We start from the raw sequence: 57019 nt of genomic DNA on the forward strand, positions 1-57019 counted from the left end.
GCAAGCCCAGCCTCCCGGTGCAGGCCGTGGCCGTCACGGATTCCACACGGCTGCTGCGTTTTTCCGACGCCGTCGGCGCACGACACGCGCTCGAGCGGCTCTCGGAGCCGACCGCCACCCGAACCGTCGTATCCGCGCCCGACGGCGTTCCGGAAGCCGTCTGCCTGCGTGCTGCCGGCGCCGCGCCGCACAACGAATACACCTGCCTGGTACTGGACGGCCGCTATCTGGCCTCGGTGTCCGGGCCCACCGAACCGGCCGTCCACCGGATGGCCGCGGCCCAATACGCCGTCCTCGTCAGCACCCGCTGACCACGCCCGGCGCGCCGCCGAAACCCTTGCGGGCGCGCCCCGACCGGCTCCACCGCCCGAAGCCGTGTAGGTTCGGCGCGGCGTCGCAATCTGTGCGGCAACCGGACTGGACGGACAGGAGCGGGAATGCGCTTGGTGGGCAAGGTCGGTGTGATCGGTGCGGTCGCGGCCGCCACGATGCTGGCGGCCGGTTGCGGCGGCAGCAGCGACAACAAGGCGTCGTCGACCACGACGACGACCGCCGCCGCCACGACCAGCGCGGCGGCCACCACGGCCGCGAGCAAGGGCCGCGAGTGCACCGCCGAGGACATCAAGGTGGACGGCGGCTTCGGAACCGCGCCGACAATCACGCTGCCCGCCGACTGCGATCCGCCCAAGGAGCTCATCACCAAGGACCTGGTCGTGGGCAGTGGCCCCGAGGCCAAGGCCGGGGACAAGCTGAGCACCAACTACACGCTGATCACCTGGTCCAACCAGAAGAAGCTGGACAGCTCCTTCGACCGCGGCAAGCCGCTGCCCCTCACGCTGGGCGCGGGCCAGGTCATCAAGGGCTGGGACCAGGGCCTGGTCGGCATCCAGGAGGGCAGCCGCCGCCTGCTCATCATCCCGCCCGCCCTCGGCTACGGCGACCGCCCGCCGAGCGGCATGAAGCCGGGCGAGACGCTGGTCTTCGTGACCGACGCCGTCAAGGTCGGTAGCTGAGATAAACCGCCAGTACCAGGGCGACCGGTCCACCGACCGGCCGCCCCGGTGCCCTGTGCGGCATTCGGGCGCCCCCTGCGCGACGACCGGTTACACGGCCCCCCGGGCCGTCAACTAACCTGGTCGGGATGCGTTCGGGGGGAACCTAGACGTCAACCATGAACAACGAACAAGGAGCATGTCCGTGAAGAGCACCGTCGAGCAGCTGAGCCCGACTCGGGTCCGCATCAATGTCGAGGTGCCCTTCGAGGAGCTCAAGCCGGACTTCGACCGCGCCTACAAGGCTCTCGCGCAGCAGATCCGTATCCCGGGCTTCCGTCCGGGCAAGGCGCCGGCCAAGCTTCTCGAGGCCCGCGTCGGCCGTGGCGCCGTGCTGGAGCAGGTCGTCAACGACGTGCTGCCCAAGCGCTACAGCGAAGCCGTGATCGAGACCGAGGTGAAGGTCATCGGTCAGCCGGAGATCGAGATCACCAAGATCGAGGACGGCCAGGAACTGGCCTTCACCGCCGAGGTCGACATCCGCCCGGAGATCTCCCTGCCGGACTTCTCGAACATCAAGGTCGAGGTCGACCCGATCGAGATCACCGACGCCGACATCGACGAGCAGCTGCAGTCGCTGCGTCAGCGCTTCGGCACCCTGACCGCGGTCGAGCGGGCCATCGAGAACGGCGACTTCGTCTCCATCGACCTGTCCGCCACCGTCGACGGCGAGGCCGTCGAGGAGGCCTCCACCACCGGCCTGTCCCACGAGGTCGGCTCCGGCCAGCTCATCGAGGGCCTCGACGAGACCCTGATCGGCCTCAAGGAGGGCGAGTCCAAGGAGTTCACCTCCAAGCTGGTCGCCGGTGAGCACGCGGGCAAGGAAGCCGTCATCACCGTGACCGTGCAGTCGGTCAAGGAGCGCGAGCTGCCCGAGGCCGACGACGAGTTCGCCCAGCTGGCCAGCGAGTTCGACACCATCGACGAGCTGAAGGAAGACCTCAAGACCCGCGTCGAGCGCGTCAAGAAGGTCACCCAGGCCGGCGAGATCCGCGACAAGGTGCTCGAGCAGCTGCTCGAGACCGTCGAGATCCCGCTGCCCGAGGGCGTCGTCAAGGCCGAGATCGACGCCGTCGAGCACGACGCCGTCCACGGCTTCGACCACGACGAGGCCAAGCTCGCCGAGGCGCTCGAGGCGCAGGGCTCCTCGCTCGAGGAGTTCAAGGCCGACACCAAGCAGGCCGCCGAGAAGTCGGTCAAGACCCAGCTGCTGCTGGACGCCGTCGCCGAGGCCGAGAACACCCAGGTCGGCCAGGACGAGCTGTACGAGCGGATCATCTTCCAGGCGCAGCGCTACGGCATGAGCCCGGACCAGTTCATCCAGCAGATCCAGCAGGCCGGTCAGCTGGGCGCTGTCTTCGCCGACGTGCGTCGCGGCAAGGCCCTCGCCGGTGTCGTGGTCCAGGCGGCCGTCACCGACACCGCCGGCAACACCGTGGACACCGCCGAGATGTTCGGCAACCCGGCCGAAGAGGCCGAGGAGGTCTCCGCCGAGGAGCTGGCGACCGTCGCCGACGCCACCGAAGCCGCCGAGGCCGAGGCCGAGGCCAAGTAAGAATTTCATCTCACCCCTGTGTGCGGGGGTTCTCGGGTGACACCCCCGAGAACCCCCGTACACCGGAACGCGAAGCGTTGACGTAAGTTTGCGCTGTGAGCGAAGCAGGGCGGTACCGGGAGTTCGGTGCCGCCCTGCTTCGTTAGGGTTTGTGTCAGCGAATCAGTAGGGGCTTGTTAACCGAGCCGTTGAGAGAGGGCAGGTATCCGTGACAATTCATCAGGCAGGGGTGCGCATGACATCCGCGACTGCTGGTCTGAACCTCAGTGATTCGGTGTACGAGCGCCTGCTGCGCGAGCGCATCATCTTCCTGGGCACTCAGGTCGACGACGACATCGCCAACAAGCTGTGCGCGCAGATCCTGCTGCTGACGGCCGAGGACCCGACCAAGGACATCTCGCTCTACATCAACTCCCCGGGTGGTTCGGTGACCGCCGGCATGGCCATCTACGACACCATGCAGTTCGCCGAATGCGACATCCGCACCGTCGGCATGGGCCTGGCCGCCTCCATGGGTCAGTTCCTGCTCGCCGCGGGCACCAAGGGCAAGCGCTACGCGCTGCCGCACGCGCGGATCATGATGCACCAGCCGTCGGCCGGTCTCGGTGGTTCGGCCGCCGACATCGCCATCCAGGCCGAGCAGTTCGCCTACACCAAGCGTGAGCTGAACGAGCTGCAGTCCCAGCACACCGGCAAGTCCATCGAGCAGGTCACCGCCGATGCCGACCGCGACCGCTGGTTCACCGCCGCCGAGGCGCTCGACTACGGCTTCATCGACCATGTGGTCACCCACGCCAGCCAGGCGAACGGCAGCAGCAGCAAGTAGTTCCGCAGCCCACCACACAGACTTTGGAGAGACGTTTATGTCCAACATGATCGATCCGCGGGCCGCGGGCATCACCTTCGCCGCCGCCGGTAACCTGCCGCAGTCGCGCTACATCCTGCCGCAGTTCACCGAGCAGACCAGCTTCGGCGTCAAGACCTCCGACCCGTACAACAAGCTGTTCGAGGAGCGAATCATCTTCCTGGGCAACCAGGTCGACGATGTCTCCGCCAACGACATCATGGCGCAGCTGCTGGTGCTCGAGTCCCAGGACCCGGACCGCGACATCACCATGTACATCAACTCGCCCGGCGGCTCGTTCACCGCGCTGATGGCCATCTACGACACCATGCAGTACGTGCGCGCCGACGTCGCCACCGTCTGCCTGGGCCAGGCCGCCTCGGCCGCCGCGGTCATCCTCGCGGCCGGCGCTCCCGGCAAGCGCGCCGCGCTGCCGAACGCCCGCATCCTGATCCACCAGCCGTCCACGTCGGGTGGTATTCAGGGCCAGGTCTCCGACCTCGAGATCCAGGCCGCCGAGATCGAGCGCATGCGTCGCCTCATGGAGACGACGCTGGCTCGCCACACCGGCAAGGACGCGGACGTGATCCGCAAGGACACCGACCGCGACAAGATCCTCACCGCCGAAGAGGCGAAGGGCTACGGGATCGTGGACACGGTGTTCGAGTACCGCAAGCTCAGCGCCCAGAAGTGAACTGGGTGGGTGGCGGGGTAGCGGCGTGCCGCGAACGTCCCCGCCACCCGGGCAGAGGTGAGTCCACGCACATGTCCGGCGAGAAACGTGCCCAAGTTGTCGACCTCGGTCACGCGAAACGGGTACGGTCACTCTAGGGACCTTTGCTCGTGGTTGTCGGCTCTGCTCTTCGTTCGAAATCAGGTTTGGATAGACAGCCGAATCGCCGGATCCGCAAAATCAGGGGTCGCGGCATACGCTCGAAGAAGGCAGCTCGCCGGCAACCGGGGACAGACGGTTGCACGCGGACAAGGAAGTAGGGACCCAGGAGATGGCGCGCATCGGTGATGGCGGCGATCTGTTGAAGTGCTCGTTCTGCGGAAAGAGCCAGAAGCAGGTCAAGAAGCTCATTGCGGGACCGGGGGTGTACATCTGCGACGAGTGCATCGACCTGTGCAACGAGATCATCGAGGAAGAGCTCGCCGAATCCAGCGAGGTCAAGCTCGACGAACTCCCCAAGCCCGCGGAAATCCGGGACTTCCTGGAGCAGTACGTGATCGGGCAGGATTCCGCGAAGCGGACGCTCGCGGTGGCGGTCTACAACCACTACAAGCGCATTCAGGCGGGCGACAAGGGCCGCGACTCCCGGGGCGAACCGGTCGAGTTGGCCAAGTCCAACATCCTGATGCTCGGCCCCACCGGCTGTGGCAAGACCTACCTGGCGCAGACGCTGGCGAAGATGCTGAACGTGCCGTTCGCCATCGCCGACGCCACCGCGCTGACCGAGGCCGGTTACGTCGGTGAGGATGTCGAGAACATCCTGCTCAAGCTGATCCAGGCCGCCGACTACGACGTCAAGCGCGCCGAGACGGGCATCATCTACATCGACGAGGTCGACAAGATCGCCCGCAAGTCGGAGAACCCGTCCATCACCCGTGACGTCTCCGGTGAGGGCGTGCAGCAGGCGCTGCTGAAGATCCTGGAAGGCACCCAGGCCTCGGTGCCGCCGCAGGGCGGCCGCAAGCACCCGCACCAGGAATTCATCCAGATCGACACCACGAACGTGCTGTTCATCGTGGCGGGCGCGTTCGCCGGCCTGGAGCGCATCGTGCAGGACCGGGTCGGCAAGCGCGGCATCGGTTTCGGCGCGGAGGTCCGGTCCAAGGCCGAGATCGACACCGCCGACCACTTCGCCGAGGTCATGCCCGAGGACCTGATCAAGTTCGGTCTGATCCCCGAGTTCATCGGCCGTCTGCCCGTCGTCGCCTCGGTCACCAACCTGGACAAGGAATCCCTGGTCCGGATTCTGGCCGAGCCGAAGAACGCGCTCGTGAAGCAGTACGTGCGCCTGTTCGAGATGGACGGTGTGGATCTGGAGTTCACCCAGGACGCCCTGGAAGCCGTTGCGGATCAGGCGATCCTGCGCGGCACCGGCGCCCGCGGTCTGCGCGCCATCATGGAGGAAGTGCTCCTCCCGGTCATGTACGACATCCCCAGCCGGGATGACGTGGCCAAGGTGGTCGTCAACGCCGACACGGTGAACGACAATGTGCTGCCGACCATCGTGCCGCGCAAGCGCTCCGCCCCGGAGCGCCGCGAGAAGTCCGCCTAGCAGGGCGTAGCGAACAGAGAAAGCCGGCTCCGCGAGAATCCTTCTCGCGGAGCCGGTTTCGTATTGTCCGGGCCTGTCCGCACCGGTGCATGTAGAAATTGCATGCATGGTTGCCTTGCAGATCCGTGATGTGCCCGAGGAGCTACGGGACCGGCTGGTCGTGCTCGCGAAGCAGCGCGGTCAGTCGCTGCAGGCATACCTGTTCGATCTGATCAGCGATGAAGCGCGCCGGAAGGACAACCTCGTTGTGTTGAAGCGTTTCGGCCCGACCGGATCAAGGGTGGTGTTGTCGGCCGATGACGTGTCCGCCGCACTCGACGCCGAGCGCGCTGAGCGGGAGACGGCATTCGATGATCCGGCGGTGTCCGGGTGATCGTTGTCGATGCATCTGTTTTCGCCCATGCGTTGCTGAACGAAGGAGGACTTGGCGATCGGTGTCGTGCCATCCTCGACGACGACGATCGTTGGATCGCGCCTCAGCATTGGACTGCCGAGGTGATGTCGGTGATTCGGCGGCTGCTCGCGGCGGGCAAGATCACTCGCGAGCGTGCAGGCCGGGCGGTCGAAGCGCTGGAGCGTCTCGACCCCGAAGTCCCGCTGACCAGAGTTCTCGTATCGCGCATGTGGGAACTTCGCGACAATCTCACCGCCTACGACGCGGCCCATGTCGCCGCCGTGGAAGCCTACGATTGTGTCCTTGTCACCGCGGATGCCCGCCTGGCGAATGCCCCGGGAATTCGCGGTCAGATCCAGGTCGTCGATTCGGTGTAGTTGTCCACGCGCGCCCTCCCTTGCGCCGATGGAGTCGGTGACGGTCGGGGTGAGCCGACTGCGCCCGTTGCGAGAATCGCCGTTGATCCTCCGTGGTTCGCCGTTGAACCTTTACTCCGCTACTCCGAAAATCGGTGCGTTCGGGTCACCTGTTACGACGGCGCGACCACGGAGAATTCATCGCTGGGGCGGGTTGCCGCGGCGGGGGAATTTGAAGGTGAACGGGGCCGGTTCCGGGACCGGGAAACGTTCGCGCGGGGCGACCAGCAGGACGGCCAGGCCGAGCGCCGGGAGCAGCAGGGCCGCGAAGAGCGACAGGCCGTAGCTGAGGCCGCTGAGCGCGTCCGGCCGGTGGAAGGCGTGGTACAGGAAATGCGGGAGGCCGAAGACCAGCCAGCCCAGTCCCGAAACCCGGGCGATGACGCTGTCGCGGTAGTAGAGCGCGGCCGCGGAGATGGCGCCCAGCGCCAGGAAGAAGGCCCCCACGTCGGCGGCCAGGTGATGGTTGTAGGGCCCGTCGGCGCGCACCCAGCGCAAGCCGAATCCGGGATAGCTGTCGTAGAACGATTCCGGGGCGATCACCGCCCACAGTCCGGTGACCAGGCCGGTCGCGGTGAGCGCCCCCAGCATGATGAGCAGTGCGATCCAGCGCCGCCGGTTGATCTCCAGCCGCATGCTGATCCGCACCCCGTCACCGGTGCCACGCAACGAGATCCGCACAGGCCCTCCCACCCTCGCCGAATCACTGTGCTGTCACCGTAATTCGGGCGAGGGTGGGGGGCAAGCCTGTGACTAGATCTGCTCCATCGCGAGGTCGTCCTGACCCCAGTAGGCGCGCATCTTGATGATCTTGCCTTCGTCGTTCAGCTCCATCACGTCGATGGGCGCGAGGGTCATGCGGTGCCCGTTGGACACGGTGACCAGGGTGAAGTGGGCCGCGACGTGGTTGCCGGCCACCTTGACGGTGTGCAGCTCGGTCTCGCGCTCGAGGTTCTCCAGCGCCTTGTACAGCTCGCCGATGGCCTCGTGGCCACGACGCTCGGGGCTGCCGATCGGGTCCTCGATCACCGCGTCCTCGGCGTACAGGTCGAGGATGGCCGAGGTCGGGCCGGTCGCGACCAGCTTCACGTACTGCTCCACGACATCCCGGGGCTGCGCTGCCATAGGGGTTCTCCCATCAGAATTGAAACGTGTTCTATTGCGGAGACTAGCAGCCGGAGCGGCGGAAAGGACCCCGCTGCCTCACCCTGTGGAACACCGCGGGCATCACAGTGCGATGCGGTCCTCGCCGGTGTAGACGTTCATCGTTTCACCGCGTAGGAAACCGACCAGGGTCACACCGGAATCGGCGGCCAGATCCACCGCCAGCGAGCTGGGGGCCGACACCGCGCCCAGCACCGGAATGCCCGCCATGACGGCCTTCTGGACCAGCTCGAAGGAGGCGCGGCCGCTCACCATGAGGATGAGATCGTTTGCGGGGAGCCGATTCTCGCGCAAGGCCCAACCGACCAGCTTGTCCACGGCATTGTGCCGGCCGATGTCCTCGCGCACCGCCACGGCCTCGCCGTCCGCGGTGAACAGACCCGCGCCGTGCAGGCCGCCGGTGGCGTCGAAGACCTGCTGACGGGAACGGAGTTCGGCCGGGAGCTTGGCGAGGGTGTGCACATCGATGCGGGGCGTGCCCGCCGGAATCTCGTGGCGGATGCGGGTCCGGACCTCGTCCAGCGCCGTCTTCCCGCACAGGCCGCACGAGCTGTTGGTCAGGAACGGCCTGGGCTGGATCGGAACCGGATTCCGCAACTGGATGTCGAGGACGTTGTAGGTGTTGTGCCCGTTCTCGTCGGTGCCCGCGCAGTAGCGGGCGCTGACGATGTCCTCGGCCGTGTCGATGACGCCCTCGGCGTAGAGGAAGCCGTGCACCAGATCGATGTCCGCGCCCGGGGTCCGCATGGTGACCGTCAGTGACTGCCCGCCGGTGCGGATCTCCAGGGGCTCCTCGACGGCCAGGGTGTCCGGCCGAGTGATGGTCCCGTTCGGGGAGATACGCAGCGTGCGGCGGCGTGCGGTGACTCGGCTCATGCGGGGCCCCGGTTCATGCGGTGATGTGGGTGTGCGGTTCGAAACGGATGGTGACCGCCTTGGAGACGGGCGTGTTGGAGCGTTTCGCGACGTGGTCCAGGGGGATCAGGGGGTTGGTCTCCGGATAGTAGGCGGCGGCATTGCCGCGCGGGGTCGGGTAGCCGACCAGGCGGAACCCGGCGACGCTGCGCTCGGTGCCGTCCTCGAACTCGGAGACGACGTCCACCAGGTCGCCCTCGGTGAATCCGAGCGCGGTGATGTCGGCCGGGTTGACCAGCACCACCCGGCGGCCGTTGTGGATGCCGCGGTAGCGGTCGTCGAGGCCGTAGATGGTGGTGTTGTACTGGTCATGGCTGCGCAGGGTCTGCAGGATGAGGCGGTCCGCGGGGACGGGCAGCCAGTGCAGATCGTTGACCGCGAAATTGGCCTTGCCGGTGGCGGTGCGGAACTCGCGGGCGTCGCGCGGCGGGTGCGGGAGCTGGAATCCGTTGCGGCCGCGCACTTTCGCGTTGTAGTCGGCGCAGCCGGGCACGACCTGCGCGATGGCGTCGCGGATCCGGTCGTAGTCGCGGCGGAACACGCCCCACGGGACCTCGTGCTCGGGTCCGAACAACTCCTGGGCGAGCTCGCACACGATGGCGACCTCACTGCGCAGCTGATCGCTGACCGGGGTCAGGCGGCCGGTCGACAGGTGCACCATGGACATCGAGTCCTCGACCGAAACCTGTTGGCGCACACCGTCCTGGACGTCTTCGTCGGTGCGGCCCAGTGTCGGCAGGATCAGCGCGGTGCGGCCGTGCACGACGTGGCTGCGGTTGAGCTTCGTCGAAACCTGCACGGTGAGAGCGCACGTGCGCAGCGCGGCCTCGGTGACCTCGGTGTCGGGGGTGGCCGACACGAAATTGCCGCCCATGCCGAAGAACACCTTGCCGCGGCCGTCGCGCATGGCGCGGATGGCGTTCACGGTGTCGTAGCCGTGGGTGCGGGGGCTGGTGATGCCGAATTCGCGGTCCAGGGCGGCCAGGAACGGTTCGGGCATCTTCTCCCAGATGCCCATGGTGCGGTCGCCCTGCACATTGGAGTGGCCGCGCACCGGGCACACGCCCGCGCCGGGCTTGCCGATCATGCCGCGCAGCAGCAGGAGATTGGTGGCCTCCTCGATGGTGGCGACGCCGTGCACCTGCTGGGTCAGGCCCATGGCCCAGCAGATGATGGTCGACTTCGACTCGGCCAGCAGCGTCGCGGTGCGGTCGAGGTCTTGGCGCGACAGCCCGGTGGCTTCGATGACCGTGTGGAGATCGACGGCGCGCATGTGCTTCTCGTAGTCGGCGAAGCCCGCGGTGTGCGCGTCCACGAAGGCGCGGTCCACCACGGTGCCGGGCGCGCGGTCCTCGGCGTCGAACAGCAGCTTGGCCAGGCCCTGGAACAGGGCCATATCGCCGCCCAGGCGGATCTGCAGGAAGTCGTCGGCGATGCTGATGCCGCCGGTGAAGCCCTTGACGGTCTGCGGGTCCTTGAAGCCGATGAGTCCGGTCTCGGGTAGCGGGTTGACCGCGATCACCTTCGCGCCGTGCGCCTTCGCCTCACCCAGCGCCGACAGCATGCGGGGGTGGTTGGTGCCCGGGTTCTGCCCGGCCACGATGATCAGGTCGGCCTTGGTGAAGTCGTCGATGGTGACCGAGCCCTTGCCGATGCCGATCGAGCTGACCAGGGCGGTGCCCGAGGACTCGTGGCACATGTTCGAGCAGTCGGGCAGATTGTTGGTGCCGTAGGCGCGGACCAGCAGCTGGTAGAGGAAGGCGGTCTCGTTGGCGGTGCGGCCGGAGGTGTAGAAGACGGCTTCGTCGGGGGAGTCCAGGCCGCGCAGGGCGTCGGCGATCAGGCGGTAGGCGTCGTCCCAGTCGATGGGGGAGTAGTGGGTGTCGCCCTCGCGCAGCACCATCGGATGGGTGAGCCGGCCCTGTTGCCCGAGCCAGTAGCCGGACTTGGCGGCCAGGTCGTCGAGGGAGTGGGCGGCGAAGAACTCGGGGGTGACCGTGCGCAGGGTCGCCTCCTCGGCGACGGCCTTCGCGCCGTTCTCACAGAACTCGGCGGGGCGACGCCGACCGGTCGGTTCCGGCCAGGCGCATCCCGGACAGTCGAAGCCGTGGCGCTGATTCACCCGGGCCAGCGTGCGCGCCGTGCGCACCACGCCCATCTCCTCGACCGCGCGCTCCAGGGCGACGGTGACCGCCCTGACCCCCGCGGCCTCGGTCTTCGGAGCCGTGACCTGGAGCGCGGACTCGTCGATATCGCTCACAGGCGCGGCTCGATGCATGGTGACGATTGTCCTCTCGGCGCGATGGAGCGTCCCAGTCGGTCATCGCCATCGTAGGGCGCGGTACCTGAGACCCAGCGGACCGGTCGGTCCCGAGTGTGAACGGGCGTGATCACCACAGCGATAGACAGGGCGGCGGGGGCGCGGTTGGCCTTACCATCGAACAAGCGAGGTCACGCCGAATGAATACTTCACTGAATTCCACTCGGCGTGCTGGTGGGGACCGGCACGCGAAACTGGCCCGCGCGGTGAGATTTTCACCCCGGACCTTACACCTTGTTCTCCTGCTCGCAGCGCTGCTCGCGCTCGGGCTCCCGGCCGGAATCGGTTGGGCCAACCCGGGAATCAGCGCCCCGGCGCCGATCACCACCACCGTCCCGCAGCCCGCACCCCAGGGCGGCCCGCCGGTGAAAGTCGCACCTACCACGACGAATCCACCGAGATGCGCCGTCGCCGAGAACTGCGGCGGCGACAGCAAGAAGCAGCAGTGCGGCCACAGCTGTGACGACACAGGCACCCGCGACGGCTGCGGCACCGACTGCAACAAGCCCGTGTACTGCGATGACGGCACCGTGAAACCCGCGTCCGGCGTGTGCCCGTCGAAGCAAACCACGTACTGCTGGGACGGTTCGGTGCAGCCGCCGAGTGGCGAGTGCCCTGAGCACCCGACGTGCCCGGATGGTTCACAGAAACCCGCGACCGGAGAATGTCCGACGAGGTGCCCGGACGGTTCGACGAAGCCCGCCGGTGGGTCGTGTCCGACACCCGAGAAATGTTCGGACGGCACGACCAAGCCTGCCGGGAGCACCTGTCCGCCACCGGTGACATGCAAGGACGGTTCGACCAAACCCCCGAATCGTGACTGCCCCACCACGAATCCTCCGATCACGTGCTCGGACGGGTCGGTCAAACCGGCGAACGGCGACTGCCCGACCACCCAGCCACCGAGATGTCCCGACGGTTCGGTCAAGCCCCCGAACGGTCAATGCGCTACCGGCGGTGTCAATCCGCCACCCATCACCTCGGTGACGACCGCGGCGCCGCCACCGCCGCCCACGACGACCACCACACTGCCCCCGACCACCGACACCACACCGCCGACCACCGATACCAAGCCGCCTGTCGTTCCGCAGGTCTCCGGATTGCAGCTCGATCCGCCCGCGGTCCCGCCCGGCGCGCCCGTGCTGGCCAGTGGCAGCGGGTGTGATCCCGGTGCGGCGGTGCGGCTTTCGATCGGCGGGGCCGCCGCCGCCGACACCACCGCCGGCGCGGACGGCGGGTTCCAGGCCACGCTCACCACCGGCGGGACCGAGATCGGTCAGCACGAGGTGACCGCGGAGTGCGGCAGGAAACTGGCCGCGCCGCTGGACATCGTGCTGGTCAGTCAGGTCGGCGGCGGCGCGGCGACCATGACGGTGCTGGTGTTCTTCCTGCTCATCGGCGGCTGGTTCTACGGCCACCGGATGATCTCCCATCTCCCGGCACGGAGGCCCCGATGAACGAACGCACCGCACCGCCGCTCACCGCGCGCGGCGCCCGAAGCATGTGGGGACCGGGCCGGGCGGTGCACGCCGGGCTGGCCGCGGTCGTATTCGCCGCCGCCGCACTACTGTTCGCGGCCCCGACCGCGAGCGCGGCGGGCGGGGTCAGCGTGACCGCCACGCTGGACGGGCGGGCCATCGGCGGCGCGGACGCCGGGAATCCGGTGCGCCTGGATCCCAAGAAGGTGTCCCTGGTCGTCGTCGAGGTGACCAACAAGTCGTCCGGTCCGGTGTCGATCCGGCGGGTCGACCTCGCCGGGCACGTGCTGGGGCTGAACTTCTACTCCTACTCCACGACAGTCGAATTGACGGTGGGGGCGGGCAAGACCGAGAAGCTCACCTACCGGCTGGATCCGGCCGGACTGGACGGGCAGGCGACCGGGCTGATCGGCTCCGACCTGACCCTCGTCGGCCAGGACGGAAAGCCGTTGGCCGCCGTGCACACCGTCGTCGACGTGCGCGGGTCGCTGGCCTCGGTGTACGGACTGTTCGGGATCATCATCGCCGTCCTGACCGGACTCGCCATCGTCGACGCGGCCTTGACCGTTGCGCGCCACCGGCTCTCGGCCAACCGCTGGCAGCGCGGGCTGCGGCTGCTCGCGCCCGGCATCGGCATCGGACTGATGATCGGGTTCACGGGGTCGGTGGCCCGGTGGTGGGTGCCGGGCACCGTGCTGTGGCTGTCACTGGCCGGGGCGCTGGCGGCCGTGTTCTTCCTCGCCGGGTACCTCTCGCCCACGCCGCGGCAATCCGACGACCTCGGGCTCGATCCCGAAGATCTCGCCGCCGCACAGGAACTCGATGCCCGCGGCTTACCCGCCGGGTCCGGGTCGCCCCTCGGCATCGGAGCGCCCGTCGGGATCGGTGCGCCGCCGGGCGGACCACCACGCGGGATGGGTGTGCCGTTCGGCGGCGGGCAGCACGGCACGGGCGCGCCCCCGGCGAGTGGCGCGCCGATGCCGTTCCCCGGCCCGCCCGAACCGGAGCTCCAGGCCGCGCCGGCGGGCCCGAATCCGCCGTACGGCGGCACGTTCCGCGACCTGCGTCCGGTCGGGCCGGGCGGCACCTATCCCGACCTCGATATCCGGAATCAGCCGTCCGGTGCGGCAACGGAATTCGTGCCCTACGGGCCCGCCGGGTCCGGCACGGCGGCACAGCCCGGACCGGGTGCGCCGCACGGGCCGATGCGTGTTTTCCCGGGCGGTCCCGCCCCGGCGCCCACACCCGATCCCGCCGCGTTCCAGAGCGGTGAGACGACCCGCATCTCGAAGTCCGGGTTCGGCGGCGCGTACCCGGGCGGCGGGCCGCTGGCCTCCGCCATGCTGCCCGACACCGGCGAAAACGCCACCACCACGGTGCATTCCCCGCAGTCGGGTGGGCGGCCGGAGGTCGGCGCGGAGACGCTGCTGCCCTCGGGCGGTGCGCCCGCTGTCGGCAAGCCCGGTGGCGGGACAACCCCGGCTGGAACCGGTGAGCAGACCGCCGGGTATCCGGCCGGTGTGCAACGACCCGGCACGTCCGATCCGGACGACGAGCCGACGCTACGCGGTGACCCCGGCGGGACCGGATTCCGGTCGGAGGGCGCGGGGAGATGAGCGCGGGCAATCTCAGCGACGCCGATGTGGCGCGCGTGCGGGCCGCGCTGCCCGGGTACGAGATCGGCGGGCAGATCGGGCGCGGCGGGTGCGGGGTGGTGCTGGCCGGGGTGCATCGCGGACTGCACCGGCGGGTCGCCATCAAACAGATCCCGCCGCATTTCGCCGACGACATGCAGGTGCGGCGGCGGTTCGTCGACGAGGCGCGGGTGATGGCGGCGCTCGACCACCCGCACGTGGTGCCGGTCTACGACTACATCGAACACGACGATCTGTGCCTGCTGGTCCTCGAATACCTGCCCGGCGGGACTGTCGAGAACCGTTTCATCACCGCGGGATTCGAGGCCACCGCCGCGGTCGCGGTCGCGCTGTCCTGCGCGGCCGGGCTGGACGCCGCGCACCGCAGCGGCATCCTGCACCGCGACGTCAAACCCTCCAACCTGATGTTCGCCGCCAACGGGACGCTCAAGCTCACCGACTTCGGCATCGCCAAGATCGTCGGCGGCGAGGACACCCTGGTCACCAAGACGGGCGAGATCATCGGCACCCCCTCCTACATCGCCCCCGAACAGGTTCGCGGCCAAGGGCTCTCGCCGGCCACCGATGTCTATGCCCTGGCCACCATGCTCTACCAGCTCCTCTCCGGCGTCCTGCCCTTCCCGACCGGATCCGACGCGCTGGCCCTGCTCTTCGCCCACGCCTACTCCGACCCCGTCCCCCTCACCGAGGCCGCCCCCTTCGTCCCCCACCCCATCGCCGAGGCCGTCATGCGCGGCCTCGCCTCCGACCCGGCCGAACGCTACGACACCGCCGAAACCTTCGGCATCGCCATCGCCGAAACCGCCGCCCACTTCTGGGGCGCGAATTGGCTCACCCCCGTGGGCATCCCGGTCATCGGCGCCGACACCATCATCGCGGCGGCGACGGGCGGACCCCGCGGACCGGCCGGCTCGCACACCCCGCCTCCGGGGTACGGGCAGCCGGACCCCTTCACCCCGCAACCCGGCTTCGGACGGCAGCCGGGCCCGCGTACGCGATCCAGCCCGGGGATGTGTTCCGGTCCGGGGATGCCGCCTGAGCCCGGTCGTCCTTCGGGCCCTGTGACACCACCACCCGGCCCAGGGATGCCCGCGCCCGGTCGGACGACACCGCCGCGAGGTTCGCAGCCCGGGTCTCAGGCGCCTGGCGTGCGGACTCGCGATGCCGGATCCGGTCCGACAACACCTGGGCCGCAACCGATCCGGTCGCAGCAGACGCCCGACACCGCGACCGGCGGCTCGGCGGCATCCGGAGAAACGCGCCGATCGCCGAGCGGCGCGGACGGGGCGTCGACACGATTCGGGCCGACGAGCGCGGCCGAGAACGCTTCCCGTGCCGCGTTTCCCGCCGATCGAAGGTCCGCGCCGACGGTGCGCGCCGGGCAGGAACCGGGGATCCCGCCCGGTCGCGGTGGAACGATGCCGCCGATCGACCGGGGAGGCATGCCTTCGGCGGGTCGCGGGTTCAGGCCGGGGTCGACGGCGCCGCTGGAGCGGATTCGGCCTCGGGAGCCGATCCAGCACGGAGGGGTGCGGCTGGTAGAGGTGGCGCGGGCGGATCTGGTGCCGGTGCAGCAGGTCGTGAACTTGCCGTCGCCTCGGGTTCCGTTCCTGGTGGCGGGGCTGCTGGCGGTGGTGACCGGCGGGGCGGCGGTGCTGGGGATCGGGGCGGTGGGGCGGGAGGCGCCACCGGTGGGGGTGGTGCGGATCGGTGGGGTCGATCCGGCCGTGGAGACCGTGGTGCTGGATTTGTCGGAGCCGGTGCCGATCACGGTGTCGAGTGGGGCGGCCGACGGCGCGAAGCTGTCGGTGAATGTGCTCGGGCTGCGGGCCGGGGGCGCGGAGACGGCGCTGGCCGGTGGGGCCGGGGACGTGGCCGCGCCGGTGAACCGGTATGTGCTGGCGGGACGGTTGACCGGGGAATTGTCGTTGTCCCGCAATGGTTCCGAGACGGCCGCCTACCGGTTCGGGGTGCGGACGCGGCAGCCCGCGACCACCACGGCGACCGGGGTCGGGCTGGCATTGCTGCTGCTGTTCGCCGCTGCCTATGCCGAATCGAACGCGCGGACGCTGCGGCGCGGGAGTGCCCGGTTCGCGTCGACCGTCGGGTTGGCCATCAGTATGGGACTACTGGGCGTCGCGGCCGTCGGTGCGGCGTGGGTGCTGCCCGGGCGGGAACCCACCCCGCTCGGCGTGATCGCCTGTGCCGCAGGCGGTGCGGCGACGGGACTGGCGCTCGCGACCGGGTGCCGGCGGGTCGGGAAACGGTACCGCTACGTGCGGGTGCAGCGACTACGGGAGCGCGCCTGAGGTTCGCGGGCCGACGCGAACACGTCCGGATGCGGGACGAAGCGCCTCGACGGTAATGGTGAGCCCGGAAAACGGCGATATAAGCACGAGCGCGGCGCGATCGGGGACCGCGCCGGGGAAGGGGTGGGAGCATGGCTGGTCGGCCGGTCATCGAGATCCGCGAATGGGGACGGCCCGCGCGGCGGCGCATGCTGGACGGGCCCATCGTGTTCGGACGCGACGGCAGCCACGAGGTGCTCGCCGACGGCGGGGTGTCCCGGCAGCACCTGCGGCTGGTGCCCACGCCGACCGCGCTGTCCGTGGTCGACCTGGGCAGCCGCAACGGCACCACCGTCAACGGGGTGGCATTGACCGGGCGGCGCGAACTGATGACCGGCGACGTGGTGCGGCTGGGACGCTGCGAGATCCTGGTGCTGCACATGCCCACCGCCGAACCCGAAGGCTTCGACGGATCCGAGACCGTGCTCGGGCCCTCCGGCGTGATTCCCCGGCCGCCCGGCGCCGAACCCACGCCGCCGCCCGGCTGGGTGGCGGTCGCCAACCGGGTCCTCGGCCTCGACCCCACCGGGCAGCGGAACCTGTTCCCCGCCTTCACCGAACTGCCCAGCCGGATCCCGCTGCGGGTCTGGCAGGGCGTGCGCGTGCTGAGCATCACCGCGTACCTGGCGTTGATCGTCACGCTGTTCGTGCGGCCCGCGGGCGGGTTGTTCGTCTTCTTCAAGATCGTGGTGCCGCTGCTGCCCGGGCTGTTCCTGATCGCACCGGGCCTGTGGCGCAACACCTGTCCGCTCGCGGCCACCAATCAGCTGCCCCGGCTGCTGCGCTTCACCCGCGGGGCGACGGCGCCGGCCTGGTTGCAGCAGCGCGGGTATCTGATCGCGGTCGCCCTGTTCTTCGGCATCGCCGGATCCCGGGTGGCCGGACTGGATCGCAGCGGAATCGCGACGGGCACAGTGCTTTTCACCGTGCTGCTGGCCGCGTTCACCGGCGGCGTCGCGTTCAAGGGCAAGAGCGGGTGGTGCAGCAGCATCTGCCCGCTGTTCCCCTTGCAGCGCGCCTACGGGCAGACGCCGTTCGTGACGATCGCCAACAACCACTGCCGGCCGTGCCTGGGGTGCGCCAAGAACTGCTTCGACTTCAAACCGCGCGCCGCCTACCAGGCCGACATGGCCGACCCGGATCCCGGCTGGAGCGCGCCGCGCAAACTGTTCGCCGCCGCGCTGCCCGGATTCGTGCTCGGATTCATGGTGCTGGCCGGGTACCCGGGTGTCGCTGTGCCACAACGGTATCTGGCGCTCGGGGCGGCCGTGCTGGTCGCGGTGGGCGTCTACTTCGCGGTCGAGGCGCTGACCGGGGTGAGCGCGGCCGTGCTGTCGGCGGTGTACGCGGCCATCGCGTTGAACGGCTTCTACTGGTTCGCGGGGCCGGTGCTGCTCGGGGCGTTCACCACCGTCACCGGTGTCGGGGGAGTGGCCTGGCTGCGGTGGCCGATCAGCCTGCTCGTGCTGGTGGCGACGCTGCTGTTCCTGGCCCGCACCCGGGTCGGCGAACTCCAGTACGCGCTCACCACCGGCGCGCGCACCGAACCGGTGCTGCTGCCGTTCCCACGCCCGCGCGACGCCGAGAAGACCACGGCCCCGGGCGCTTCGGTGGACTTCGACGGCCGCACCGTGGCCGCCGAGATCGGTGTCAGCCTGCTCGACCTGGCCGAGAAGGCGAACCTGCCGCTGGAGTCGGGCTGCCGCATGGGCGTCTGCGGCGCGGACCCGGTCGCCATTCTCGACGGCGGCGACAAACTGTGCGCACCCACCGGTGACGAGCGAAACACCCTGCGCCGACTGGGATTCGCCGACAACACCCGCATGGCCTGCTGCGCGCGCGTCAACGAAGGCGGCGTGCGCGTCTCGCTCACCCCGCAACCCGGCCGCGCCACCGGCGACCGGCCCGCCCACTTCGACCGCTCCCTGGTGAGCCTGGTCGTCATCGGCACCGGCATCGCGGGCGTCACCGCCGCCGACTTCCTGCGCCGCGGCCACCCCGACTGCGAGATCCACCTGGTCGGGCGGGAATCCCACGACTTCTACAACCGCATGGGCATCTCCCGGCTCATCCCCGGCCGCTCCGCCATGCAGGGGCTGTACCTGCAACCCGAGCAGTGGTACCAGGATCGCCGGATCACGCCATGGCTCAATACCCTTGTCACACATCTCGATCCACGTGCCCGGCGAGTTCATCTCGGCACCGGCGATGTGCTGCCCTACGACCGGCTGATCCTCGCCACCGGCGCGTCCGCGGCACTGCCCGAGATCGAGGGCCTGCACCGGCCGGGCAGTTTCGTGCTTCGGGAAGCAGGGGACGCGCTCGATATTCGGGCCTACGCCCAGCGGCGGTCGTGCACCCGTGCCGTGGTCGCGGGCGGCGGCCTGCTCGGGCTCGAGGCCGCGTACGCGCTGCACCAGCTGGGTTTGCGGGTCACCGTGCTGGAGCGAGGGTCCCGGCTGCTGAGCAAACAGCTCGACGCGCGTGCCTCCGCCATGGTCGCCGACCACCTCACCCGGGCGCGGATCGAAGTCCGATATCGGGCCGAAACAGCCGCGCTGACAGGCGATTCCGGCACCGGCGGCACCGGCGGCACCGGCGGACCCGGCGGGCTGGGTGGATCTGGTGGGCCGGGTGGATCTGGTGGGCCGGGTGGTTCCGACCGGCACCGGGCCGATCCGGTGCGCGGCGTCGTGTTGAAGGACGGCACCGTGCTGCCGTGCGAGGTCTTCCTCACCGCTACCGGCATCAAGCCCAACACCGACCTGGCCCTGCGCGCCGGAATCCCGTGTCGCCGAGGAATTCTCGTCGACGACCGCATGCGCACGGCGGCGCCCGACGTGTACGCCGCCGGTGACGTCGCCGAACACCGCGACCGCGTCCTCGGCTTGTGGCCCATCGCGGCCGAACAGGCGCAGGCCGCCGCCGTCAACGCGCTCGGCGGACAGCAGGTGCTCACCGCGGAGACACCCGCCACCATCCTCAAGGGCGTCGGCCTGGAACTGTTCAGCATCGGCCGGGTCGAACCCGAACGACACGACGAGGTGATCGTCGTCGACGGGTCGCCGCGGCCCTCCTACCGTCGCCTGATCCTGTCCCAGGGCCGGGTGGTCGGCGCGATCGTCCTCGGCCACCACCCGACCGATGTGGCCGCCGCCCGACAGGCCGTCCGCGCCCGCCTCCCGATCCCGCCGAACGCCCGCGACGCCCTCCAGCGCGGGGACTGGTCAGCGCTGCACTGAACTTCACGCCGTGCGGTAGGTGAGGATGCGCTCGCCGATCCGCAGGCTCCAGCCCGCCTTCAACTCCATCGGCTGCTGACCGACCCGAACCCAGTCCGCCGCACCGGGCGCCGCCACATAGGTGCCGCCCGGCGTGCCCGCGTCCCGCACGAACACCTGCCCCTTCTCGATGAACACGCGCGCGTGCACCCGCGACACGTGGCGGTCGCGCGCGATCACGATGGGCGAGGCCACCGCTCGCCGCACCGCCTCGTCGATCATCGGATCGCGCCCGATCACATACGGGCGATCCAGCGGATAGGTCTCACCCTCGGCGCTGGTCAGCGAGGCGCCCGGGCCCGCCAGCGTGGATGTGGACGGTGGCCCGCCCCCGGCCCGAGTCTCGGCGACCTCGGGCTCCTGAACGTAGGCGGCCGTCGGCGGCTGCTCCTCCGGATCCGGGCGATCGTCCCGCCGCTCAGCGGGCTTCGACGCCGCCGGCTGTTTCGACAGGTCGGGGCCACCGGCGCGCGGAGTCGTCGCCGCATTCCGGGGATACGCCGGCCCGGCCTGGGGCATGGACTCGCCTCCCTGCGGGGAAACCGGCTGCGCACGACCGGCTTCCGCGCCCGTCGAAGGAGCGGGGGTGAAGCCGGTCTGCGACTGCGCAGGTGGAGGGGCCCGGCGGGTCACCTCCACATTCGGCCCGGAACCTGGCCCGGGCACGTGCGGGGTAGGCGGCGCGGAAGCGTGCTGGGCGGGAGGCGTCGATGGGTGCTCAGTGCGCGGCGTGGACGTGTGCTGAGTCGGCGGTGTGGATGGGTGCTGAGTCGGCGGTGTGGACCCGTGCTGGGCCGACTGGGCAGGCGTGTGCTGGGTGGCCGGGGCGGACGCCCCGAACGGGCCGGACGTCGCGACCGGACCGGAGACCGGGGTGTGGCCGGACGCCGGGACGGGACGGGACGCCGGGGCGGGACCGGACGTGACGATTGGACCCGACGGGTGTCGAGTCGCCGGGGCGGATTGGGTCGGGGGCCGGTGATCGGGGGCGCGCTGGTGCGGGGGAGCGGAGTCCGGTGTGGGACGGTGCGCGGCCTGCGCGGGCGCGTCGCCGCCGCGCTGGGACGGGAGTCCGGAGACGGGCGCGTGCAGGACGACGCCGCCGCCGGGCACGACGCCTGCGCGCAGGTCGGTGTGCGGGGCCTCGCCGATCGCGCCGTCGGCGGACAGCACGAGGCGGCGGACCGGGTCCCGGATGATTTCGTCGGCCCAGGTCATGGCACGTTCGCCGGAGAGGACGCGGTGGCCCTCGGGCCCGTCGACAGTGGCGATGACCGGGCCGCGCAGCAGGATCAGGATGCCGCCCGCGGTGGGGGCGACCACGCCGAAGGCCGGGGGCTGGGCGGTGCTGCTGGTGAAGACGGTGGCGGCCAGGCGCTGGGCGATGGCCATGCCGGGGTCGGCCGCGGTGGCGGCGGTCTCGACCGCGCCGAGGATGCGGTCCGTGGACGGGCTCTCGCCGTGCAGGACGATGACCACGCTTCCGAACCGGGCGACCAGTCCGTCCCCGGGTATCACCCCGACCGCCGTCGGAATCCGACCCATGCGCGCCTCCCTCTCCCCGCGCTCGGAATATCGCAGCCAAGCATATGGCCGTTCCACACCCGTGCCTATGGCCCGTTCCACGGCCGTTCGCGGCGACACGTGATCGGTCCGATCGCGGCAATGCGGCCCGAAGCGGCAATCCGGAGGCCAGGATCGAGGCATCGTGCCGGGGCAGTCGGCCCCGGCGGCACCCGATGAGGACCGAACCATGACGGGCTCGATCATCAGGACCACCACCGCCTCGGCGGCCACCCTCGCCACCGTGGCCGCGCTCGCCGCCCTGGCCGCCCCCGCCGGGGCCACCGGCACCCGCGTCGGCATCGACCCGGGCATCAGCTTCGGCCCGGCCACCAACTACGGCACCGGTTGCAGCTACGACATCGACGGGATCGTCGACGACCCGGTCACCCCGGTCGTGTTCTACGACAACAGCATTCCCTTCGCCGTCGCCGACCCCTCCGGCTCGCTGGCGCAGGCCCGCTGGAGCCCCACCACGCCCGGACCGCACCGCCTGCAGATCTGGCAGCGCCACGCCGGCTCCCCGGACGTCTTCCCCTACGTCGACATCCAGGTCGGCACCGGACTGCCCACCGGATCGGGCTGCGCCGTCACCGGCTGACCGCTGCCCCGGCTGGCCGCCGCGCTGTGTCTGGCTGACCGCCGTGCTGTGCCCGGCCGGTCGGCGCACCATCCCCAGATGGCAGCCGTGCTGTGTCTGACCGACCGCCATGTGTGCCTGGCTGGCTGGCGCAGCGTCCCCATTCGGCGGCCGTGTGTGTCTCGCTGACCGCCGCGCTGCCTGGTGACCGTCGCGGCCACGACCACGGGCCCTTCCCAGAGAACGCCCATACGCGGGGCCGCCAGACGCGCGGACGGCGGATGGGAACTACAGGAAGGCGGCCAGCGCGGCCGGTTCGGCGGCCTTGCGGTCGGTGTCGACCAGGCCGATCCGGGTCCGGCGGTCGAGCAGATCGGATGCGTCCAGCGCGCCCTCATGGCTGACCGCGTAAGCGAATTCGGCCCCGGTGACATCCATGCCGGGGGCGACCTCCGCCGCCAGCGTCGGATGTTGGCGAGCCAGTTCCAGCACCGCGGCCGCCTCGCTGCCGTAGCGCTCGACCAGGCGCGGCGGGGCCTCGATGGCATCGCGCTCCGCACCGGAGACCGCGCCCACCAGCGGCAGCGCGCGAGTGCGGCACTGCCCGGCGGACAGTCGCGCGTGGCCGACGGCCGCGTCCACCGCGTCCTCGGCCATCTTCCGATAGGTGGTGAGCTTGCCGCCGACCACGGTGATCACGCCGGTGGGGGAGGTCAGCACCGCGTGCTCGCGGGAGATGTCGGCGGTGCTGTCGTCGCCGGTGCGCAGCAGCGGCCGCAGGCCGGCGAAGCTGCCGCGGATATCGCTGCGGCGCAACGGCTCCCGCAGCACGGTGTTCACGGTGTCGAGCAGGAAGTCGATCTCGCCGTCGGTGGCGTGCGGGACGTCCGGCACCGGGCCGGGCGCCTCCTCGTCGGTGAGGCCCAGGTACACCCGGTTGTGCGCGGCCGGGAACGCGAAGATGAAACGGCTGGTGCTGCCCGGGATCGGCACCGTCAGCGAGGCGGTCAGGCCGCCGAACGCGGCCGCGTCGAACACCAGGTGGGTGCCGCGCGAGGGCCGCAACTCGATGCTCGGATCCACCTGATCGGCCCACACGCCGGTGGCGTTCACCACCGAACGCGCTGTCACGGACAGGGTTTCACCGGTCAGCGTGTCCCGCAGCGTGGCCGAGGCGCCGGTGACGTCGACGGCCTCTACCCGGGTCAGCACCGTCGCGCCCTCCCGCGCCGCGGTGCGGGCGATGGCCATCACCAGTCGCGCGTCGTCCACCAATTGCCCGTCCCAGGCCAGCAATCCGCCGCGCAATCCGGACCGCCGCACGGTCGGGGCCAGCCGCAGCGCCTCCGCGGCCGCCACCCGCCGCGAGCGCGGCAGCACCGACGCCGGGGTCCCGGCCGTGCGGCGCAGCACGTCACCGGCCAGGAATCCGGTGCGCACCAGCAGCTTCTGCGCCGCGCCGATACTCGGCAGCAGCGGCACCACCTGCGGCAGCGCCCGGGTCAGGTGCGGGGCGGTGCGGGTCAGCAGGATGTCGCGCTCGACCGCGCTCTCGTGCGCGATCCCGACCCCGCCGCTGGCCAGGTACCGCAGCCCGCCGTGCACCAGTTTGGAGCTCCACCGGCTGGTGCCGAACGCGAAGTCGTGCTTCTCCACCAGGACCGTGCGCAGCCCGCGCGCCGCGGCGTCCAGCGCCACGCCGACACCCGTGATGCCGCCGCCGATCACCAGCATGTCGATCGCGGACCCGTCGCCCAGCGCGGTCAGTTCCCGCTGCCGTCGCTCGCGATTGAGCGCGGAACTGGACGGAGCTGAATTGCTGGTCATGTCAGGGCCTTTCGTGGCGGTGTCGATGGATGGGGATGAGCTCGTGGCGTCGCGCCGCCGGAGTGCCGATCCGTCCGCGGATCCGGCGCCCGTCCCGTGCCCGCACCGACCCCGTCCGCGTGGACGGAATCGGTTCGCGGGCGCGGGATTCGGTCGCCGGACGCGTTCATCGCGGGCCGGATTCGCCGGGGGCGGGCGTGAGGTAGCCGTGCAGGGCGTGGGTCAGTTCGGCGTCGAGGTGGTCGCTGTCGACCGCCACGGCGAAGGCGGACGCGGACTGGACCGCGGATTGGGCGATGAGCAGGAGCATGGCGGCCATGTGCGCCGGATCGCCGTCACGAATCGAGTTGTCGGCCTGGCCTTCCCGGATCCCTCCGGCGAACAGGTCGATGAGGGCGCGCTGGTTGCGGCCCAGGCGTTCGAAGACGTAGGTCTGCATGACGTCGGCGTCGGCGCGGAAGATCTTGGCGAACAGCGGGTTCCGCCGGATCATGGAGCCGCCGCCGACGATCGCGCCGACCAGGCGTTCCCGGGCGGTGCCCGAGTTGGGGGCGGTGTCGGCGATGATCTCGCGCAGTTCCCGCACCAGCAGGTCGGCCACCAGGGAACCGGTGTCGGGCCAGCGCCGGTACACGGTGGGCCGGCTGACGCCCGCGCGGCGGGCCACCTCGGTCAGGGTGGTGCGCCGGACACCGAATTCGGCCACGCAGGCGCGCGCCGCGTCCAGGATCGCCCGGTCGACGGCGGAAGATGGTTCGGTAGAGCTCATGGTTGCCACCATGGGAGAGTAGTTGCCGTTACTGCTTGACATTCTATGTCACACTGTAACGCATGGTCGACACACAAGCAGCTTCCGCATCCACCGCAAACTCGGGCGAGCCGCAGGTCCGCCCGAGTATGGTGTGGGACGCCTGGGGCTCCCCGGCCGGACACAAACCACTGTCCGACCAGATCCGGGGACTGCTCACGCAGGTTTTCGGGGTGTCCGGCGAGCCGGTGACCCGTCGCGATGAGGGCGACGTGCCGCTGCGCGCCTCCGCCCTCGCACCGGAACAGCACGCCGGGCTCGTCGCCGTGGTCGGAACCGAGCACGTGTCCGTCGACCACCGCGACCGGCTGCTCCGCGCCGGCGGCAAATCCACCCCCGACCTGCTGCGCCGCCGCGCAGACGGGGAGCAGGACGCGCCCGACGCCGTCGTCTTCCCCGCCGATCACGACCAGGTCCTCGCCGTCCTGAAGTACTGCGCCGCCAATGCCATCGCGGTCGTTCCCTTCGGCGGCGGCACCAGCGTCGTCGGCGGCCTCGATCCCGCGCGCGGCGGCTTCGGCGCCGTCCTCGCCCTGGACCTGCGCCGCCTCGACACCCTCACCGACGTCGACCCGATCAGCGGCACCGCCACCCTCGGTGCGGGCCTGTCCGGTCCGCAGGCCGAGGAACTGCTTGCCCGCCACGGCCTTTCGCTCGGCCACTTCCCGCAGAGCTTCGAATACGCCACCATCGGCGGCTTCGCGGCCACCCGGTCCTCGGGCCAGGCCTCGGCCGGGTACGGGCGCTTCGACGACATGATCCAGCGCTTCAAGGTCGCCACCCCCACGGGCGATCTCGACCTGGGCCGCGCCCCCGCCTCCGCCGCCGGACCCGATCTGCGCGAACTGTTCTCCGGCTCCGAGGGCGCGCTCGGCATCATCACCGAGGTCACCCTGCGCGTGCACCCGGTCGCCGAGACCACCGGCTATCAGGCCTGGTCCTTCCCCGACTTCACCACCGGAGTCAACGCCCTGCGCGCGGTCATCCAGGCCGGGGCCGCCCCGACCGTCATGCGGTTGTCCGACGAGGCCGAGACCGGCCTGAACCTGGCCCGCGCCGGGGACATCGGCGGCGCGGCCGTCGGCGGCTGCCTCGCCGTCACCACCTTCGAGGGCACCGCCGCGCACGTCACCGCCCGCAGCGCCGAGGCCGCCGCCCTGCTGGCCGCCGCCGGCGGCACCGCGCTGGGCGAGGCCCCGGCCAAGGAATGGGAGCACGGCCGCTTCGCCGCCCCCTACCTGCGCGACGCGCTGCTGGACGTCGGTGTGCTGTGCGAGACCCTGGAAACCGCCACCACCTGGAGCAACCTCGCCAATCTGAAGGAGCGGGTGACCGCGGCGCTGGTCGACGCGCTCGGCCAACCGGCCCTGGTCATGTGCCATATCTCGCACACCTACCCGACCGGCGCCTCGCTGTACTTCACCATCGTCGCCAAGCAGGCGGAGGACCCGATCGCGGGCTGGGCCGTGGCCAAGAAGGCCGCGGGCGACGCCATCGTGGCCGCCGGCGGCACCATCACCCACCATCACGCCATCGGCGCGGATCACCGCCCGTGGATGACCGACGAGATCGGTGACCTGGGCGTCCAGGTGCTGCGCGCGGTGAAGAACGCCGTCGACCCCACCGGAATCCTCAACCCTGGGAAGCTGATTCCGTGAGAACCATCCGCTCCATCGCCCTGGTGACCAACCCGCTGTCCGGGCACGGCAAGGGCGCGCTGGTCGCCGTGGAGGCGGCCAACCGGTTCGCCGAGTTCGGCGTCGAGGTCACCGAGATCCTCGGTGACTCGGCCGCCGAGAGCGAACGTCTGGTCCGCAAGGCCCTCGCCGATCCGGACGCCCGCCCCGACGCCGTCGTCGCCGCGGGCGGCGACGGCCTGGTCGGCGTCGTGTTGCAGGCCCTGGTCGGCACCGGTGTCCCGCTGGGCCTGATCCCCGGCGGCACCGGCAACGACCTGGCCCGCGAACTCGGCGTCCCCGACGACACCGCCGCCGCGGTGGCCACCATCCTGGACGGCCGCACCCGCGCCATCGACCTCGGCACGGTCGAGACCGAGGAGTCGGGGCGCGCCATCTGGTTCGCCACTGTCACCGGCACCGGCCTCGACGCCCGGGTCACCCTGCGCGCCAACGCCTTGCGCTGGCCCAACGGACCCATGCGCTACACCGTCGCCGCCCTGCTCGAACTCGCGGGCAAGCTGGCGGTGCCGTACCGCATCGAACTGACCGGTTCGCCCGACCACCCGGACGGCACGGTCCTCGAACTCGACGCGGTCATGGTGGCGGTCGGCAACACGCGCACCTACGGCGGCGGCATGCTCATCACCCCCGACGCCCAGATCGACGACGGCCTGCTCGACCTCACCGTCGTCGGCGCCATGTCCCGCCTGGAAATGCTGCGCCTGCTCCCGACCCTGTCCTCGGGCAAGCGCATCGACCACCCGGCCGCGGTCCAGTACCAGGCCCGCGAGATCCGCCTCACCGCCCCGGGCGCACCCGCCACGGCGGACGGCGACCCGGCCGGATTGCTCCCGGCCTTGTTCCGCGCCCACGCCGGCGCACTGGACGTCCTCGTCCCCTGACGTCGACGCAGAGCTGTGCCCCATACCGGAAAGGTATGGGGCACAGCTGTACCCGGTTACCTGCTTGTACAACATGTTGTACGGAGGAGTTGTACGCTATGTTGTACAGCAACCTGAGGGAGGATGAACCGATGCCGTCGTTGCCGATCTCCAAGGTCCGCGAAAATCTGTTCGGCTTCGTGAAGCAGGTCAACGACGACCACGACACCCTCACCGTGGTCACAAAGACCGGCGAGAACGCGGTCCTCGTCGCCGAGGCCGACTGGAACTCGCTCATGGAGACCCTCTACGTTCTGCAAACCCACGGCGGGATCCAACTGTTGAAGTCTGCGGCCGACGCGCGCGCCGGCCGCACGGTCGTACGCGCACTGATCGACCCCGACGCGGCCGAGCCCGCGTCCCCGGAGGATGGGGAGGGCGAGAGCGCGGAGGCCGAAGTCATTCGCCTGCTGTTGTCGGAGTTGATCAGACGAGGTGCTACGCCAGAAGTCATCCACGACCTATTGGGTGAACGGCTATCGGAGGCAGTCGAGAACTCGGGAGCGTGACCACGTGCCCGACCGCAAGCTGACCTTCACCGCCCAAGGGTGCCGCAGCTACGAAAGCTGGCTGACCCGCGATCGCCAGGTGCTGCGAGCCGCGAACAAGATGATCGACGCTGTCCTGTCCGACCCGTTCAGCGGGATCGGCAAACCCGAGCCCTTGCGTCACCAGCTGGCAGGCCACTGGTCCCGCCGCATAACTCACGAACACCGCCTCATCTACTACGTCACCGACACCGAAGTGGCGATCGTCCAGGTAGGCCGCCACTACGACGACTGAGAGCCCCGAACCTGCTCTCCTCCATGTCGGCACAATCCGTCATGACGGTGGCATCGGTTGCCGCATAGCATCATTCGAGCAATTTCTGTCAGCGCCGGGAAGTTGATGGGGGACCGGCCTCGGGTGAGGAGCGAGTCGTGAGCTTCGGGTTCCGTGTCGGCGTTCCGGGGATGAGCGTGCGGGTATCGACCCGTGGCGTACGGACTTCCGTGGGTCCACGCATCGCAAGGGTCAGTATGGGCGCGGGCAGAACTCGGGTGTCCTCAGGATTCGGTCCTTTCTTCGCTTCCACGTCGCTCAGCGGTGGCAGGCGCGGCAGTACCGGCCAGCGGCGGTCGTCACGTCCGCGCGCGGCGCTGCCATCTCCGGCGCAGCTCGAACGGGCGCGCAGGCAGGCCGAACGCGCTCAGCAGGAAGCTGAACGCGCCGCGTTGATCGAGCAGCTGCAGCGATTGCGTTTGCAGATGACGAGCGTGCACCTGCAGCATTTCGAACCCGCGCGGCCGCCGGTGATTCCGAATCCGCCGCTGCCGGAACCGGCTCGTGTGTTGGCCGCCGCTCGCGCCTTCCACCTCTCCGGAATCGGAATGCTGGCGCGCAGCGATCGAGCCGCCGCGAAACAACGAGCGGACGAAGACGCTCGCCGGTACTCGATGGAGGAACAACAGCGGCTCGAAGCGGTGCACCAGCAGTTGATCACCGACGCCGCAGTGTGGTGGCAGCATATCGTCTCGAACGACGAGGGAACTGTTTGCGAGGCAGTAAATCTGGCGTTCTCCGACAACCCGGCTGCGGGTTGCGCTGTCGGGGTGGACGGCTCGGTGCTGTCCGTGGTGATGCGGCAACCCGACATCGATTCTCTGCCCGACCAGGCGCCTGGGTTCACCCCGTCCGGTCGGCTGATGCTGAAGGCCCTCACCAAGCGGGACCGTGCGCTGTGGTGGCTCACTGCGATGGGGTCCAACGTCATCGGCACACTGCTCGAAGGTTTCGCGGTCGCGCCTGGCATAACAGCGATCGACCTCGCCGTGCTCTCGCGGCTTCCCGATACGCAGCGGCTGGGATTCGTGGCCTACGGGCGATGGTCACGCGATGCGGTCGCGCGCGTTCAATGGAGATACCCGAACGACGCGCTGCGGTTTCTGGATATCGGCGAGGATGTCGCGTGTTCGATTACGACCTCGGCATCCGGTCGCACCGCAAGGACGATCAAAGCACTCGATATAGACAATCTGCCGGGTTTGCGAAGTTTGCTCGATCACGCCCAGGACGACTCCGGACCGGACGATGTCATGCTCGGTGGCATCGACGGTGATCTGCTGGACAACCAGAGCCGCTCGGTCGGGTCATCTACGGATCCCTACGCATTTCGTTCGTTTGCGGAGTGGCGGAACCAACCGGTCCAACCGCCTCGTGGCGCCTCGGATAATCTAAACGATTGCGCACCAATACTTCTCGCTCCAGGTCAGATGGTTTCGCTGCCAGAGCCCGCCTCGGATCGCTTGCAGATCACTTGTGCCTTCGGGGGAGCTGATGCCGACCTGACGCTCTTGCTGGGTGACCCTTCGGCGCACGTCGCCTCCGATGTGGACTTCATCTTCTATGGTCAGCCGAGCTCTGTGGACGGCTCCGTGCAGCTGCTGGGTAAACAGTCGGAAGGACCGCATGTCGTCGAGCGGGCCGAGCTGCGATTGGCTGCGCTCCCGCCGCGGGTTCAGCGGATCGCGATCGCCGTCAACATGGATGTGGACGCCGGGCTGAGCTGGGCCGCGCTGAGTTATGCCCATATACAGGTCGATTGTGCGGTGGGCGCGTGGTCATTCACGCCGCGCGCCGCTCCGGACATCCGTGCGATCGTAGTCGCGGAGTTGTTCCGGCACGTTGTCAACGGAGTGTCGTTGTGGGGCCTCCGCGCGATCGGCTATGGCTGGGCGGAGGGATTACCCGCGCTCGCTCGAGCTCACGGGGTGACCGTGAGCTGACCGCGTCAGGAATGCGGCCGGCTCTCATCAGGCCGGGCGGGCGATGAGCAGGTGGCCTGTCATCGGCCTGCTGGTGACCTCGCGCTGATCGACCGTGAGGCCGGCCCGTTCCACGGCCGCGCGGACTTCGGTGACCGGGCGCAGCGTGAATCCGTAAGGAGTGAAGGGCATTTTCGCCATCGCATCCGGATCGCCGATGCCGATCACCAAGCGGCCCTTCGGCTTCAGGACACGGGCCAGCTCCGCGCAAGCCGCGTCCAGTTCGGGTACGAAATAGATGGTGTTGCAGGTGATTACGGCGTCCAGCGAGTCGTCCGCCAGGGGCAGCCCGGTGAGCGACCCCTCGACCAGTCGCAGCCGGTGGGAGGACACGTCGGCCGAGTACTCGGCGCGCGCCTTGGCGAGCATGTCCGCGGAGAGCTCGACGCCGGTCACGGTGCCGGTGGTGCCGACCCGGCCCAGCAGTAGGGTGAGGCCGAGACCGCCGCCGAAGCCGATATCGGCGGCCGCGTCGGTGGGTGTCACCTCGGCGGCGGTGACCGCGGCCTCGATCAGGGGGCGGTTGCTGCGGTTGAGCACGCGGGCGACCACCTTGCCGAGACGGCCGCTGGGGTGGCCCAGCTGGCCGGCGACCGTCGACATCAACCGTGTGACAATCGGATTCATGGATTTCAGGCTACCGGCCGGTCGCCTCGAACGGGTCGTGTGACGACACGGCAACGACTCCGGTCACGACGCGGGAACAATGTGTCCGACGCAACGTGAATGCAACGAAACCTGGTCTACCCTGGCCCATTTGGCGCAGAACCTGAGAATTGGCCAAGGATCCGGGGGAACGCGCCGAAACGGCGGTAGGCTGGCCATCGAGGGCGGGGCTTTCGGTGTCCCTCATCCACCGAGAGCCCCGCCCTTCGGCTATCCAATTCGCCCCTGGGAAAAACCCGGTTCTTGGGCGATAATCCCAGCCCTTAGAATCACACGGTGACCAGCGCAGCCTCTGAGAACCCGCGTAATCGTGCCGATGCCCTCCCCAAGAGCTGGAACCCCAGCGACGTCGAGGCCGACCTGTACGAGCGCTGGGTAGGCGCCGGTTACTTCACCGCCGACCCGAGCAGCGCCAAGCCCGCGTACTCCATCGTGCTGCCCCCGCCGAACGTCACCGGCACCCTGCACATGGGCCACGCCCTCGACCACACCCTCATGGACCTGCTGACCCGCCGCAAGCGGATGCAGGGCTTCGAGGTGCTGTGGCTGCCCGGCATGGACCACGCCGGCATCGCCACCCAGACCGTGGTGGAGAAGCAGCTCGCCGTCGACGGCAAGACCAAGGAAGACTTCGGCCGCGAACTGTTCGTCGACAAGGTCTGGGACTGGAAGCGCGAATCCGGCGGCCAGATCCAGGGCCAGATGCGTCGCCTCGGCGACGGCGTCGACTGGAGCCGCGACCGCTTCACCATGGACGAGGGTCTGTCCCGCGCCGTGCAGACCATCTTCAAGCGCCTCTACGACGCGGGCCTCATCTACCGCGCCGAACGCCTGGTGAACTGGTCGCCGGTGCTGAAGACCGGCATCTCCGACCTCGAGGTGGACCACAAGGAGGTCGAGGGCGAGCTCGTCTCGCTACGCTACGGCTCCCTGAACGACGACGAGCCGCACGTGATCGTGGCCACCACCCGCGTCGAGACCATGCTCGGCGACACCGCCGTCGCGGTGCACCCCGACGACGAGCGCTACCAGGCCCTCATCGGCACCACCGTGTACCACCCGATCACCGGGCGCCAGATCCCGATCGTGGCCGACGACTACGTGGACCCCGAATTCGGCTCCGGTGCGGTCAAGATCACCCCGGCGCACGACCCCAACGACTTCGAGCTCGGCCTGCGCCACAACCTGCCCATGCCGACCATCATGGACATCACCGGCAAGATCGCCGACAGCGGAACCGAATTCGACGGCATGGACCGCTTCGAGGCCCGGGTCAAGATCCGCGAGCGGCTCGAGTCCGAGGGCCGCGTGGTCGGCCGCAAGTACCCCTACATCCACCAGGTCGGCCACTCCGAGCGTTCCGGCGAACCCATCGAACCCCGCCTGTCCATGCAGTGGTGGGTCAAGGTCGAGGGCATCGCCAAGGCCGCCGGCGACGCGGTCCGCAACGGCGATGTGAAGATCCACCCGGCCAGCCAGGAACCGCGCTGGTTCGAGTGGGTCGACAACATGCACGACTGGAACATCTCCCGCCAGCTGTGGTGGGGCCACCGCATCCCGATCTGGTACGGCCCCGAGGGCGAGATCGTCTGCGTCGGCCCGGACGAGCAGGCCCCCGAGGGGTACGTCCAGGACCCGGACGTGCTCGACACCTGGTTCTCCTCGGGCCTGTGGCCCTTCTCCACCATGGGCTGGCCCGACTCCACCGAGGAACTGCGCACGTTCTACCCCACCAGCGTGCTGGTCACCGGCTACGACATCCTCTTCTTCTGGGTCGCCCGGATGATGATGTTCGGCATGTTCGTCTCCGACGACCCGGTGCTCACCGCGGGCAAGGACGCCAAGCAGGTCCCGTTCCAGGATGTGTTCCTGCACGGCCTGATTCGCGACGAACACGGCAAGAAGATGTCGAAGTCGCGCGGCAACGGCATCGACCCGCTGGACTGGATCAACGAGTACGGCGCCGACGCCACCCGCTTCACCCTGGCCCGCGGCGCCCAGCCCGGCGGCGACCTCTCGGTCGGCACCGCGCACGTCACCGCCTCCCGCAGCTTCATCACCAAGCTGTTCAACGCCACCAAGTTCGCGCTCATGAACGGCGCGCAGCCGGGCGAACTGCCCGCCCGCGACACCCTCACCGACAGCGACCTGTGGATCCTGGACCGCCTCGACGAGGTCATCGCTGAGGTCGACGGCGCCCTGGACCGCTACGAGTTCAGCAAGGCCCTCGAAGGGCTCTACCACTTCGCGTGGGACGAATTCTGCAGCTGGTACCTGGAATTGGCGAAGGTCCAGTTCGCCGACTCCGAGGAGCGCGCCGCCGGCACCCGGGTCGTGCTCGGCACCGTCCTCGACGCCGTGCTGCGCCTGCTGCACCCGGCCGTCCCCTTCGTCACCGAGACCCTGTGGCAGGCCCTCACCGACGGCGCGGAGGGCGAGTCCATCGTCATCTCCTCCTGGCCGGCCGTCTCCGGCGCGACCGCCGACGCCGCGGCGGCCCGCCGCGTCGCCGACACCCAGAAGCTGATCACCGAGATTCGCCGCTTCCGCGCCGACCAGGGCCTGGCCGACAGCCAGAAGGTGGCGGCCACGCTGATCGGCATCGACACCGCCGACCTGCTCGCCCAGGAAGCCGGAATCGCCAACCTGGCCAAGCTCACCGCCGCCGGTGACGACTTCGCCGCCACCGCCTCGCTGGAGGTGCGCCTGTCCGCCGCGACCGTGACCGTCGAGATCGACACCTCCGGCACCGTCGACCTCGACGCCGAGCGCCGCCGCCTGGAGAAGGACCTCGCCGCCGCCCAGAAGGAGCTCGCCGGCACCAACGGCAAACTCGGCAACGAGGCCTTCCTGGCCAAGGCCCCCGACGAGGTGGTCGCGAAGATCAAGGCGCGCAAGGAGATCGCCGAGGGCGACGTCGAGCGCGTCACCGCCCGTCTCGCCGAGATCGCCAAGCTGGCCGCCAAGTGAACGACGAACCGGAGCGCCAGTACGGGGAAGGCTCGCTGACCCACGGCACCTCCCCGGTGGACCTCGCCGAAATGGCGCTGGTCGAGGCCGAACTCGACCAGCGCTGGCCGGAGACCAAGATCGAGCCGTCGCTGTCCCGGATCGCGACGCTGATGGACCTGCTGGGCTCGCCCCAGCAGTCCTATCCGGCCATCCACATCGCGGGCACCAACGGCAAGACCTCGGTCACCCGCATGATCGACTCGCTGCTCACCGCGCTGCACCGGCGCACCGGCCGGATCACCAGCCCGCACCTGCAGCTGGCGACCGAGCGCATCGCCATCGACAACGCGCCCATCACGCCCGGGCGCTACGTGGAGGTGTACCGGGAGCTGCTGCCGTACATCGAGATGATCGACGCCCAGTCCAAAGCCGCAGGCGGCCCGGCCATGTCGAAGTTCGAGGTGCTCACCGCGATGGCCTACGCGGCCTTCGCCGAAGCGCCGGTCGACGTGGCCGTGGTGGAGACCGGGCTGGGCGGTCGCTGGGACGCCACCAATGTGATCGACGGCCAGGTCGCCGTCATCACTCCCATCGGTCTCGACCACACCGAATTCCTCGGCCCCGATCTCACCTCCATCGCGGGGGAGAAGGCCGGGATCATCAAGAAGGCCCCCGAGGACGAACTGTCCCCGCGCGACACCGTCGCCGTCATCGCCCAGCAGGAACCCGAGGTCATGGACGTCCTGCTGCGCCGGGCCGTCGAGGTCGACGCCGCGGTGGCGCGCGAGGGCTCGGAGTTCCAGGTGCTGTCGCGCCGGATCGCCATCGGCGGGCAGATGCTCGAATTGCAGGGCCTCGGCGGCGTGTACGACGAGATCTTCCTGCCCATGCACGGCGAACACCAGGCCCGCAACGCGGTGCTCGCCCTGGCCGCGGTCGAGGCCTTCTTCGGTGCGGGCGCGTCCCGTCAGCTCGATATCGATGCCGTGCGAGCCGGATTCGCGAGCTCCGTGAGCCCCGGCCGGATGGAGCGCATGCGCAGCGCGCCCACCATCTTCATCGACGCCGCCCACAACCCGCACGGCGCCAAGGCTCTGGCCGCGACCCTGACCAGCGAATTCGACTTCCGCAAACTGGTCGGCGTGATCGCGGTGCTGGGCGACAAGGACGCCGGCGGCATCCTCGACGCCCTGGAACCGGTCTTCGACGAGATCGTCGTCACCGAGAACGGCTCTCCGCGCGCCCTGCCCGTCGACGACCTGGCCAACCTCGCGGTCCAGCGCTTCGGCGACGAACGCGTGGCCGTCGCCCACGACCTGGCCGACGCCATCGAAACCGCCATCGCCCTCGCCGAGGGCGGCGAAGGCGATGGCACGATATCCGGTGCGGGCGTTGTGATCACCGGGTCGGTGGTCACCGCTGGTGCAGCCCGCTCTCTTTTCGGAAAGGATCCCGCTTGACGTCCTCCCCGTCGTTTGTGCGGGGATTCCTGACCTCGCGGTCAGGGTTTTCTGCTTCATCGCCGACAGCCCGCCAGGAGTGCTCTCCCATGAGGTCTTACATAAGCTCCACAGACCGTTGCCGCCCGCCCGGCGGCCACCACCATGTTAAGTCGCAACTCGGGTGCGCACGGAGGTTTTCCAATGAGTGATGATCCAAAGCCCGAAGTTCCGCAACCAGCGACCGACCCGTGGAAGGGCCTGCGCGGCGTCATGGCCGGGACGCTGGTCCTGGAGGCCATCACCGTGCTGCTCGCGCTGCCGGTGATCAGCGCGGTCGGCGGCGGCCTGCGCTGGTGGTCGGTGCTCTACGTGGTGGGCCTGGCCGTGGTCATGTTCCTGGGCGCGGGCGTGCAGCGCCGCTCCTGGGCCATCCCGTTCAACCTGGCCCTGCAGGTGGCCCTGCTGCTGGGCGGCTTCATCCACATCTCGATCCTGGTGATCGGTGTGGTGTTCGTCGCCGTGTGGGTCTTCGTGCTGTTCCTGCGCTCGGACGTGAAGAAGCGCATGGAGGCGGGAACCCTGCCCAGCCAGCGCATGTCGGGGGCCTGAGTGGCGCCGCCGAATCGGGCAGGCCGGGGCATCCGCCCCGGCCTGCGTTTTTCCTGCCGAGCAAGCGACGGTTAGGCTTCACGGGTGACTGAGCAGACCTTGGTACTCATCAAGCCCGACGGCGTGGCCCGCGGCCTCGTCGGGGAGATCCTCACCCGCATCGAGCGCAAGGGCCTGAAGCTCGCGGCCATGAAGCTCGTGAACGTCTCCGAGGAAGTGGCGGTCGTCCACTACGCCGAGCACGCCGAGCGTCCGTTCTTCGGTTCCCTGATCGAGTTCATCACCTCCGGCCCGGTCGTCGCGGCCGTGCTCGAGGGTGAGCGCGCCATCGCCGCCTTCCGTCAGATCGCCGGCGGCACCGACCCGGTCGAGAAGGCCGTTCCGGGCAGCATCCGCGGCGACTACGCCCTCGAGACCCAGTTCAACCTCGTGCACGGCTCCGACTCGCCGGAGTCCGCCAAGCGCGAGATCGACATCTGGTTCCCCGGGTTCGCGCACTGATCTTCCGGGAGCGTTTGCTCCCGCTTCCTCCTCGGCCGGGTCCGGGGCCACGCCCCCGGACCTGCCACCCAGCGGCCGCTCGCGAGACTCGCGAGGCCGCTCCGGGCCGCGTGGGCACGACGCCCCGGCACGGTGTGGGATACTGGCTCTGGAAGTGACCGACGCCGGCCGTTTGCGGCAGGCATCGTTCACCTTCGATTGACACCGCGGAGCGACGGACGATCATCGCTGCCGCCGACGGCTCCAAGACTCGGCCGCCGGGCAGGCACGCTGGATGAACGCTCGTGACACGGAGTTGAGCCAACCAACCAGGCGCCACGTGACCAGTTAGCCCGAACGACGAGATACCGGTGATAACGGGCCACGCGGCGCGAAGACTTACGATCTCGCGCCCCCGGGCGTGAGGCCAACAAGACAGCGCCCCCGCGTCGGCCGCGTCACTCCTCGGAGGAACGCGCCCGGGGGCCCCGAGGAGATTTCGTGGCCGATCAAGAGCCGCAGGACGCATCGCAGGTGAACGGTGAAGGGGGCGCTCAGATCACCCCGGCTGCCGGACAATTGCCGGAACGGATCCGAGTGCACGCACTGGCGAAGCTGCTGGGCACCACCAGCAAACGTATTCTGGCCCACCTGACCGAGATGGGCGCGCAGGCGAGAAGCCCGCAATCCAGCCTGGACCGGACCGTCGCCGAGACCGTGCGCGACGCCTTCGGACCGCGTGATGTCGAGGCCGCCCCCGCCGGACCCGAACCGATCGTGGAGACCACCGTCGACGCCGCCATCGCCGCGGACGACGACCGGGCCGCCGATGAACTGGCCGCCGAGGAAGTGGAGGCCGCCGAGGCCGCCGCCCCGTCCGCCACCGCGCAGACCACCCTGTTCGCCAGCCCCTTCCTCAGCGAGGCGCAGGCCGAGGAGCAGGTCCAGTACCAGCCGTCCGCCGTCGTCGCGGCGCCGCTGTTCCTGTCGCCGGACGCCACCGCGGTCGAGGAGACCCGCCGCAAGCGGCGCGAGCGCAAGCCGCGCGCCGAGGAGCCGGTGGCCGAGGAGAAGGTCACCGAGGACACCGCGGTCACCGAGGAGACCGCCGCCGAGGACGCCGAGGACGAGGGCGACTGGGACGGCGATCAGGATCGTGAGCAGCGTGAGGGCACCTCGCGCCGCCGTCGCCGGGGCCGTCGCGGCCGCGGCCGGGGCCGGGGCGAGCAGCACGGCGACGCCGAGGGCGAGGACGGCGAGGAGTCCGACGCCGAGGACGAGTCGGCCGAATCCGCCGAGGCCGACACCGCCGACGAAGACGACGACGCGGGCGTGCCCGAGGGTTCGAGCAGCCGTCGGCGCCGTCGCCGTCGCCGCCGCAAGGGCGGGGACGACAACGAGCCCGAGGTCTCCGACGACGATCCGCCGAACACCGTCGTGCACGAGCGCGAGCCGCGCAGCAAGCGCCGCGCGCAGGTCGACGAGGTGCAGGGCATCAGCGGTTCGACCCGCCTGGAGGCCAAGCGCCAGCGCCGCCGAGACGGTCGCGAGGCCGGCCGCCGCCGTCCGCCGATCCTGACCGAGTCGGAGTTCCTGGCCCGCCGTGAGGCGGTGGATCGGGTGATGGTGGTGCGCGAGAAGCACTTCGCCGACCACCCGACCTCCACCACCCAGGTGGCGGTGCTCGAGGACAACATCCTGGTCGAGCACTTCGTGACCTCCACGGGCTCGGCGTCCATGGTCGGCAATGTGTACCTGGGCAAGGTGCAGAACGTGCTGCCGTCGATGGAGGCCGCCTTCGTCGACATCGGCCGCGGCCGCAACGGCGTGCTGTACGCGGGCGAGGTGAACTGGGAGGCCGCCGGTCTGGGCGGCAAGGAGCGCAAGATCGAGCAGGCGCTCAAGCCCGGTGACACCGTGCTGGTGCAGGTGTCGAAGGATCCGGTGGGCCACAAGGGCGCTCGCCTGACCACGCAGATCAGCCTGGCCGGCCGCTTCCTGGTGTACGTGCCGGGTGGTTCGTCGACCGGTATCTCGCGCAAGCTGCCCGACACCGAGCGCAAGCGGCTCAAGGAGATCCTGCGCGACATCGTGCCGCAGGACGCGGGCGTCATCATCCGCACCGCCTCCGAAGGCGTCTCCGAGCCGGAGCTGGCCCGCGACGTGGAACGGCTGCAGGCGACCTGGCGCACCATCGAGGAGCAGTCCAAGCAGGGCTCCGGCGCGCCGAAGACCCTGTACGAGGAGCCGGACCTGCTGGTCAAGGTGGTCCGCGACCTGTTCAACGAGGACTTCTCGAAGCTGGTCATCGAGGGCGAGCGCGCCTGGACCACGGTCGAGAACTACGTCCGCACGGTCGCTCCCGACATGCTGGCCCGCGTCGAGCGCTACGACAACAGCGGCGTCGACGTGTTCGGCAGCCTGCGCATCGACGAGCAGCTGGCCAAGGCGCTGGACCGCAAGGTGTGGCTGCCCTCGGGCGGCACCCTGGTGATCGACCGCACCGAGGCCATGACCGTCATCGACGTCAACACCGGCAAGTTCACCGGGTCGGGTGGGTCCAACCTCGAGGAGACGGTGACCCGCAACAACCTGGAGGCGGCCGAGGAGATCGTGCGCCAGATGCGGTTGCGCGACATCGGCGGCATGATCGTGGTCGACTTCATCGACATGGTCCTGGAGTCCAATCGGGATCTGGTGCTGCGCCGCCTCACCGAGGCGCTGGGCCGCGACCGCACCCGTCACCAGGTCTCCGAGGTCACCTCGCTGGGCCTGGTCCAGATGACCCGCAAGAAGCTGGGCACCGGCCTGGTCGAGGCGTTCTCCACCACCTGTGAGACCTGCCACGGCCGCGGCATCCTGGTGCACAACTACCCGGTCGAGTCCTCGGCTCCGGCCGGGGACAGCGGTGAGGGCGTGAGCCGTCGCGAGGGTTCGCGTCGTCGTCGCAAGGACCGCAACGCGGCCGCCGCCGAGGCCGCCCCGGCCGTCGAGCCGGTGGCCGAGGAGCCGGCCGAGAAGCACGAGGACGAGGCGGAGAAGGCCGAGAAGGCCGCTACCAAGCGGGCCCACCCGGTCGCACTGGCCATGGCCGCCCACGCCGATCACCCCGACGAGGACGGTGTCGCCGAGGGCGCGCCGCTCACCAATGGCGCTGCTGCGGCGGCCGTGACCGAGGCCGCCGCCCTGGACGCGGCGGCCGAGGCAGCCGAGCTGGTCGAGGACGAGCAGGCCGCGTCCGGTACGCGGGCCGTCGAGTCCGCGTCCGCCGGGGACATCGTGGTGGTCGAATCCGAGCCGGAGGGAATCGAATCGCCGATCGCCGAGGCGCACGCGGCCGTGGCGGCGGTCGCCGCCGTGGAAGCCGCCGCGGCCCAGCCGGTCGTCTCGGGCCGTCGTCCCGCCCGTCGCCGGGTGGCGCGCACGGCGTCGGCTCCGGCCACCGAGAGCAAGGGCGCGGTGTTCGTGCTCTCCAGCGGTGATCAGGCCGACAAGCCGGGCTTCAACCTCGACGACCTGGCTCCGGCCGTGGTGCCGCCGCGCGCTCGCCCGCGTCGCCGGGCCGCGGGCCGTCCGGCCGGTGCGCCGGAGGGCGAGAACTAGCCGGTCAGCGTGAGACGAGTTGTGGCCCCGCCGGGTTCCGGCGGGGCCACAGCTTTTCCCCGGGGTGATGAACGCCATTCACGGATCGCTCACGGTCCGGCCATGTCGGGCGCACAGGCTCCGGGCGTCCGATCACGACTGAAGAAGGAAATACCATGGGTTCCGCAGCCGACTTCCTGAGCGATGTGCTCGTGCAGACCATCACCAAGCTGCTCTCCGCGGGCAGCAGCAGCGTCAGCGCGAAGTAGCGCCCGCCACCGGACGACCGTGGCCCCGCCGGAATCCGGTGGGGCCACAGGCTTTTCCCCGGCAGATCAGGCGAGTTCGTAGTCGAACCAGATGTGGTGGGTGCCGTCGGCGTCGATGGCGATATCGCCCGTGCCGGTGATGCCCGCGAGCTCGCCGGTGCCGCTGCCCACGACGATGACGAAGAACCCGTCGCGGCGATCGGCGCCCGTGGTCGAGGCCGAGTGCGCGAAGTTGAACGCGCCCGCGCGCCCGTTCAGCGTGCCCTCGAACGATTCCATCGCCAGGTAGGTCCCGATGCCCTTCTCCTGGTCGAAGGCGGAGGTGAACAGGGTGGCCGCCCGTCCGGAGATCTCGCCCTCGAACTGCTTCTCCATCATCGACAGTCCGACCGGCAGGCCGGTGGCGATGGCGGGGTCGGGGGTGACATCGGTGGGGGTGAAAGACTTGACGCTGAAGGTGCCGGTCGCTCGCATGACTCGATTCTGCCGGGGCGGCCGGGTGCGATCTTGTAAGAACGCGACAGTGTGGGCCGAGAGATGGGCTGCCCCGGTTTGGTCGGGGTTGGCGAGTCCTGTAGTCTTGGTCAGTCGCTGCCCCCTGCGATGGCACTCTGTTGTGACTAGTGCTGTGAGTGGGCCCATCGGTTCGCAGAACCTCTGGCCCGAGGCGGCGGTGAATACCCCCAGACCAGTCTGCGGCGGATGCCGGTGTGAACACCGGCGACCGGCCGTGTGAGCATAGTGCCGAGCACTTGTAAAGAAAGAAGGGCAGCCGACCGATGGCAACGTACGCAATCGTCAAGACCGGCGGAAAGCAGTACAAGGTCGCGGTCGGTGACCTGGTGAAGGTCGAGAAGATCGAGGGTGAGCCGGGCACTTCGGTGTCGCTGGCGCCGGTGCTCGTCGTTGACGGCTCCGAGCTGACCACCGATGCTGACAAGCTGGCGAAGGTTTCCGTGTCCGCCGAGGTCGTCGAACAGACCAAGGGCCCGAAGATCCGCATCCACAAGTTCAAGAACAAGACCGGCTACCACAAGCGTCAGGGCCACCGTCAGAAGCTGACGGTCCTGAAGGTCACCGGCATCAAGTAATCCGACTTGGGGTTCGTCACCCCGGCACGAGGAGTTCTGAGACATGGCACATAAGAAGGGTGCATCCAGCTCGCGCAATGGTCGCGATTCGAATGCCCAGCGGCTCGGTGTGAAGCGCTTCGGCGGTCAGACCGTCAAGGCCGGCGAGATCCTGGTCCGCCAGCGCGGCACGCACTTCCACCCCGGCGTCAACGTCGGCCGTGGCGGCGACGACACGCTGTTCGCTCTCGAGGCGGGCGCGGTGCAGTTCGGCACCAAGCGTGGTCGCAAGACCGTCAACATCGTGGTGCCGGAGCCGGTGAACGCCTGACCGGCGCACCGGAGTTCGCTCCACTAGCTTTCCGAAGCGGGTCAGGGTTTGTAGTAGCCCTGGCCCGCTTCTTTTTGTTCAGACACAGTGCTGTTCACAGCCCCGCTTCTGTCATTCCTGGCCGAGGCCCGGGGCGTCACATCCAGTCGACAAGTCCTGAAGGAGGATGATCACCGATATGTCCAAATTCATCGACCGTGTCGAGCTGCACGTGCGCGCGGGCAAGGGTGGGCACGGCTGCGCCTCGGTGCGCCGGGAGAAGTTCATGCCGTTGGGTGGTCCCGATGGCGGCAATGGCGGCAATGGCGGGGACGTGACCCTCGAGGTCGACCCGAACGTGCACACGCTGCTGGACTTCCATTTCCATCCGCATGCCAAGGGCGGCAACGGCAAGCCCGGTGAGGGCAGCAACCGCAATGGCAAGCAGGGCGAGGGGCTGCTGCTGAAGGTGCCGGACGGCACCGTGGTGATGAGCCTCGACGGTGAGGTGCTCGCGGACCTGACCGGTGCGGGCACCCAGTATGTGGCGGCGCGCGGCGGTCGCGGCGGGCTGGGCAACGCGGCGCTGGTGTCCAAGGCGCGCAAGGCGCCCGGCTTCGCGCTGCTCGGCGAGGACGGCCAGGAGCGCGATGTCGTTCTGGAGCTGAAGTCGGTCGCCGATGTCGGCCTGGTGGGCTTCCCGTCGGCCGGTAAGTCGTCGCTGGTGTCGGTGCTCTCGGCGGCCAAGCCGAAGATCGCGGACTACCCGTTCACCACGCTCGTGCCGAACCTCGGTGTGGTGCTCGCGGGTGACACCACCTTCACCGTGGCCGATGTGCCCGGTCTGATCCCGGGTGCGAGCGAGGGCCGCGGTCTGGGCCTGGACTTCCTGCGACATCTGGAGCGTTGCGCGGTGCTGGCTCACGTGGTGGACTGCGCCACTCTGGAACCCGGCCGCGATCCGGTGTCGGATGTGGACGCGCTCGAGGCCGAGCTGGCCGCGTATCAGCCCGCGCTGGCCGGTGACACCGGTCTGGGTGATCTCGCCGATCGCCCGCGCGTGGTGATTCTCAACAAGGCCGACATCCCCGATGCCGACGAGTTGGCCGAGTTCGTGCTGCCGGAATTCGAGAAGCGCGGCTGGCCGGTGTTCAAGATCTCGGCGGTGAGCCGGGAAGGTTTGCGGCCGTTGACCTTCGCGCTCGCCGAGATGGTCGCCGAATACCGCACCGCGCATCCGAAGGCGGAGCCGAAGCGCGCGATCATCCGCCCGGTCATCAAGGGCGACAGTGGTTTCCGCGTGATTCGCGATCCCGAGGTCGAGGGCGGCTTCATCGTGGTGGGCGAGCGCCCCGAGCGGTGGGTGCGCCAGACCCAGTTCGACAATGACGAGGCCGTGGGTTATCTGGCCGACCGCCTGGCTCGCCTCGGCGTCGAGGACGAGCTGGTCAAGCTGGGTGCGGAGCCCGGCGCTTCGGTGACCATCGCGGACTACTGCTTCGATTGGGAGCCTTCGATTTCCGCGGGCGTGGAGACCTTGATGACCCGCCGCGGCGTGGACCCGCGTCTGGATCAGACCGAGCGTATCGGCGCGGCGGAGCGCAAGCACGCCTCGCGTGTGCGCCGTGGTCTGGTCACCGACGACGACGAGTAATACAGTGCCGCGTGGCCGTTCGCGAGGAGGCGAGCGGCCGGTGCGGACGGACAATGAATTCGGGTGCGACGGTGCGTGGGTATCGCGGGCGAATTGAGGTGTGGTGCAAGTGAGTTCGAGTGGCGCGCAGGCCAATGGAGCGGAGGAGCTCGGCGCTGACGGGCTCAGTGCCGCGCGGCGGGCCATCGCGTCTGCGCGCAGCGTCGTGGTGAAGATCGGGTCGTCGGCGCTGACCAGCCTGGAAGGCGGTCTGGACACCGGCCGCCTGGACCAGCTGGCCGACGCGGTCGAGGGCCGCATGCGGGCGGGTTCGGATCTGGTGGTGGTGTCCTCGGGCGCCATCGGCGCGGGCATGGCCCCGCTCGGATTGTCCAAGCGGCCCAAGGATCTCGCCACCAAGCAGGCCGCCGCGAGTGTGGGTCAGCTGGCGCTGGCGCACGCGTGGGGGACATCGTTCGCCCGCTACGACCGGGTGGTCGGGCAGGTGTTGTTGAGCGCGGGCGACTTCGGCCGCCGCGAGCCGCACCGCAATGCGCAGCGGACCCTGGACCGGCTGCGGTCGCTGCACGCCATCGCCGTGGTGAACGAGAACGATACTGTCGCAACGGAAGAGATCCGGTTCGGCGACAACGACCGGCTCGCGGCGCTGGTCGCGCATCTGGTGGGCGCGGACGCGCTGATCCTGCTGTCGGATGTGGACGGCCTCTACGACGGTGATCCGCGCAAGGGTTCGGCGAACTTCATTCCCGAGGTGCGCAGTAGCGCGGATCTGGACGGCGTGATCGCCGGTTCGGGTGGTGCGCTGGGTACCGGGGGTATGGCGTCGAAGTTGTCCGCCGCCCGGCTGGCCGCCGACGCCGGCGTGCCCGTGCTGCTGGCCGCCGCGTCGGACGCGGCGGCGGCATTGTCGGGTGCGACGGTGGGCACGGCCTTCGCGGCGCGCCCGGTTCGGTTGTCGGCCCGCAAGTTCTGGGTCCGGCACGCCGCCGACGCGCGGGGTGCGGTGCATCTGGACGCGGGTGCGGTGGCGGCGGTGGCCGAGCGTCGCCATTCCCTGCTGGCCGCGGGTATCACCGAGGTGACGGGGCATTTCTTCGGTGGTGACGTGATCGATCTGATCGCTCCGGACGGCGGGCTGGTGGCTCGTGGCGTGGCGGCCTATGACAGCGATGAGTTGCAGACGATGAAGGGCCGTTCCACGGCCGTGCTGCCCGACAGCATGCAGCGCCCGGTCGTGCATGCCGACGATCTGGTGAAGGTTTAGTCGAGCGCCGGTTACGGGTGAATTGCGCTGGGGGAGAGGGCAAGTAACCGTACAGACTGGGCGGTCGTTCTCCTACTGGAGGGGCAGTGGGAGGGCGGGGGAAGGGCGGTGGGCGGGACCGGCGATCGGTTCATGCTGGAGGTGCACCCGGTGCCGCATCGAGATGTGCCCTTCGCCGATAGCGGTTGCCCGGATCCGGCGCGGTCCGCCCTTGCCGCGCCGGGCTCGCGGTCCGGCGGCCGCCCGCGGCTCCGGGTGCGCCCGCAGCGCCCGTGGAGGTAGGTATGTACGTACCCCAACCTGATAGCACCCAGTTGTGGCGGGCGAGCGGCCGTGACACCAGATACGACTACCCGCTGCTGCCCGACTGGCACGAACTGCTGGCCGCCTTCTGCGGTCACATCGGGGATCAGCCCGAGGACCACCCGGTCACCCGCTGGTCCCGCGCGCTGGCCGAACTGCATCTGCAGCGACGCCGGGTCCGCTCCGGCGATGTGGGCGGAATCGACGAGCTACGCGCTCAGCTGGTGACGTTCATCGACGAGTGGGTGGCGAGCCGAGCGCTGCGGAGGGGTGCAGCGCGGGCCGAATCCCTGGGGGCCGTGGTGGATGCGATGGCGGCCGCGCACGTGCGCGCCGTGCATCTGCTCAGGACGGCCGAGAATGTGTCGGACGAACAGGTGCACGCCGCCTGGTTCCTGCTGGCGCAGATGGCGGACGGCTGGACCGATCGGGCCGCAGGGGTTGTCGGCCCGCGGATCCGCCGTACCGCCTGAAGCGCCACCGGATCCGGGCGGTAGGAGGTAGCCCGCGGTGGGCGTGTGGATTGCGCCGCACACGCCCCGCGGGCGCCTCGTTCACACCGTCGGACGGGCCTCGATGACACAGTCCGGGGCGGCGGTCGTGGTGACCCCGGTGAGCACGAAACCGCTGCGGGACAGCAGGTTTCCGAATTCGTTCTGGGTCCGTTCCCGGCCGCCGCGGGTCTGGATCAGCATCTCCAGGTCGATGACCTTGCCCGGGTGCGGGCGGTGGTGCTCGGGCATCACCATCTCGATGATCAGCAGCCGCGCTTCGGTTTCCATGGCGGTGCGCACGGTGCGCAGGATGCGCTCGGCGTCGGCGTCGTTCCAGTCGTGGATGATGTGCTTGAGCAGATACGCGTCCGCGCCCTTGGGTACGACGTCGAAGAAGCTGCCGGGTTCGACGGTGAGGCGGCCGGCGAGCCCGGGGCCGAGCAGCTGCTCCTCGAGGCCCTCGGCCACCCGCGGCAGGTCGAACACGGTGCCGCGCATGGACGGATGGCGTTGCAGGATGTCGACGAGCAGGCTGCCGCGGCCGCCGCCGACGTCCACGATCGAGCCGAAGCGGCCGAAGTCGAAGGCCGCGTGGAGCGGTTCGGTGGCGAGGCTGCCGACGCTGGTCATGGCCCGGTCGAAGACCTGCCCGACCTCGGGGTGCTGTTCGGCGAACTCGAAGAACTCCATGCCCTCCAGCTCCGGCCACAGCGACCCGCCGGCGCGGACCGAGGTGGCCAGATGCGTCCAGTGCTTGCGATGCAGTTCGGAGCCGAAGAAGACGAACAGATCGCGCAGCGACACGTCGGCATCGGTGCGCAGCCCCTGCGAGACGCCGGTCAGCCGGTAGGTCCCGTCGCGGTGCTGCTCGAAGACACCCCAGCTGATCAGCAGGCGCAGCAGCCGGCGCAGTGCGTCCTCGTCCACGTTCAGGGTGCGCGCCAGCTCGGCGGCCGATTTGGGGCCGTCGGCCAGCACGTCGGCGATGCCGAGCTCGGCCGCCGCGCAGATGGCCTGGGAGACGTATCCGGCCGTCCCCAGCTCCAAGAGGGCGATGTGGCCGGGGACCAGCCGCCGGTGCAGGACGGCCAGACCGTCGCGCAACCAGGTGGCGGCGCGCAGGAGCGGCAACGGTGGAATCTTGGGTGATGCGGACGCCATGCTGAACTCCCCGGGATCGTTCGGCGACTGCGGGATTCGCCCGATCCTACGCGCCGAGCCCCTGGTGGTCCGCGGTTTCCGCGACTACCCGGCAACCCGCGCGGGATCGCCGGAGGTCGCTCGGCGTGGCGCGGGCGGCTCCCGCGGTCAGGAAACCGTGAAGGCGGGCGCGTTCTCGCGGGCCCACTGGGCGAAGGTGCGGGCGGGGACGCCGAGCAGGGTCTCGGTGGTGTCGGCCGGGGCTTCGGGCGTGTCGGTGGTGATGGCCCAGATGTTCAGCAGGGCGCTCACGATGTAGGGCGGCATGGTGCGCGACATCTGCGCCTCGGCCTCGGCCGGGGTGACGGTGGTGATCGGGATGTCGCGGCCGAGGGCCGCGGCGAGGTGGCCGATCTGCGCGCGGAAGCTGATCGCCTCCGGTCCGGTGAGAGTGACCGTGCGGCCCCGCAACTCGCCGCCGGTCAGGGCGGCGACCGCGATGTCGGCGATATCGAGCGGATGGATCATGGCCAGTGCGGCGTCCGGGTACGCGTGCTCGATCGGCGTGCGGGACGAGATCGCCGCGATCCAGCCGAAGGCGTTGCTGTCGAAACCGCCGGGGCGCAGCACGGTGGTGACGAGATCCGCTGCGGCGAGGGCGTTTTCGACGGCGAGGTGGTTCGCGCCGATGGGGTTGTCGGCGGCGTTCGGATCGTCGACCGCGGAGGAGGACAGCAGCACGACGTGCTCCACCCCGGCGGCGGCGGCGGCCCGCGCGAAGGTGTCCGCCGCGGCGGGGTCGGCGTAGAGGAAGACCTGGCGCACGTCTTTCAGTGCGGCGGTGAGGCTTTCGAGATCATCGGGCAGGGCGACGGCGTCGACCCCCGCGGGGAGGTCGAGGGCCGAGGGGGCCTTGCTGGCCGCGCGGACCGGGAGGCCGCGGGCGTGCAGGGAGGTGAGGACGGCTCGGCCGATCTGGCCGCGAGCGCCGGTGACGAGAATGGTCATGAAATGCATGCTGTCATGCATACAGTTGCTAGTCAACACATATGTTCCGATGTGCATGCAGATGCTGATGGGCATGCAGATACGATGTGGTGATGACGACGGACGACCGCACCCCCGACGAGCTGCTGGATGCCATCGGCCCGGCCTTCGGCAAGCTCCGCCGCGGCGTCCTGCAACAGGTTGAGAACCCGATCAGCGCCAAGGACTCCACCCGCGCGCTGGTGCTGGGTCTGGTCCTGGGCTGCGGACAGGACGAGCCGGGGGAGATGACGGTCGGCGGTATCGCCGCGGCCATGTGCGTGGATCCGTCGGTGGCGAGTCGCATGGTCACCGACAACATCAAGGCGGGCTACCTGCTGCGCGTCCCCTCACAGCTGGACGGCCGCCGCGCCGTCCTCGAACTCAGCCCCGAGGGCCTGGAGTTCATGACCCGCTTCCGCGGGCAGCAGCGCGCCGCCTTCGAATACATCACGGCCGAGTGGCCGGAACAGGACCGCCTCGACTTCGCGCGCCTCATGCTGCGCTACGTCGACGCCATCGAGAACCTCGAGAACCGGCGGCTCACCCCCGACGCCTGAGCGCGTCAGGGTCCGGAGGTTCCCCCATAGGTGGCGGCCTTGCCGTCCGGGTCATGGTCCGGGCCGTAGTCGACGGCGGAATGCTCCCGGTCGACCTCCTCGATCCACTGTGCCGGCTCGGGCGGCAGCTTGCGCCAGCGCGCCCGCGGATCGTTGGCCTCGTCCCCGCCGTTCCCCGTACTCATGCTCTCTCCCTTCCCCGTTCGACGGTACGCCCGAAGGTCAGGAAGGGGTGGCCAATGCGAAGGGGAGGACGGCATCGGCTCCGGCGGCACGGAGTTGGCGGGCGGCCATGGTGAAGGTCCAGCCGGTGTCGGTGAGGGCGTCGACCAGCAGGATGGGGCCGTCGACCGCGGTGAGATCCGGTGTCTCCCAGGCATTGTGGAGGGCGGCGACCCGGTGGGCGGAGTTGGCGGCGGAGACCGGGGGCAGGTCGGGGCGCAGCGCGAGAACGCCGAGATCCTGGAGGCGGCCGATCTCGGCGAGGCGGGCGGCCAGGGATCGGGTCAGCAGGGGGCGGGCGCCGGAGTCGAGGGCCAGGACGGCGGTCGGGCGCTGGGCCCAATCCCATTCGCGCAGTACGGTGGTGCAGGCGCGGAAGACCTCGTCGGGGACGGGGGCGTCGGGGCCGTCGAGGAGCGGGCGCAGGCGCTGGCCCCAGCCGAGATTGCTGAGGCGGCCCAGGACGCGACCGGTCTCGGGGCCGTTGGTGATCTTGCCGGACAAGGAGATTCCAAGTTTGGCCAGGCCGGTGGGCCACTGCTTGCGGGGCGCCAGGTCGATGCCGGGCCGGTCCAGGCGGGTGCGGATGTCGGCCAGGTCGGAGTCGTCGACCGCCGTGTCCTGGGTGGCGCCCGTGCAGTTGTCGCAGCGCCCGCAGTGGGTGCCGAGCACCAGGCCCGGATCGTCGAGTTGGCTGCGCAGGAACGTCATCCGGCACTGGCCGGTGGACTGGTAGTCGATCATGGCCTGCTGCTCGGCCTCGCGGGCGACGCTGAGACGCTCGTAGCGTTCGGTGTCGTAGACCCACGGTTCGCCGGTGCCGAGCCAGCCGCCGCGTACCCGGCGGACCGCGCCGTCCACGTCCAGCACCTTGAGCACCATCTCGAGGCGTGAGCGATTGAGCTCCACCAATGGTTCCAGTGCGGCGGTGGACAGCGGCCGCTCGGTGTCGAGGGCGGCCAGCACCGAGCGCACGATGTGCTCGCGCGGGAAGGCCACCGAGGCGAAGTAGCTCCAGATCTGGCGGTCCTCGTGACCGGGCAGCAGCACCACCTCGGCCCGTTCGGTGCCGCGGCCCGCCCGGCCCACCTGCTGGTAGTAGGAGATGGGGGAGGAGGGCGCGCCCAGGTGCACCACGAAGCCGAGATCGGGCTTGTCGAAACCCATTCCGAGCGCGGAGGTCGCGATGAGCGCCTTCACCTCGTTGTTCAGCAGGGCGGCCTCGAGCGCCTCGCGTTCGGTGGGGTCGGTCTGCCCGGTGTAGGCGGCGACGTGGTGCCCGTGCGAGTTGAGCACGTCGGCGAGGTCGTGGGCCGCGGCGACGGTGAGCGCGTAGACGATGCCCGAGCCGGGCAGTTCGTGCAGTCGCTTGCTGAGCCAGGCCGTGCGCCGCACCGCGTCCGGAATCGTCACCACCGACAGGTGCAGCGATTCCCGGTCCAGGCTGCCGCGCAGGACCAAGGTGTCGGTGCCGATCTGGGTGGCCACATCGGTGACCACACGGTCGTTGGCGGTGGCCGTGGTGGCCAGCACCGGCACCTCCGAGCCGAGGTCGGCGATGAGTGTGCGGATCCGGCGGTAGTCCGGCCGGAAGTCGTGCCCCCAGTCCGATACGCAGTGCGCCTCGTCGATCACCACCAGTCCGGCGTCGGCGGCCAGTTTGGGCAGCACCGAATCCCGGAAGTCCGGGTTGTTCAACCGTTCCGGGCTGACCAGCAGCACGTCGACGTCACCGGCGGCCACCCGCGCGTGGATCTCGTCCCATTCGGTGACATTGCCCGAATTGATGGTCGCCGCAACGACTCCCGCGCGCTCGGCCGACGACACCTGGTTGCGCATCAGCGCCAGCAGCGGCGACACGATCACCGTCGGCCCCCGTCCCTGGGCGCGCAACAGCTTCGCGGAGATGAAGTAGACGGCGGATTTACCCCACCCGGTGCGTTGCACCACCAGCGCCCGCCGCCGTTGCACCACCAGTGCCTCGATCGCGACCCACTGGTCTTCCCGCAACCGCGCCGCCGGTCCGGCCAACTCCCGCAGCAGCCGCTCCGCATCCTCGCGCAAGCCACCCCCGCCGGGCTGCGCGGCGGCGTCGACGAGTTCGAGGTCGGAGACGTTCGGGTCGGCTGAGGTCACGCCGACCATCGTGCCTCACCGCACCGACACCCCACGCCCGCCGTCCGATTCTTCGACCGACTTCGCACCCTCGAGCCACGTCCGGCCGCCGGGCGCGGGCTCGGCCGGCCGGCCGGCCGTGCACCGGTCCGCGACCTAGCTGATAGCCGGTCGGGGAGTGCGAGCGGCAGCCCCGGGAAACTCGGCCGCCCGCGCGCCGCGTGAATCAGGCCCGGCGCGCGTCCGCGCACTGTGGATGGTGGCCTCGAAACAGGATTCCTACCCGGTCCTCCCGGCGCTGCCGTTCCGCCGGCTGCGCAGATCCACCGGCGGCGGCTCAGACGGTGTCGGCCAGGTGCGCGGCGACCAAGGCGCCGACCAATCGGTCGAGGGGCAGCCAGGGGAAGCTGGGCCGGTCCTGACGCAGTGTGATGAGGCCGTGCATGCCCGCCCACAGGCATTGGGCGGTGGCGGTGGCGGCGGGGTCGGGTGCGCCGGCGGCGGCCGCGGTGCCGACCAGCAGGTCCATGGTGGGCAGGCCGGGGAGCTACCCCTCGGTGGGTTCCCAGCCGGGGGTGCCGGCGGTGCCGAACAGCACGCGGTAGTGGCCCGGGTGGGTGACGCCATGCTCACCGTGACCCGCGTCGTCCACGCCAGCGCCCTCCTGGATTTCGGAGGAGCGCGCATCCTCACCGACCCCTGGCTGCCGGAGACCCGCTTCTACCGCCCGGGCGAGCCGCGCGCCTTCGTGACCGCCGCCGACCCGCCGGAGCTCTCCGTCGTGATCAGTCACGGCCACTACGGCCACTGCGACCTCGACGCCCTGGTGAGGTATCCCGACAAGTCGGTGCCGTTCGCGGTGGTGCCCGGCCTGGCCGACACGGTGCGCGCCGCGGGCTTTCCGAACGTGGTCGAGTTGGCCCCTTGGTGGAGCACACATCTCGGCCCGGTCGAGGTGACCGCCGCCCCGGCCAGCCACGGCGTCCTCGAGGTGATCTTCGTGCTGCGCGCCGACGGCCACACCGTCTTCTTCGGCGCGGAGGCTTTGCTCGTGTGAGACACCGCCGGAACCCGCCTTGATTGCGGTGCCGTCAAGATCGCGCGGAATCCGCTGCGCGGACGGACAATAGGGTTCCGGGCACGAAGGGCGTCCGGGGGCGCGCAGGGAGACGCACATGCCGGAGAAGTTTCCGTCGCCCGCGGGGTGGACTCCGCCCGGGGCACAGTTCCGTAGCAGCAGCACGGTGTCGCGGACGGTGGCCGGCACGCTGGCGGGGTTGCTGATCACCCCCGTCGGGATCGCGCTGGCCGCCCGCGGCGCGGCCGGGACCAGACAGTGGGCGATCCTGGGGGATTTCGCCGACCGCGTCGGCTCGACCTTCCAGATCCTGCTGGCCGCAGCGTTTTTCCTGGTGGTGGCGGCGCTGGCCGCCTACTCCCCGGCGGGCACCATCGTGGCCGGGCTGGTGTGGGGAGTGTTGCCCGGGATCATCCATTTCATCTTCCCGGACGACACCTTTCGACTGATCGGCGATCTACCCCTGTCGGATGAAATGCATGTCGCGCTGTATCAGTGGTTGCAGACCGGATTCCCGCTCATCGTGGGCATCCTGCTGGTGGGCGCGGGCGTAGCGGCGACGTTCCGCCGCCGCTGACCCGGCTCACCCCTTCACGCACAGCACCTGCCGCAGCGTGGCGACCACGTCCACCAGATCGGCCTGGGCCGCGATGACCTGGTCGATGTCCTTGTACGCCGCGGGGATCTCGTCGATCACCCCGGCGTCCTTGCGGGACTCGACGCCCTCGGTCTGCTTCACCAGGTCGGCCACGGTGAACTGCTTCTTGGCCGCGTTGCGGCTCATCCGCCGTCCCGCCCCGTGCGACGCCGACTGGAACGAGGCCGGATTCCCCTTGCCCCGAACCACATACGACCGCGTCCCCATGGAGCCGGGAATCAGCGCGAGGTCGCCCGCGCCGGCCCGGACGGCGCCCTTACGGGTGACCAACATGGGGATCCCGTCGATGATCTCCTCCGCCACGTAGTTGTGGTGGCAGGAGATGGGCTCGTCGAAACGCACTGTCAGACCGTCGAATTCATCGCGCACGGCCTTGCAGACCAGTGTCAGGATGACAGCCCGGTTGCGGGCCGCGTACTCCTGGGCCCAGGTCAGGTCGCGGCGGTAGGCATCCATTTCCGGCGTGCCGGAGAGGAATACGGACAGGTCGCGGTGCGGCAGGTCCTGGTTGTGCGGCAGTTCGCCGGCGACGGCCATGTGCCGCTGCGCGATCTCGTTGCCGATATTGCGGCTTCCGGAGTGCAGCAGGATCCACACGCGGTCCTCGGTGTCGACGCACAGTTCCTGGAAGTGGTTGCCGCCGCCGAGGGTGCCCATCTGGTTGTGGGCCTTGGCTTCCCGGGGCCGCACGATCGGATCCAGCGTGTCGAAGCCCTTCCAGAACCGCTCCCACCCCGCGCGCATGGTGGTGCCCGCGGCGCGCTGGCCGAAGACCTCGGCGTTCAGGCGGTTCACGTCGACCGGTTCGCGGTGCGCCGCGAAGCCGACCGGCAGCGCCGCCTCGATGCGGGAGCGCAGCGAGTGCAGGTTGTCGGGCAGGTCGGACGCGGTGAGCGAGGTGAGCACCGCTTCCATGCCGCACCCGATGTCCACGCCGACGGCCGCGGGGGCGACCGCGTCCCGCATGGCGATGACCGATCCGACCGTCGCGCCCTTGCCCAGGTGCACGTCCGGCATCACGCGGACGCCGTACACCCATTTCAGTTGCGAGATATCGCGCAGCTGCTGGAGCGCGGCCGCGCCGACCTCGTGCTCGTGGGCCCACATGAGCGTCTGCGCTCGGGTACCGCGCAGCTCGACGGGAAACATCGGACAGTCCTTTCCTTCGACTGCCTTTCACGGTAGGTCCACCGCCCGTCCCGGCGCACCGCATTATTTCGCGGTCAGGGTTCGACGAAGTCGGCGGTGAGGCTGCACAGCTTCCAGGAGCCGTCGCGGCGGACCATGGCGCCGGTGTAGTCGACGTCCTTGAAGTAGTGCCGGTATTTCTCGGGCACGTTGGTGAAGGTCTCGTGGAATGCGAAGGTGGCGGAGTCGGGGCCGGATTGGGTGACGCCGGTGACGGTATTGGTGTAACCGGCATTGCGTATTTCCGGGCCCAGGGTTTTGTCGTATTGGGGGGTGTATTGGAAGATTATTTCGTCGATGGCGTCGGCGTTCTCGGGGCAGACCAGGGAGCGGAATCCTTCCCAGTCGCGGGCATTGGAGGTGGCGGCGACGGCTGTGGCGGCTTTCACCAATTCCGGGTCGAGGGTGGCGGGGTCGCCGGGTTCGACGGTGCGGTCGGGGGCGTTGAATACTGCGGGCGCGGGCAGCGGTTTGTAACTGGCGGCGGTGAGGTGCTTTTCCAGTGCGCGCCGCCAGTTCCCGTCGTCGATCATCATGCGGATGATCGAGGTGATGCGGCCCTGCAATTCGATGTCGCCCTTGCGCACTCCGACGCCGTAGCGTTCGCGGGTGAACCGGTGGCCGGAGAGCCGCAGCGTGCCGGGGTGTTCGTCGGCGTAGCCGGCGAGGATGACGTCGTCGGTGGTGACGGCGTCGACGGTGCCGCCGATCAGGTCGGCCACGCACTGCGGGTAGCTGTCCCGGGTGGTGAGGCGGACGAATCGGGCGAAGCTGCGGCGGATCTTGTCGGCGGCGGTGGAGCCCTCGGCGGTGCAGACGGTGCGGCCGTCGAGGTCCTCGGGCTGGTCGATGGCGCGTTCGCTCTGCCGGACCAGCAGGTCCTGGCCGGCCAGCAGGTAAGGCCCGGCGAAGGAGACCAGCTGCTGGCGGGCGGCGGTGATGGAGTACGAGGCGACGACGAAATCGACGGTGCCGGAGTTCAGGAGGGTTTCGCGTTGGTCGGTGCGGGCCTCGCGCCAGGTGATGTGCTCGGGCGTGACGCCCAGCTTCCCGGCGATATAGGTCGCGACGTCGACGTCGAACCCGAGCGGTCTGCCGTCGCCGCCCTTGACCGAAAGCCCGGGTTGATCGAATGTGATGCCGATGGTGAGCGTTCGCGGGGGCGGCGGTGGCGGCGCGTCGGGTTTCGGATTATTGCCGCAGGCTGCCAGGGCTAGACAGGCGGTGACGGCGACGGCGCGGATCGCACGCTTCATCGAATCTGATCTCCTGGTGTCAGCTCCGGCGGCAATTGGTCAGCACATGGAGCATCCAAGCATCAGAGGCGCGGAAACACGCGGAGTTTGCGGAACCATGGGCGCGATTCGCCCATGGTTCAGTTTATTCCGCAATATTTCAGCGACCATTGCTTCGCGATTGCGAGCGGGTGATCAGGATGCCCGGGGCAGGCGAGCGGGTGGCCGCGCGCCGAAGGTGTCGTGGACCACCCGGCAGGCTGTCGGGATCCGGTCGGCATCCTGATCGGTCAGAGCCGCGTGGAGCGAGAAGCGCACGTATGTACTCGCAGGTCAGTGGTTCGCGCGCAATCCATCCGCGATCACGGCGAAGGTGCGCTCGCGTAATCCGGGTGCGGCTCCGGCCTCGTGGACGGCGAGGAACACGCCCTTGATGATGGTCAGCAGATCGTCGACGCTGATCTCGGGCCGCACGGCTCCGGCGTCCTGGGCGCGGGAGAGCAGGATCCCCAGTGCCTCTTTCAGATCGTGGGACACCGTGCGCGGATACTCGCCGCCGCCGGAGCGCAGCGCGTCGGCCAGATCTCGTTTGACCCCGCCCTCGAGCACCATCATCGCCAGGAACTCGAAGAACGCCGCGCCGGGATCCTCGGCCGCGGTCAGTGCGCGCGCATGCGCGGTGATCTTCTCGACCTGATCGAGGATGGCGGCCTCGAAAAGCGCTTCCTTGGTGGGGAAGTGGCGATACACCGTGCCTGCCCCGACGCCCGCCCGCCGCGCGATCTCGTCGAGCGGCACCGAGATGCCCTCGGCGGCAAAGGCTTCCTGGGCCGCGGCCAGGACCCGCTCGCGATTGCGGCGGGCGTCGGCGCGCAGGGGTCTGTCCGTCACGTCCGACAGCCTACCCAGCTGTTGACAAGCGGGGCGCACGCCCCGATTATTAAGCGGGTCCATCGTTCCGCTTAGGAGGCATTCATGACCACTTCCCTCGAAACCCCTCGTGACCTCGTGATTCGACTCTTCGACACGCTGCCCGCGCGCGATGCGGACCGGTTCGCCGCGCTGCTCGCCCCGGATGTCGTGTTCGAGATGCCGTTCCTGCTGCCGGGTGAGCCGTCCCGGATCGAGGGCCGCGAGCAGATCCGCGAATACCTCGCGCAGCGGTGGTCGGGCATGCCCGGCATTCAGATCCACGGCATCCGCCCGGTCATTCACGAGACCGCCGATCCGACGACGTTCATCACCGAGATCGATGTCGACGTCACCCGCCCCGGGACCGGCCGCGCGTGGGCGCGGACCTCGGTCAATGTGATCCGGGTCGAGAACGGCCAGGTCACGCTGTTCCGCGACTACATGGACACCGGCCGGATCGTTGCCATGCGGGTGTCGCGGGAGTGATGTGACGCCAATTACCCACCGGATCGTCGACGAACAGTTAGTGCATTAACTATTCTTGCCCTAACGAAGACGAGCGAGGAGGGCGGAACGGTGGAGGTCGACGACCCGCTGCGGCTGGACCGGCAGGTGTGTTTCGCGCTGGCGGTGGCGAACCGGTCGGTGCTGGCGGTGTATCGCCCGCTGCTGGAGCCGATGGGCCTGACGCATCCGCAGTATCTGGTGATGCTGGCGCTGTGGGGTGAGGCGCCGATGTCGGTCAAGGACATCGGCGAGGCCATTCAGCTCGACTCGCCCACGCTGTCGCCGCTGCTCAAGCGGCTGGAGGCGGCGGGGCTCATCACCCGGCGGCGCGACAGCCACGACGAACGCAACCTGGTCGTGGATCTGACCGGCGCGGGACGCGAACTGCGCACCGAGGCGGAGAAGATCCCCCCGGCCGTGGTGGCGCGGCTCGGGGTGAGCCTGGCGGATCTCGAGGAACTGCGCGATGTGCTGAACCGGGTGAATGCCGCGGCGCGGCAGTCGGTTTCGGCGGAGACCGAGCGCGCCGGATCGACGAAGGGACACCGGAAATGAAGCGCCCCAACCCTGTTCAGTGGCTGGCCTACTCCTTCGGCAGGGTGCTGCCGGACGACCTGCGCGAGTGGGTGCGCAACGACCTCACCGGTTCGTGGGCGGTGCCCCGGCACATCGTGCGCCAGCTGGTGCCGCTGCTGCCGGTGTTCGCGCTGGCGTTCCTGCTGCCGGGCGAGCTGTGGCTACAGCTTTTGGTGATCCTGCTCGGCCTGCTGCTGGCGCTGTTCTACATCGTGGCCTACATGCCGATGAACCGTGCCCACCGATTGGTGAAGCACGGCTTCCCGGAGGATCTGGAGAGCCCGGCGCGGGCCGCACGGCGTGCCGCCGAGCGCGCGGCCTACGAGGCCCAGTACCCACACTGAGCATCGCCACGCACGGTGTGCCGGCCCGAAAGCTGTTGTTACTGAACGTTGGCGGTACAGGCACTGGTGGCGACGCGGGCGGCGCGCGGCTGGGCGCTGCCCAGGTCGGGGAACGGGGGAGCGCTCTGGCCCAGCCCGGCGATCGCGTTCTGTTCGGCTTCGGCGAGGCTGGGTCCGACGGCCCAGCCCCAGGTGCCGTCCGCGCCCTGGGCGACCGCGCCGCAGCCGTCGGCGAAGCGCAGCACGATCTCGCAGTCGTAGCTGGCGCAGTCGCGGATGGCGGCGGCGTCGGCGACGACCCGGTTCGCGTCGGTCCCGGTGACCGCGGTGTTCTTCAGCCGGGACAGCGCGAGGGTGCCGTAGTACTGGGGTGCGGCGTCGGCGCTGCCCGCCAGGGCCAGGCCCGACGTGGCTAGCGCCAGGGTTGATGTGGCCAAGGCCAGGGCCGCGCTGA

At 69.7% G+C, this 57019-nt stretch carries 52 protein-coding genes (2 of these 52 only partly in view); 34 read left to right on the forward strand and 18 right to left on the reverse strand.

Annotation, left to right across the window (positions count from 1 at the left end):
• The 8 genes from ACFYTS_RS03865 to ACFYTS_RS03900 all read left to right on the forward strand — a co-directional run.
• A protein-coding gene (locus ACFYTS_RS03865) for a hypothetical protein (protein ID WP_387301150.1) crosses the window boundary here: on the forward strand, window positions 1-311 show its end. It extends 868 nt beyond the left edge of the window; the window shows 311 of its 1179 coding nt (coding positions 869-1179); its start codon lies off the left edge, out of view; its stop codon occupies window positions 309-311.
• A 126-nt stretch (window positions 312-437) separates the two neighbouring features.
• Entirely contained in the window at window positions 438-1013 is a 576-nt protein-coding gene (locus ACFYTS_RS03870; protein ID WP_357279840.1) for an FKBP-type peptidyl-prolyl cis-trans isomerase, read from the forward strand.
• A gap of 184 nt (window positions 1014-1197) precedes the next feature.
• Complete coding sequence (gene tig, locus ACFYTS_RS03875; RefSeq protein WP_357279837.1) at window positions 1198-2607, forward strand: trigger factor; 1410 nt, start codon at window positions 1198-1200, stop codon at window positions 2605-2607.
• Between the two features lie 235 nt (window positions 2608-2842).
• Window positions 2843-3433 (forward strand): ATP-dependent Clp protease proteolytic subunit, encoded by a 591-nt coding sequence (locus ACFYTS_RS03880; RefSeq protein ID WP_357090243.1) that lies wholly within the window; start codon window positions 2843-2845, stop codon window positions 3431-3433.
• A gap of 37 nt (window positions 3434-3470) precedes the next feature.
• Entirely contained in the window at window positions 3471-4145 is a 675-nt protein-coding gene (locus ACFYTS_RS03885; protein ID WP_357279834.1) for an ATP-dependent Clp protease proteolytic subunit, read from the forward strand.
• Window positions 4146-4455: 310 nt separating this feature from the next.
• Window positions 4456-5736 (forward strand): ATP-dependent Clp protease ATP-binding subunit ClpX, encoded by a 1281-nt coding sequence (gene clpX / locus ACFYTS_RS03890; protein ID WP_357090239.1) that lies wholly within the window; start codon window positions 4456-4458, stop codon window positions 5734-5736.
• A 106-nt stretch (window positions 5737-5842) separates the two neighbouring features.
• Entirely contained in the window at window positions 5843-6109 is a 267-nt protein-coding gene (locus ACFYTS_RS03895; protein WP_387301153.1) for a hypothetical protein, read from the forward strand.
• Window positions 6106-6507 carry a type II toxin-antitoxin system VapC family toxin gene (locus ACFYTS_RS03900; RefSeq protein WP_387301155.1) on the forward strand — a complete coding sequence of 134 codons (402 nt, stop codon included), beginning with the start codon at window positions 6106-6108 and terminating at the stop codon, window positions 6505-6507. Before ACFYTS_RS03895 ends, ACFYTS_RS03900 begins: the two co-directional genes overlap by 4 nt.
• Before the next feature lie 177 nt (window positions 6508-6684).
• On the opposite strand, the gene ACFYTS_RS03905 is transcribed toward ACFYTS_RS03900, so the two are convergent.
• The 4 genes from ACFYTS_RS03905 to ACFYTS_RS03920 form a co-directional block, all read right to left on the reverse strand.
• Window positions 6685-7227, reverse strand: a complete 543-nt coding sequence (locus ACFYTS_RS03905) for a hypothetical protein (RefSeq protein ID WP_387301156.1) — start codon at window positions 7225-7227, stop codon at window positions 6685-6687.
• 72 nt (window positions 7228-7299) lie between these two features.
• Entirely contained in the window at window positions 7300-7671 is a 372-nt protein-coding gene (locus tag ACFYTS_RS03910) for a nuclear transport factor 2 family protein (RefSeq protein ID WP_387301158.1), read from the reverse strand.
• A 102-nt stretch (window positions 7672-7773) separates the two neighbouring features.
• A complete protein-coding gene (gene fdhD / locus ACFYTS_RS03915) occupies window positions 7774-8586 on the reverse strand; it encodes a formate dehydrogenase accessory sulfurtransferase FdhD (RefSeq protein WP_357279829.1) in 813 nt (270 codons plus the stop codon).
• 13 nt (window positions 8587-8599) lie between these two features.
• Window positions 8600-10903, reverse strand: coding sequence for an FdhF/YdeP family oxidoreductase (locus tag ACFYTS_RS03920; RefSeq protein WP_387301160.1), 2304 nt, complete (start codon window positions 10901-10903; stop codon window positions 8600-8602).
• 1025 nt (window positions 10904-11928) lie between these two features.
• Between ACFYTS_RS03920 and ACFYTS_RS03925 the strand changes: the two genes are divergently transcribed.
• The 4 genes from ACFYTS_RS03925 to ACFYTS_RS03940 all read left to right on the forward strand — a co-directional run bounded on the left by ACFYTS_RS03925 (window position 11929) and on the right by ACFYTS_RS03940 (window position 19668).
• On the forward strand, window positions 11929-12402 hold the full coding sequence (locus tag ACFYTS_RS03925) for a hypothetical protein (protein WP_387301162.1): 474 nt from the start codon (window positions 11929-11931) through the stop codon (window positions 12400-12402).
• Window positions 12399-14039 (forward strand): hypothetical protein, encoded by a 1641-nt coding sequence (locus ACFYTS_RS03930; RefSeq protein WP_387301164.1) that lies wholly within the window; start codon window positions 12399-12401, stop codon window positions 14037-14039. Before ACFYTS_RS03925 ends, ACFYTS_RS03930 begins: the two co-directional genes overlap by 4 nt.
• Complete coding sequence (locus ACFYTS_RS03935; protein WP_387301166.1) at window positions 14036-16387, forward strand: protein kinase; 2352 nt, start codon at window positions 14036-14038, stop codon at window positions 16385-16387. Before ACFYTS_RS03930 ends, ACFYTS_RS03935 begins: the two co-directional genes overlap by 4 nt.
• 131 nt (window positions 16388-16518) lie before the next feature.
• Entirely contained in the window at window positions 16519-19668 is a 3150-nt protein-coding gene (locus tag ACFYTS_RS03940; protein WP_387301168.1) for an FAD-dependent oxidoreductase, read from the forward strand.
• A gap of 3 nt (window positions 19669-19671) precedes the next feature.
• Here the strand turns inward: ACFYTS_RS03940 and ACFYTS_RS03945 are convergent, their stop codons facing one another.
• A complete protein-coding gene (locus ACFYTS_RS03945; RefSeq protein WP_387301170.1) occupies window positions 19672-21252 on the reverse strand; it encodes an FHA domain-containing protein in 1581 nt (526 codons plus the stop codon).
• 208 nt (window positions 21253-21460) lie between these two features.
• Here ACFYTS_RS03945 and ACFYTS_RS03950 point away from each other — a divergent pair, with 208 nt between their 5' ends.
• Window positions 21461-21871 (forward strand): hypothetical protein, encoded by a 411-nt coding sequence (locus ACFYTS_RS03950; protein WP_387301172.1) that lies wholly within the window; start codon window positions 21461-21463, stop codon window positions 21869-21871.
• Between the two features lie 267 nt (window positions 21872-22138).
• On the opposite strand, the gene ACFYTS_RS03955 is transcribed toward ACFYTS_RS03950, so the two are convergent.
• On the reverse strand, window positions 22139-23677 hold the full coding sequence (locus tag ACFYTS_RS03955; protein ID WP_387301174.1) for a glycerol-3-phosphate dehydrogenase/oxidase: 1539 nt from the start codon (window positions 23675-23677) through the stop codon (window positions 22139-22141).
• Window positions 23678-23843: 166 nt separating this feature from the next.
• On the reverse strand, window positions 23844-24446 hold the full coding sequence (locus ACFYTS_RS03960) for a TetR/AcrR family transcriptional regulator (protein ID WP_357279807.1): 603 nt from the start codon (window positions 24444-24446) through the stop codon (window positions 23844-23846).
• A gap of 62 nt (window positions 24447-24508) precedes the next feature.
• Here ACFYTS_RS03960 and ACFYTS_RS03965 point away from each other — a divergent pair, with 62 nt between their 5' ends.
• From ACFYTS_RS03965 to ACFYTS_RS03985, 5 genes are all read left to right on the forward strand, one after another.
• Complete coding sequence (locus tag ACFYTS_RS03965) at window positions 24509-26143, forward strand: FAD-binding oxidoreductase (RefSeq protein ID WP_387301176.1); 1635 nt, start codon at window positions 24509-24511, stop codon at window positions 26141-26143.
• The gene (locus ACFYTS_RS03970) at window positions 26140-27066 is read left to right on the forward strand and encodes a diacylglycerol/lipid kinase family protein (RefSeq protein ID WP_387301178.1); all 927 of its coding nucleotides are present in this window, start codon (window positions 26140-26142) and stop codon (window positions 27064-27066) included. Before ACFYTS_RS03965 ends, ACFYTS_RS03970 begins: the two co-directional genes overlap by 4 nt.
• 98 nt (window positions 27067-27164) lie before the next feature.
• Entirely contained in the window at window positions 27165-27614 is a 450-nt protein-coding gene (locus ACFYTS_RS03975; RefSeq protein WP_387301180.1) for a type II toxin-antitoxin system Phd/YefM family antitoxin, read from the forward strand.
• A 4-nt stretch (window positions 27615-27618) separates the two neighbouring features.
• Window positions 27619-27888, forward strand: a complete 270-nt coding sequence (locus ACFYTS_RS03980; protein ID WP_387301182.1) for a Txe/YoeB family addiction module toxin — start codon at window positions 27619-27621, stop codon at window positions 27886-27888.
• A 137-nt stretch (window positions 27889-28025) separates the two neighbouring features.
• Complete coding sequence (locus ACFYTS_RS03985) at window positions 28026-29870, forward strand: TerD family protein (protein WP_387301184.1); 1845 nt, start codon at window positions 28026-28028, stop codon at window positions 29868-29870.
• Window positions 29871-29897: 27 nt separating this feature from the next.
• On the opposite strand, the gene ACFYTS_RS03990 is transcribed toward ACFYTS_RS03985, so the two are convergent.
• Window positions 29898-30536 carry a class I SAM-dependent methyltransferase gene (locus ACFYTS_RS03990; protein ID WP_387301186.1) on the reverse strand — a complete coding sequence of 213 codons (639 nt, stop codon included), beginning with the start codon at window positions 30534-30536 and terminating at the stop codon, window positions 29898-29900.
• A gap of 315 nt (window positions 30537-30851) precedes the next feature.
• Here ACFYTS_RS03990 and ACFYTS_RS03995 point away from each other — a divergent pair, with 315 nt between their 5' ends.
• From ACFYTS_RS03995 to ACFYTS_RS04015, 5 genes are all read left to right on the forward strand, one after another.
• Window positions 30852-33545, forward strand: a complete 2694-nt coding sequence (locus ACFYTS_RS03995; protein WP_387301188.1) for a valine--tRNA ligase — start codon at window positions 30852-30854, stop codon at window positions 33543-33545.
• 71 nt (window positions 33546-33616) lie between these two features.
• Window positions 33617-34987 (forward strand): bifunctional folylpolyglutamate synthase/dihydrofolate synthase, encoded by a 1371-nt coding sequence (locus ACFYTS_RS04000; protein ID WP_387302046.1) that lies wholly within the window; start codon window positions 33617-33619, stop codon window positions 34985-34987.
• A 183-nt stretch (window positions 34988-35170) separates the two neighbouring features.
• A complete protein-coding gene (locus ACFYTS_RS04005; protein ID WP_357279783.1) occupies window positions 35171-35578 on the forward strand; it encodes a DUF4233 domain-containing protein in 408 nt (135 codons plus the stop codon).
• Window positions 35579-35662: 84 nt separating this feature from the next.
• A complete protein-coding gene (ndk, locus tag ACFYTS_RS04010) occupies window positions 35663-36079 on the forward strand; it encodes a nucleoside-diphosphate kinase (protein WP_357279780.1) in 417 nt (138 codons plus the stop codon).
• A gap of 480 nt (window positions 36080-36559) precedes the next feature.
• The gene (locus ACFYTS_RS04015) at window positions 36560-39661 is read left to right on the forward strand and encodes a translation initiation factor IF-2 N-terminal domain-containing protein (RefSeq protein ID WP_387301190.1); all 3102 of its coding nucleotides are present in this window, start codon (window positions 36560-36562) and stop codon (window positions 39659-39661) included.
• Between the two features lie 314 nt (window positions 39662-39975).
• Here ACFYTS_RS04015 and ACFYTS_RS04020 read toward each other — a convergent pair whose 3' ends face one another.
• Window positions 39976-40383, reverse strand: coding sequence for a DUF3224 domain-containing protein (locus ACFYTS_RS04020; protein ID WP_357279777.1), 408 nt, complete (start codon window positions 40381-40383; stop codon window positions 39976-39978).
• Between the two features lie 305 nt (window positions 40384-40688).
• Here ACFYTS_RS04020 and rplU point away from each other — a divergent pair, with 305 nt between their 5' ends.
• The 5 genes from rplU to ACFYTS_RS04045 all read left to right on the forward strand — a co-directional run bounded on the left by rplU (window position 40689) and on the right by ACFYTS_RS04045 (window position 44983).
• Window positions 40689-41000 (forward strand): 50S ribosomal protein L21, encoded by a 312-nt coding sequence (gene rplU, locus ACFYTS_RS04025; protein WP_357279775.1) that lies wholly within the window; start codon window positions 40689-40691, stop codon window positions 40998-41000.
• A 43-nt stretch (window positions 41001-41043) separates the two neighbouring features.
• Window positions 41044-41310 (forward strand): 50S ribosomal protein L27, encoded by a 267-nt coding sequence (gene rpmA / locus ACFYTS_RS04030; RefSeq protein ID WP_040806195.1) that lies wholly within the window; start codon window positions 41044-41046, stop codon window positions 41308-41310.
• 178 nt (window positions 41311-41488) lie between these two features.
• Complete coding sequence (gene obgE / locus ACFYTS_RS04035) at window positions 41489-42943, forward strand: GTPase ObgE (RefSeq protein ID WP_357279772.1); 1455 nt, start codon at window positions 41489-41491, stop codon at window positions 42941-42943.
• 184 nt (window positions 42944-43127) lie between these two features.
• Entirely contained in the window at window positions 43128-44207 is a 1080-nt protein-coding gene (proB, locus tag ACFYTS_RS04040) for a glutamate 5-kinase (protein ID WP_357090723.1), read from the forward strand.
• A 284-nt stretch (window positions 44208-44491) separates the two neighbouring features.
• Window positions 44492-44983: a DUF4254 domain-containing protein gene (locus ACFYTS_RS04045; protein WP_357279770.1), complete on the forward strand. Its 492-nt coding sequence runs from the start codon at window positions 44492-44494 to the stop codon at window positions 44981-44983.
• A gap of 81 nt (window positions 44984-45064) precedes the next feature.
• On the opposite strand, the gene ACFYTS_RS04050 is transcribed toward ACFYTS_RS04045, so the two are convergent.
• Both ACFYTS_RS04050 and ACFYTS_RS04055 read right to left on the reverse strand, forming a co-directional pair.
• On the reverse strand, window positions 45065-46165 hold the full coding sequence (locus ACFYTS_RS04050; protein ID WP_357279767.1) for a methyltransferase: 1101 nt from the start codon (window positions 46163-46165) through the stop codon (window positions 45065-45067).
• Window positions 46166-46312: 147 nt separating this feature from the next.
• On the reverse strand, window positions 46313-47152 hold the full coding sequence (locus ACFYTS_RS04055) for an SDR family oxidoreductase (protein WP_387301193.1): 840 nt from the start codon (window positions 47150-47152) through the stop codon (window positions 46313-46315).
• 92 nt (window positions 47153-47244) lie between these two features.
• On the opposite strand from ACFYTS_RS04055, the gene ACFYTS_RS04060 reads away from it, so the two are divergent.
• A complete protein-coding gene (locus tag ACFYTS_RS04060; protein ID WP_357279762.1) occupies window positions 47245-47730 on the forward strand; it encodes a MarR family winged helix-turn-helix transcriptional regulator in 486 nt (161 codons plus the stop codon).
• Window positions 47731-47735: 5 nt separating this feature from the next.
• On the opposite strand, the gene ACFYTS_RS04065 is transcribed toward ACFYTS_RS04060, so the two are convergent.
• The 3 genes from ACFYTS_RS04065 to ACFYTS_RS04075 form a co-directional block, all read right to left on the reverse strand.
• Window positions 47736-47915, reverse strand: coding sequence for a hypothetical protein (locus ACFYTS_RS04065; protein ID WP_387301196.1), 180 nt, complete (start codon window positions 47913-47915; stop codon window positions 47736-47738).
• 37 nt (window positions 47916-47952) lie between these two features.
• Window positions 47953-50097 (reverse strand): RecQ family ATP-dependent DNA helicase, encoded by a 2145-nt coding sequence (locus tag ACFYTS_RS04070; RefSeq protein WP_387301198.1) that lies wholly within the window; start codon window positions 50095-50097, stop codon window positions 47953-47955.
• Window positions 50098-50404: 307 nt separating this feature from the next.
• Window positions 50405-50596, reverse strand: coding sequence for a WHG domain-containing protein (locus tag ACFYTS_RS04075; protein ID WP_387301200.1), 192 nt, complete (start codon window positions 50594-50596; stop codon window positions 50405-50407).
• A gap of 75 nt (window positions 50597-50671) precedes the next feature.
• Here ACFYTS_RS04075 and ACFYTS_RS04080 point away from each other — a divergent pair, with 75 nt between their 5' ends.
• Together ACFYTS_RS04080 and ACFYTS_RS04085 are read left to right on the forward strand one after the other, a co-directional pair.
• A complete protein-coding gene (locus ACFYTS_RS04080; protein WP_387301202.1) occupies window positions 50672-51124 on the forward strand; it encodes an MBL fold metallo-hydrolase in 453 nt (150 codons plus the stop codon).
• Window positions 51125-51242: 118 nt separating this feature from the next.
• Window positions 51243-51722 carry a hypothetical protein gene (locus tag ACFYTS_RS04085; protein ID WP_357279752.1) on the forward strand — a complete coding sequence of 160 codons (480 nt, stop codon included), beginning with the start codon at window positions 51243-51245 and terminating at the stop codon, window positions 51720-51722.
• A 6-nt stretch (window positions 51723-51728) separates the two neighbouring features.
• Here ACFYTS_RS04085 and ACFYTS_RS04090 read toward each other — a convergent pair whose 3' ends face one another.
• From ACFYTS_RS04090 to ACFYTS_RS04100, 3 genes are all read right to left on the reverse strand, one after another.
• The gene (locus ACFYTS_RS04090) at window positions 51729-52952 is read right to left on the reverse strand and encodes an RtcB family protein (RefSeq protein WP_387301204.1); all 1224 of its coding nucleotides are present in this window, start codon (window positions 52950-52952) and stop codon (window positions 51729-51731) included.
• A 74-nt stretch (window positions 52953-53026) separates the two neighbouring features.
• Window positions 53027-54247: a glutamate ABC transporter substrate-binding protein gene (locus tag ACFYTS_RS04095; RefSeq protein WP_387301206.1), complete on the reverse strand. Its 1221-nt coding sequence runs from the start codon at window positions 54245-54247 to the stop codon at window positions 53027-53029.
• A gap of 312 nt (window positions 54248-54559) precedes the next feature.
• A complete protein-coding gene (locus ACFYTS_RS04100) occupies window positions 54560-55117 on the reverse strand; it encodes a TetR/AcrR family transcriptional regulator (protein WP_387301208.1) in 558 nt (185 codons plus the stop codon).
• 84 nt (window positions 55118-55201) lie between these two features.
• Here ACFYTS_RS04100 and ACFYTS_RS04105 point away from each other — a divergent pair, with 84 nt between their 5' ends.
• From ACFYTS_RS04105 to ACFYTS_RS04115, 3 genes are all read left to right on the forward strand, one after another.
• A complete protein-coding gene (locus ACFYTS_RS04105; protein ID WP_387301210.1) occupies window positions 55202-55624 on the forward strand; it encodes a nuclear transport factor 2 family protein in 423 nt (140 codons plus the stop codon).
• A gap of 90 nt (window positions 55625-55714) precedes the next feature.
• A complete protein-coding gene (locus ACFYTS_RS04110; protein WP_357279740.1) occupies window positions 55715-56200 on the forward strand; it encodes a MarR family winged helix-turn-helix transcriptional regulator in 486 nt (161 codons plus the stop codon).
• Entirely contained in the window at window positions 56197-56565 is a 369-nt protein-coding gene (locus ACFYTS_RS04115) for a DUF5313 family protein (RefSeq protein ID WP_357279737.1), read from the forward strand. Before ACFYTS_RS04110 ends, ACFYTS_RS04115 begins: the two co-directional genes overlap by 4 nt.
• A gap of 38 nt (window positions 56566-56603) precedes the next feature.
• Here ACFYTS_RS04115 and ACFYTS_RS04120 read toward each other — a convergent pair whose 3' ends face one another.
• Window positions 56604-57019 carry the 3' portion of a DUF4189 domain-containing protein gene (locus ACFYTS_RS04120; RefSeq protein WP_387301211.1) on the reverse strand. The gene runs 43 nt beyond the window's last position, so the window shows 416 of its 459 coding nt (coding positions 44-459); its start codon lies beyond the right edge, outside the window; the stop codon is at window positions 56604-56606.

Source organism: Nocardia sp. NPDC004151 (assembly GCF_042874235.1).
Classification (GTDB): Bacteria; Actinomycetota; Actinomycetes; order Mycobacteriales; family Mycobacteriaceae; genus Nocardia.

Excerpts from the sequence above, each read along its gene's own strand:
- ACFYTS_RS04070 (WP_387301198.1), bottom strand. The coding sequence starts at position 50,097 with ATGGTCGGCGTGACCTCAGCCGACCCGAACGTCTCCGACCTCGAACTC.
- ACFYTS_RS04020 (WP_357279777.1), bottom strand. The coding sequence starts at position 40,383 with ATGCGAGCGACCGGCACCTTCAGCGTCAAGTCTTTCACCCCCACCGAT.
- ACFYTS_RS04045 (WP_357279770.1), top strand. The coding sequence starts at position 44,492 with ATGTACGTACCCCAACCTGATAGCACCCAGTTGTGGCGGGCGAGCGGC.
- ACFYTS_RS04090 (WP_387301204.1), bottom strand. The coding sequence starts at position 52,952 with ATGTTTCCCGTCGAGCTGCGCGGTACCCGAGCGCAGACGCTCATGTGG.
- ACFYTS_RS03975 (WP_387301180.1), top strand. The coding sequence starts at position 27,165 with ATGTTGTACAGCAACCTGAGGGAGGATGAACCGATGCCGTCGTTGCCG.
- ACFYTS_RS03910 (WP_387301158.1), bottom strand. The coding sequence starts at position 7,671 with ATGGCAGCGCAGCCCCGGGATGTCGTGGAGCAGTACGTGAAGCTGGTC.
- ACFYTS_RS03870 (WP_357279840.1), top strand. The coding sequence starts at position 438 with ATGCGCTTGGTGGGCAAGGTCGGTGTGATCGGTGCGGTCGCGGCCGCC.
- ACFYTS_RS04005 (WP_357279783.1), top strand. The coding sequence starts at position 35,171 with ATGAGTGATGATCCAAAGCCCGAAGTTCCGCAACCAGCGACCGACCCG.
- ACFYTS_RS04055 (WP_387301193.1), bottom strand. The coding sequence starts at position 47,152 with ATGACCATTCTCGTCACCGGCGCTCGCGGCCAGATCGGCCGAGCCGTC.
- obgE (WP_357279772.1), top strand. The coding sequence starts at position 41,489 with ATGTCCAAATTCATCGACCGTGTCGAGCTGCACGTGCGCGCGGGCAAG.
- ACFYTS_RS03920 (WP_387301160.1), bottom strand. The coding sequence starts at position 10,903 with ATGCATCGAGCCGCGCCTGTGAGCGATATCGACGAGTCCGCGCTCCAG.
- rplU (WP_357279775.1), top strand. The coding sequence starts at position 40,689 with ATGGCAACGTACGCAATCGTCAAGACCGGCGGAAAGCAGTACAAGGTC.
- ACFYTS_RS04095 (WP_387301206.1), bottom strand. The coding sequence starts at position 54,247 with ATGAAGCGTGCGATCCGCGCCGTCGCCGTCACCGCCTGTCTAGCCCTG.
- ACFYTS_RS04050 (WP_357279767.1), bottom strand. The coding sequence starts at position 46,165 with ATGGCGTCCGCATCACCCAAGATTCCACCGTTGCCGCTCCTGCGCGCC.
- ACFYTS_RS04105 (WP_387301210.1), top strand. The coding sequence starts at position 55,202 with ATGACCACTTCCCTCGAAACCCCTCGTGACCTCGTGATTCGACTCTTC.
- ACFYTS_RS03945 (WP_387301170.1), bottom strand. The coding sequence starts at position 21,252 with ATGGGTCGGATTCCGACGGCGGTCGGGGTGATACCCGGGGACGGACTG.
- ACFYTS_RS04000 (WP_387302046.1), top strand. The coding sequence starts at position 33,617 with ATGGCGCTGGTCGAGGCCGAACTCGACCAGCGCTGGCCGGAGACCAAG.
- ACFYTS_RS04065 (WP_387301196.1), bottom strand. The coding sequence starts at position 47,915 with ATGAGTACGGGGAACGGCGGGGACGAGGCCAACGATCCGCGGGCGCGC.
- rpmA (WP_040806195.1), top strand. The coding sequence starts at position 41,044 with ATGGCACATAAGAAGGGTGCATCCAGCTCGCGCAATGGTCGCGATTCG.
- ACFYTS_RS04060 (WP_357279762.1), top strand. The coding sequence starts at position 47,245 with ATGACGACGGACGACCGCACCCCCGACGAGCTGCTGGATGCCATCGGC.
- ACFYTS_RS03960 (WP_357279807.1), bottom strand. The coding sequence starts at position 24,446 with ATGAGCTCTACCGAACCATCTTCCGCCGTCGACCGGGCGATCCTGGAC.
- ACFYTS_RS03940 (WP_387301168.1), top strand. The coding sequence starts at position 16,519 with ATGGCTGGTCGGCCGGTCATCGAGATCCGCGAATGGGGACGGCCCGCG.
- ACFYTS_RS03935 (WP_387301166.1), top strand. The coding sequence starts at position 14,036 with ATGAGCGCGGGCAATCTCAGCGACGCCGATGTGGCGCGCGTGCGGGCC.
- ACFYTS_RS03885 (WP_357279834.1), top strand. The coding sequence starts at position 3,471 with ATGTCCAACATGATCGATCCGCGGGCCGCGGGCATCACCTTCGCCGCC.
- ACFYTS_RS03965 (WP_387301176.1), top strand. The coding sequence starts at position 24,509 with ATGGTCGACACACAAGCAGCTTCCGCATCCACCGCAAACTCGGGCGAG.
- ACFYTS_RS03880 (WP_357090243.1), top strand. The coding sequence starts at position 2,843 with ATGACATCCGCGACTGCTGGTCTGAACCTCAGTGATTCGGTGTACGAG.
- ACFYTS_RS04085 (WP_357279752.1), top strand. The coding sequence starts at position 51,243 with ATGCCGGAGAAGTTTCCGTCGCCCGCGGGGTGGACTCCGCCCGGGGCA.
- ACFYTS_RS03930 (WP_387301164.1), top strand. The coding sequence starts at position 12,399 with ATGAACGAACGCACCGCACCGCCGCTCACCGCGCGCGGCGCCCGAAGC.
- clpX (WP_357090239.1), top strand. The coding sequence starts at position 4,456 with ATGGCGCGCATCGGTGATGGCGGCGATCTGTTGAAGTGCTCGTTCTGC.
- ACFYTS_RS04115 (WP_357279737.1), top strand. The coding sequence starts at position 56,197 with ATGAAGCGCCCCAACCCTGTTCAGTGGCTGGCCTACTCCTTCGGCAGG.
- fdhD (WP_357279829.1), bottom strand. The coding sequence starts at position 8,586 with ATGAGCCGAGTCACCGCACGCCGCCGCACGCTGCGTATCTCCCCGAAC.
- ACFYTS_RS03990 (WP_387301186.1), bottom strand. The coding sequence starts at position 30,536 with ATGAATCCGATTGTCACACGGTTGATGTCGACGGTCGCCGGCCAGCTG.
- ACFYTS_RS04075 (WP_387301200.1), bottom strand. The coding sequence starts at position 50,596 with ATGGACCTGCTGGTCGGCACCGCGGCCGCCGCCGGCGCACCCGACCCC.
- ACFYTS_RS03955 (WP_387301174.1), bottom strand. The coding sequence starts at position 23,677 with ATGACCAGCAATTCAGCTCCGTCCAGTTCCGCGCTCAATCGCGAGCGA.
- ACFYTS_RS03950 (WP_387301172.1), top strand. The coding sequence starts at position 21,461 with ATGACGGGCTCGATCATCAGGACCACCACCGCCTCGGCGGCCACCCTC.
- ACFYTS_RS03895 (WP_387301153.1), top strand. The coding sequence starts at position 5,843 with ATGGTTGCCTTGCAGATCCGTGATGTGCCCGAGGAGCTACGGGACCGG.